The 57,671-nt window shown below is 27.7% G+C and carries 52 protein-coding genes and 1 tRNA gene; 7 read left to right on the forward strand and 46 right to left on the reverse strand.

The genetic code is table 11. The features are described 5' to 3' along the window. Positions 1 to 77 precede the first annotated feature (77 nt). Entirely contained in the window at positions 78 to 2,534 is a 2,457-nt protein-coding gene (locus tag Q0F58_RS02375; protein WP_294372066.1) for a toprim domain-containing protein, read from the reverse strand. 4 nt (positions 2,535 to 2,538) lie between these two features. Beyond that, positions 2,539 to 2,736, reverse strand: coding sequence for a helix-turn-helix domain-containing protein (locus Q0F58_RS02380; RefSeq protein ID WP_294372069.1), 198 nt, complete (start codon positions 2,734 to 2,736; stop codon positions 2,539 to 2,541). A gap of 151 nt (positions 2,737 to 2,887) precedes the next feature. Here Q0F58_RS02380 and Q0F58_RS02385 point away from each other — a divergent pair, with 151 nt between their 5' ends. Together Q0F58_RS02385 and Q0F58_RS02390 are read left to right on the forward strand one after the other, a co-directional pair. Next, positions 2,888 to 3,433 (forward strand): helix-turn-helix domain-containing protein, encoded by a 546-nt coding sequence (locus tag Q0F58_RS02385; RefSeq protein WP_294372072.1) that lies wholly within the window; start codon positions 2,888 to 2,890, stop codon positions 3,431 to 3,433. A gap of 140 nt (positions 3,434 to 3,573) precedes the next feature. Further along, positions 3,574 to 4,731 (forward strand): site-specific integrase, encoded by a 1,158-nt coding sequence (locus tag Q0F58_RS02390; RefSeq protein ID WP_294372075.1) that lies wholly within the window; start codon positions 3,574 to 3,576, stop codon positions 4,729 to 4,731. Positions 4,732 to 4,799: 68 nt separating this feature from the next. On the opposite strand, the gene rlmD is transcribed toward Q0F58_RS02390, so the two are convergent. The 4 genes from rlmD to Q0F58_RS02410 form a co-directional block, all read right to left on the reverse strand. Further along, positions 4,800 to 6,152, reverse strand: coding sequence for a 23S rRNA (uracil(1939)-C(5))-methyltransferase RlmD (rlmD, locus tag Q0F58_RS02395; protein WP_294372078.1), 1,353 nt, complete (start codon positions 6,150 to 6,152; stop codon positions 4,800 to 4,802). Positions 6,153 to 6,400: 248 nt separating this feature from the next. Further along, positions 6,401 to 6,751: an RDD family protein gene (locus Q0F58_RS02400; RefSeq protein WP_294372080.1), complete on the reverse strand. Its 351-nt coding sequence runs from the start codon at positions 6,749 to 6,751 to the stop codon at positions 6,401 to 6,403. Positions 6,752 to 6,771: 20 nt separating this feature from the next. Then, positions 6,772 to 7,482, reverse strand: coding sequence for a hypothetical protein (locus tag Q0F58_RS02405; RefSeq protein WP_294372083.1), 711 nt, complete (start codon positions 7,480 to 7,482; stop codon positions 6,772 to 6,774). 327 nt (positions 7,483 to 7,809) lie between these two features. After that, on the reverse strand, positions 7,810 to 8,496 hold the full coding sequence (locus tag Q0F58_RS02410) for a helix-hairpin-helix domain-containing protein (protein WP_294372085.1): 687 nt from the start codon (positions 8,494 to 8,496) through the stop codon (positions 7,810 to 7,812). A 231-nt stretch (positions 8,497 to 8,727) separates the two neighbouring features. Between Q0F58_RS02410 and Q0F58_RS02415 the strand changes: the two genes are divergently transcribed. Beyond that, the gene (locus Q0F58_RS02415) at positions 8,728 to 9,969 is read left to right on the forward strand and encodes a D-alanyl-D-alanine carboxypeptidase family protein (RefSeq protein ID WP_294372088.1); all 1,242 of its coding nucleotides are present in this window, start codon (positions 8,728 to 8,730) and stop codon (positions 9,967 to 9,969) included. Positions 9,970 to 10,041: 72 nt separating this feature from the next. On the opposite strand, the gene Q0F58_RS02420 is transcribed toward Q0F58_RS02415, so the two are convergent. The 28 genes from Q0F58_RS02420 to Q0F58_RS02555 all read right to left on the reverse strand — a co-directional run bounded on the left by Q0F58_RS02420 (position 10,042) and on the right by Q0F58_RS02555 (position 39,178). Beyond that, a complete protein-coding gene (locus Q0F58_RS02420) occupies positions 10,042 to 10,947 on the reverse strand; it encodes an RluA family pseudouridine synthase (RefSeq protein ID WP_294372092.1) in 906 nt (301 codons plus the stop codon). Between the two features lie 25 nt (positions 10,948 to 10,972). Continuing rightward, positions 10,973 to 12,241 (reverse strand): LCP family protein, encoded by a 1,269-nt coding sequence (locus Q0F58_RS02425; protein WP_294372095.1) that lies wholly within the window; start codon positions 12,239 to 12,241, stop codon positions 10,973 to 10,975. Between the two features lie 358 nt (positions 12,242 to 12,599). Continuing rightward, positions 12,600 to 13,163, reverse strand: coding sequence for a bis(5'-nucleosyl)-tetraphosphatase (symmetrical) YqeK (gene yqeK / locus Q0F58_RS02430; protein WP_294372098.1), 564 nt, complete (start codon positions 13,161 to 13,163; stop codon positions 12,600 to 12,602). 60 nt (positions 13,164 to 13,223) lie between these two features. Beyond that, a complete protein-coding gene (gene nadD / locus Q0F58_RS02435) occupies positions 13,224 to 13,832 on the reverse strand; it encodes a nicotinate-nucleotide adenylyltransferase (protein WP_294372100.1) in 609 nt (202 codons plus the stop codon). Between the two features lie 222 nt (positions 13,833 to 14,054). Next, positions 14,055 to 14,357, reverse strand: coding sequence for a YhbY family RNA-binding protein (locus Q0F58_RS02440; RefSeq protein WP_294372102.1), 303 nt, complete (start codon positions 14,355 to 14,357; stop codon positions 14,055 to 14,057). Positions 14,358 to 14,429: 72 nt separating this feature from the next. Next, positions 14,430 to 15,719: a GTPase ObgE gene (gene obgE / locus Q0F58_RS02445; protein WP_294372105.1), complete on the reverse strand. Its 1,290-nt coding sequence runs from the start codon at positions 15,717 to 15,719 to the stop codon at positions 14,430 to 14,432. A 469-nt stretch (positions 15,720 to 16,188) separates the two neighbouring features. Then, positions 16,189 to 16,488: a 50S ribosomal protein L27 gene (gene rpmA / locus Q0F58_RS02450; RefSeq protein ID WP_294372111.1), complete on the reverse strand. Its 300-nt coding sequence runs from the start codon at positions 16,486 to 16,488 to the stop codon at positions 16,189 to 16,191. 4 nt (positions 16,489 to 16,492) lie between these two features. After that, a complete protein-coding gene (locus Q0F58_RS02455) occupies positions 16,493 to 16,882 on the reverse strand; it encodes a ribosomal-processing cysteine protease Prp (protein WP_294372117.1) in 390 nt (129 codons plus the stop codon). A 4-nt stretch (positions 16,883 to 16,886) separates the two neighbouring features. Then, entirely contained in the window at positions 16,887 to 17,198 is a 312-nt protein-coding gene (gene rplU, locus Q0F58_RS02460) for a 50S ribosomal protein L21 (protein ID WP_293976947.1), read from the reverse strand. Positions 17,199 to 17,349: 151 nt separating this feature from the next. Further along, a complete protein-coding gene (locus tag Q0F58_RS02465; RefSeq protein ID WP_294372121.1) occupies positions 17,350 to 18,798 on the reverse strand; it encodes an Rne/Rng family ribonuclease in 1,449 nt (482 codons plus the stop codon). A 22-nt stretch (positions 18,799 to 18,820) separates the two neighbouring features. Continuing rightward, positions 18,821 to 19,522, reverse strand: a complete 702-nt coding sequence (locus Q0F58_RS02470) for a TIGR03936 family radical SAM-associated protein (RefSeq protein WP_294372245.1) — start codon at positions 19,520 to 19,522, stop codon at positions 18,821 to 18,823. After that, positions 19,506 to 21,362, reverse strand: a complete 1,857-nt coding sequence (locus Q0F58_RS02475; protein ID WP_294372126.1) for a TIGR03960 family B12-binding radical SAM protein — start codon at positions 21,360 to 21,362, stop codon at positions 19,506 to 19,508. The genes Q0F58_RS02470 and Q0F58_RS02475 overlap by 17 nt, the downstream gene beginning before the upstream one ends. 380 nt (positions 21,363 to 21,742) lie before the next feature. Further along, positions 21,743 to 23,785, reverse strand: a complete 2,043-nt coding sequence (locus Q0F58_RS02480) for a YcdB/YcdC domain-containing protein (RefSeq protein WP_294372129.1) — start codon at positions 23,783 to 23,785, stop codon at positions 21,743 to 21,745. A gap of 140 nt (positions 23,786 to 23,925) precedes the next feature. After that, entirely contained in the window at positions 23,926 to 24,780 is an 855-nt protein-coding gene (locus tag Q0F58_RS02485) for a M50 family metallopeptidase (RefSeq protein ID WP_294372131.1), read from the reverse strand. 70 nt (positions 24,781 to 24,850) lie between these two features. Then, entirely contained in the window at positions 24,851 to 25,300 is a 450-nt protein-coding gene (locus tag Q0F58_RS02490; RefSeq protein WP_294372136.1) for a hypothetical protein, read from the reverse strand. A gap of 260 nt (positions 25,301 to 25,560) precedes the next feature. Beyond that, a complete protein-coding gene (gene rodA, locus Q0F58_RS02495) occupies positions 25,561 to 26,688 on the reverse strand; it encodes a rod shape-determining protein RodA (protein ID WP_294372248.1) in 1,128 nt (375 codons plus the stop codon). Between the two features lie 280 nt (positions 26,689 to 26,968). Continuing rightward, positions 26,969 to 27,235: a cell division topological specificity factor MinE gene (gene minE / locus Q0F58_RS02500; RefSeq protein ID WP_294372139.1), complete on the reverse strand. Its 267-nt coding sequence runs from the start codon at positions 27,233 to 27,235 to the stop codon at positions 26,969 to 26,971. Positions 27,236 to 27,249: 14 nt separating this feature from the next. Beyond that, a complete protein-coding gene (gene minD, locus Q0F58_RS02505) occupies positions 27,250 to 28,050 on the reverse strand; it encodes a septum site-determining protein MinD (RefSeq protein WP_294372141.1) in 801 nt (266 codons plus the stop codon). Between the two features lie 27 nt (positions 28,051 to 28,077). Beyond that, on the reverse strand, positions 28,078 to 28,740 hold the full coding sequence (minC, locus tag Q0F58_RS02510; RefSeq protein ID WP_294372143.1) for a septum site-determining protein MinC: 663 nt from the start codon (positions 28,738 to 28,740) through the stop codon (positions 28,078 to 28,080). 386 nt (positions 28,741 to 29,126) lie between these two features. Beyond that, positions 29,127 to 29,810, reverse strand: a complete 684-nt coding sequence (sfsA, locus tag Q0F58_RS02515; RefSeq protein WP_294372145.1) for a DNA/RNA nuclease SfsA — start codon at positions 29,808 to 29,810, stop codon at positions 29,127 to 29,129. A gap of 102 nt (positions 29,811 to 29,912) precedes the next feature. Next, the gene (locus Q0F58_RS02520) at positions 29,913 to 32,936 is read right to left on the reverse strand and encodes a penicillin-binding transpeptidase domain-containing protein (protein ID WP_294372148.1); all 3,024 of its coding nucleotides are present in this window, start codon (positions 32,934 to 32,936) and stop codon (positions 29,913 to 29,915) included. Continuing rightward, positions 32,933 to 33,424, reverse strand: coding sequence for a rod shape-determining protein MreD (mreD, locus tag Q0F58_RS02525; protein WP_294372152.1), 492 nt, complete (start codon positions 33,422 to 33,424; stop codon positions 32,933 to 32,935). The genes Q0F58_RS02520 and mreD overlap by 4 nt, the downstream gene beginning before the upstream one ends. A gap of 11 nt (positions 33,425 to 33,435) precedes the next feature. Beyond that, positions 33,436 to 34,287 (reverse strand): rod shape-determining protein MreC, encoded by an 852-nt coding sequence (gene mreC / locus Q0F58_RS02530; RefSeq protein ID WP_294372156.1) that lies wholly within the window; start codon positions 34,285 to 34,287, stop codon positions 33,436 to 33,438. Positions 34,288 to 34,290: 3 nt separating this feature from the next. Next, positions 34,291 to 35,310 (reverse strand): rod shape-determining protein, encoded by a 1,020-nt coding sequence (locus Q0F58_RS02535; protein WP_294372159.1) that lies wholly within the window; start codon positions 35,308 to 35,310, stop codon positions 34,291 to 34,293. A 23-nt stretch (positions 35,311 to 35,333) separates the two neighbouring features. After that, positions 35,334 to 36,023, reverse strand: a complete 690-nt coding sequence (gene radC, locus Q0F58_RS02540; RefSeq protein WP_294372162.1) for a DNA repair protein RadC — start codon at positions 36,021 to 36,023, stop codon at positions 35,334 to 35,336. Positions 36,024 to 36,070: 47 nt separating this feature from the next. Beyond that, positions 36,071 to 36,637 (reverse strand): Maf-like protein, encoded by a 567-nt coding sequence (locus Q0F58_RS02545; protein ID WP_294372164.1) that lies wholly within the window; start codon positions 36,635 to 36,637, stop codon positions 36,071 to 36,073. Positions 36,638 to 36,885: 248 nt separating this feature from the next. Then, positions 36,886 to 37,557, reverse strand: coding sequence for an SPOR domain-containing protein (locus Q0F58_RS02550; RefSeq protein WP_294372168.1), 672 nt, complete (start codon positions 37,555 to 37,557; stop codon positions 36,886 to 36,888). A 163-nt stretch (positions 37,558 to 37,720) separates the two neighbouring features. Then, a complete protein-coding gene (locus tag Q0F58_RS02555; protein WP_294372171.1) occupies positions 37,721 to 39,178 on the reverse strand; it encodes an aminoacyl-histidine dipeptidase in 1,458 nt (485 codons plus the stop codon). A 204-nt stretch (positions 39,179 to 39,382) separates the two neighbouring features. Between Q0F58_RS02555 and pyk the strand changes: the two genes are divergently transcribed. After that, the gene (pyk, locus tag Q0F58_RS02560) at positions 39,383 to 40,801 is read left to right on the forward strand and encodes a pyruvate kinase (RefSeq protein ID WP_294372174.1); all 1,419 of its coding nucleotides are present in this window, start codon (positions 39,383 to 39,385) and stop codon (positions 40,799 to 40,801) included. A 78-nt stretch (positions 40,802 to 40,879) separates the two neighbouring features. Here the strand turns inward: pyk and rpsA are convergent, their stop codons facing one another. From rpsA to Q0F58_RS02585, 5 genes are all read right to left on the reverse strand, one after another. After that, entirely contained in the window at positions 40,880 to 42,031 is a 1,152-nt protein-coding gene (gene rpsA, locus Q0F58_RS02565; protein WP_294372178.1) for a 30S ribosomal protein S1, read from the reverse strand. A gap of 190 nt (positions 42,032 to 42,221) precedes the next feature. Then, a complete protein-coding gene (locus Q0F58_RS02570; RefSeq protein WP_294372180.1) occupies positions 42,222 to 42,671 on the reverse strand; it encodes a CBS domain-containing protein in 450 nt (149 codons plus the stop codon). 266 nt (positions 42,672 to 42,937) lie between these two features. Beyond that, positions 42,938 to 43,852: a 3'-5' exonuclease gene (locus Q0F58_RS02575; RefSeq protein WP_294372182.1), complete on the reverse strand. Its 915-nt coding sequence runs from the start codon at positions 43,850 to 43,852 to the stop codon at positions 42,938 to 42,940. A 24-nt stretch (positions 43,853 to 43,876) separates the two neighbouring features. Continuing rightward, on the reverse strand, positions 43,877 to 45,682 hold the full coding sequence (locus Q0F58_RS02580) for a MutS family DNA mismatch repair protein (protein WP_294372184.1): 1,806 nt from the start codon (positions 45,680 to 45,682) through the stop codon (positions 43,877 to 43,879). 216 nt (positions 45,683 to 45,898) lie between these two features. After that, positions 45,899 to 46,555 carry a Bax inhibitor-1 family protein gene (locus Q0F58_RS02585; RefSeq protein WP_294372186.1) on the reverse strand — a complete coding sequence of 219 codons (657 nt, stop codon included), beginning with the start codon at positions 46,553 to 46,555 and terminating at the stop codon, positions 45,899 to 45,901. Between the two features lie 369 nt (positions 46,556 to 46,924). Between Q0F58_RS02585 and Q0F58_RS02590 the strand changes: the two genes are divergently transcribed. Further along, positions 46,925 to 47,764, forward strand: a complete 840-nt coding sequence (locus Q0F58_RS02590) for a PAS domain-containing protein (protein WP_294372188.1) — start codon at positions 46,925 to 46,927, stop codon at positions 47,762 to 47,764. A 51-nt stretch (positions 47,765 to 47,815) separates the two neighbouring features. Here the strand turns inward: Q0F58_RS02590 and Q0F58_RS02595 are convergent, their stop codons facing one another. After that, entirely contained in the window at positions 47,816 to 48,715 is a 900-nt protein-coding gene (locus Q0F58_RS02595; RefSeq protein WP_294372192.1) for a metal ABC transporter solute-binding protein, Zn/Mn family, read from the reverse strand. Positions 48,716 to 48,806: 91 nt separating this feature from the next. Beyond that, complete coding sequence (locus Q0F58_RS02600; RefSeq protein WP_294372195.1) at positions 48,807 to 50,813, reverse strand: ATP-binding protein; 2,007 nt, start codon at positions 50,811 to 50,813, stop codon at positions 48,807 to 48,809. A gap of 282 nt (positions 50,814 to 51,095) precedes the next feature. Here Q0F58_RS02600 and Q0F58_RS02605 point away from each other — a divergent pair, with 282 nt between their 5' ends. Beyond that, positions 51,096 to 51,599 (forward strand): phosphatase PAP2 family protein, encoded by a 504-nt coding sequence (locus Q0F58_RS02605; protein ID WP_294372198.1) that lies wholly within the window; start codon positions 51,096 to 51,098, stop codon positions 51,597 to 51,599. 247 nt (positions 51,600 to 51,846) lie between these two features. Here Q0F58_RS02605 and Q0F58_RS02610 read toward each other — a convergent pair whose 3' ends face one another. From Q0F58_RS02610 to Q0F58_RS02625, 4 genes are all read right to left on the reverse strand, one after another. Further along, entirely contained in the window at positions 51,847 to 52,029 is a 183-nt protein-coding gene (locus Q0F58_RS02610; protein WP_002582251.1) for an alpha/beta-type small acid-soluble spore protein, read from the reverse strand. A 132-nt stretch (positions 52,030 to 52,161) separates the two neighbouring features. Continuing rightward, the gene (locus tag Q0F58_RS02615) at positions 52,162 to 53,094 is read right to left on the reverse strand and encodes a hypothetical protein (protein WP_294372201.1); all 933 of its coding nucleotides are present in this window, start codon (positions 53,092 to 53,094) and stop codon (positions 52,162 to 52,164) included. Positions 53,095 to 53,317: 223 nt separating this feature from the next. Continuing rightward, positions 53,318 to 53,392, reverse strand: a tRNA-Trp gene (locus tag Q0F58_RS02620). A gap of 206 nt (positions 53,393 to 53,598) precedes the next feature. After that, positions 53,599 to 53,832, reverse strand: coding sequence for a hypothetical protein (locus Q0F58_RS02625; protein ID WP_294372203.1), 234 nt, complete (start codon positions 53,830 to 53,832; stop codon positions 53,599 to 53,601). A gap of 195 nt (positions 53,833 to 54,027) precedes the next feature. On the opposite strand from Q0F58_RS02625, the gene Q0F58_RS02630 reads away from it, so the two are divergent. Then, a complete protein-coding gene (locus tag Q0F58_RS02630; protein ID WP_294372205.1) occupies positions 54,028 to 55,095 on the forward strand; it encodes a nitronate monooxygenase family protein in 1,068 nt (355 codons plus the stop codon). 82 nt (positions 55,096 to 55,177) lie between these two features. On the opposite strand, the gene Q0F58_RS02635 is transcribed toward Q0F58_RS02630, so the two are convergent. Continuing rightward, positions 55,178 to 57,571, reverse strand: a complete 2,394-nt coding sequence (locus tag Q0F58_RS02635; protein ID WP_294372207.1) for a glycoside hydrolase family 31 protein — start codon at positions 57,569 to 57,571, stop codon at positions 55,178 to 55,180. Positions 57,572 to 57,671: the final 100 nt, after the last annotated feature.

Raw genomic sequence — 57,671 nt, forward strand, 5'->3', positions numbered from 1 at the left:
TTAGTCTAGAGTCTACTATTTCCAAATTAGGACTAGTAGCTTAAATTTTTCCTATTTACTGCACAAGTCTAGTTATTTTATTTAAAACTTACCCCCTTAATTCCTGGAATTTTCATTCTTCCCTTTCTCTTCTGAATAACCTCTTCAAACCCTGGTATAGCTTTTATCCTATCAGTTATATCTTTATGCAATGAATCTGTATTTTTAAGCTCTGGACATAGTTTAAACATTTCTAATTCTTCTATTAATGTATCTAACGCTATAAATTCACCTTCTTTATATTCTAATCTACTAACTACGTTAAATGTAAACTTATCTAATTCCCCTTTACGGTTAGCACTATCTTTCTTTATTACTTCTGGTGTTACTAATTCTTTATCCTTCAAATCAATAGCTCTATAAATAAAATATGACCATATCTTATCAATATTAGGTATAAGCACATCCCTATTAAAATTATCTACTCTGTATTCTACAGGTATAGAGTTTTTCCAGTTAATAAATAATAATCTATTTTCAATGGCATCATCATACCCACTAACTGATGGCATTTCATTACTATCAAGAAATAAATCTAATAGAGTTAGATTAACCTCTTTCTGCATCTTTCCACCAGTAGCTCTAGCATCCGTAGTCGAATTAGATAAAATGTTTTTAAATCTTCCGGCTGCTATCGGTGCATTATCTCTGTCTGCTTCTGATGCCAAACCAAACTTTTTGTTATGTAAGTTAACTAAAACATCATCTCTTTCTGCTCCCATATTTCCTTTGTGAGCTGTTGTTAAATATGCATACGGTATATGTGCTACTTCTCCTTCAAATATATTGGCTATAATATTTTTCATCATGGATTTACCACATTTACTTGGTCCAATATTAATTAATGCTAATTGATAGTTCTTTCCGCTCATTTTCTTAGCTATAAAATCAAGTAAAAATTCAAGTCTTTCTTCTCCTAATACATGCTCTCTATAAGGCTTTAATACCTTACTTTCCATAAACTCTCTTGCCTCTTCCTTATCAACTAGGTTATATTTACTTACATGTAGAATTATATTTTGTTTTTCAGCCTCACATATAGTCCCATCTTTTAAATCTATTATAATTCCATTAGCAGATACATATACATGATGTTTCTTAATATGCTTCTTGGTATCTATAATTAAATTTTCTTCATAGCTTATTAGACTCAAACATTCCTTCGCCCTTGATGTATTTCTCCACTTCTTAATATTCCTAAGTATTTTATAATACTCTTCTGTTGAATATCTTCCTTTCGTCCTATTATCCTCAACTTGTAATTCACATGCTTTAATAAAGTTTCCATATAATGAACGTAATTCTTCCTCAGTCTTCCTTATCCATGATTTTTCATTCCAGTATAAGAATCTGCTTTCATCATCGCAATTAACTATATATCTTAAATTATCTTTTATCCAACTAAAAAATGCATCAATTCCATTCCCAGATAAATTTATTTCTTCAACACAATTTAATCTTTGAGTAACTAATTTAAATTCTTTTTCAAATTCTGCTTTATCAGACAATAGCCATTCATTTAAATCATTATACTTTTTAGGCATAAATACTTTATATTCAAGATTTAATTGTTTCATTATTTTAACTACTCTATTAGTTGCAATTTTCCCTGGTGCTTTTCCATCATCTCCTGGCTTGTCATTATTAAAAGCTATTATAAATTTAACCTCATCCAATCTGCCTCTATTAATAGTTAATAGCTCTCCAAGCCTCTTTACATTAGCTGTAGAGTGCAATGCCACAACTTTTACATTACTATCAATACTTTCTACTGACAATGCATCTCCCCAACTTTCAGTAATCACAACTATATCTCCTTTGCTAACATCTATCCCCTCAATATAAAACTGATTTAAAAAGTAATTTGGTATCCCTTTTATATTCCAAGTCTTCTTACTTCCCTCTTGAAGAGGTTCTTGAATATTTCTTGCTACTATAAATCTCAAATTATTATTTTCATCATAACAAGGTATCATATATTTATGATTTCTCATATTCGGATGCGATTTCATTCCTAGCTTTGAATAAATACCTACTATTCCACTATCACATGTACCTAGTTTATATTTATCAATTACATCTTTAGATAATCCTCTTCTTTCAAAATAATCTACTTCGCTAGTATCAATAAAACTAGCTAAATTATTTATATCTTCTTGTTTATGTCCTTGCTCTTTATCTAATACTGGCATTCCTAATAACTTATCATCCTGTAGTAATTCATTTAATCTATCCATCAATTCTTCTCCATGTAACCCCTCTTTATTTTGTATGAAATCTATTATAGTTCCTCCTTCTTCACTGTTAAATGAATTATATAGCCATATTCCTTTCTTATAAGATACTTTAAAATTATCATTGCTTTGCATATCAAATGGATTAGGATCTATATTCCACGCTCCATTACCTCCAGTTACTTTAACTGCACAAGTTGAACTTATGTATTCTACTAAATTAATATCTGCTTTTGCTTTATCATATGTTTTATTATTCATAATTTTATATCACTTCCTTACCTAAGTTATCTCTTAAAAATCTTTCTACTTCAAAATAGGGTACTTTAATTCTTCCAAGTTTCAATCCTTTCAAATCTCCCCTATTGATTAACTCATATACTGTATTTGAGTTTGTCTTTAATGTTTTTGCTACTTCATTTACTGTTAATAACACAGTTTCAAGATTTAAATAATTCATCATTAATTTTCTCCTTTGTATATTAAAATTTCACTTTGTTGACTTTTTCAACAATAAGTACCACATAATATTATAATTATTTTTATTGCCTGTCAACAACTTTTTGTACCACTTTGTATGTTTTTATGTTATAATTTATTACGGAGGTGTTACAATGAGTGACAGTTTATCAAATACTAATAAAGAAAACATTAAAGAACTAGGTATGAGAATCAGACGAATAAGACGTGAAAAAAACCTTACTCAAAAAGCCCTAGGGCAAATGATAAATAAATCTTATGAAGCAATTAGAAAATATGAAAATGGTGATAGACAACCGCCTTTAGATGTATTAAAAGAACTAAGCAGAGTTTTAGAAGTTCCTATTAATACTTTTATAGATGATAATTCTTCAAAACCAGCATGGAATCTATCTGAATCTGAAAAATTATCAACTAAGAGAAATATAATGATGACTAATGCAATTGAATCATTATTTAAAGTTTATGGTTATGAAATAGAAAATAAAATTCCATCTTTTAGTTCTGAAGAACAGGCTGAGGATTTCAATAATGATAAATCTAATATAATATTAAATGCTATTACTCCAAATAATAAAACAATTGAACTATCTATTGAAGATTGGGAAAAGATTTATTCTAGCTTTGATAATTATCTTAAATTTGAATTATTTAAATTAGAAAACATGAGTGACAAGTAGAGTGACAGTATAGAATGTCACCATCAATCCTTTATACAATGGGGCTTTAGGATTAAGTGACAAGGTGACAACTACCTTTATATAGTTTTTATAAAAAATTTAATTTTTCTGACCAATTAGCAACAAAAGGGGGACATAACATGAAAGGTTCAGTTAGAAAACGAGGTAGCTTTTGGAGCTACTATTTCAATATAGGAAAAGTAGATGGTAAATATAAAAAGAAAGAAAAAGGTGGATTTAAAACTAAGAAAGAAGCAGAAAATGCTCTTAGAGATGCAATTAAAGAATATGAATTATGTGGTGAAGTATTTGAGCCAAGTGATATAAGTATTGAAGATTATCTTAATTACTGGTTTGATAATTATGTATTAGTTAATTGTAAACTTAATACTCAAACATACTATAGAAGAATATTAGATAATCATATAATTCCTTACTTTAAAGATTACAAGTTAAAGCACTTAAAGGCTGATGTTTTGCAGAAATTCTTAAACTATAAGAAACGTAATGGATTATCTAAGAACTCAATTACAAACTATTACGGAGTATTAAGCGGAGCCTTAAAATATGCCGTATATCCTTGTAACTATATAAAAGAAAACCCTATGTATTATGTAACAATACCTAAATATGATGAAGCTCAAAAAGAAGCTAAGGATTTAAAGATAATAACCACTCAAGAATTTTCAAAAATCATAGAACGCTTTCCTATTGGTTCAAGCTTCTACATTCCTCTTCAGATTGGATTTAATACTGGTATGAGAGGTGGAGAAATAGTTGCTCTAACATGGGATAATGTAGATTTAGATAATGGTATTATTCATGTTAAACATACTTTAATTGAAACTGGTACTAAAGGTATGAAAGAATTTAAACTTGGTACTCCTAAAACTAAATCATCATATAGAAGTATACATATTGGAAGTGCTTTAATAGATATATTAAGAGAACATAAAGAATGGCAATTGAAGAACAAAGAAAAATATGGTCAATGGTACCATAATTCTAATTTTGTCTGCACTAAAGAGAATGGTGAGCCTATAACTACAAATACATACAAGTATTTAAGCAGAGTTGTAAATAATGAACTTAGAATTAATTTTTCAATGCATAGCTTAAGACATACCCATGCTACTTTATTATTAGAGAATGGAGCTAATATTAAAGAGATACAGAAGAGGTTAGGACATAGTAAGCTTGCCACTACAATGGATACATACTCACATGTAACTGATAAAATGAAAAACAATACTGTTTTTATTTTTGATAATATAGCAAAAAATTTGCCACCAATCTAAATCTTATGGTGGCAAATTAGTGGCAAAAGCCTATATTTTATATTTTCAAATCCTTATAAATAGCTCTATTACTTAACTAGCTTCACTACAGTTTCAGCGTGAGGCGTGTTAGGGAACATATCCTTAACCTTTGTTTGAACCACCTTATATCCTTTTTTAGTCAATACCTGTAAATCAGCAACTAAAGTCTTAGGATTACATGAAACATAAATTATTTCAGGTGCATTAAATTTAATAACATAATCAAGTGCTTTTGGATGCACTCCTGTTCTTGGTGGATCTAATATTATTATATCTGGCTTATCTTTTACTGTTTTTATTATTTCTGCAACGTCTCCAGCAAGGAATTCGCAATTATCAAGACCATTTAATTTAGCATTCTCTTTTGCTGCTTCAACAGCTTCTTCTATAAGTTCAATTCCAATTACCTTTTTAGCTTTTGGAGCTACAATCTGTCCTATTGTACCTGTTCCACAGTAAAGATCAAACACTACCTTATTTTCACTGTCTCCCATAAAATCTCTTACCATTGAATAAAGCTGTTCTGCTCCCTTGGTATTAGTTTGAAAGAATGAAAATGGTGATATATTGAATTCTAATCCTAAAAGTTCTTCCCTTATATAATCCTTGCCATAAAGCACATTAACCTTTTCTGGTATTACTGCATCAGATTTTGAATCATTTTCTGTATGTATTATTGAAACAATTCTTCCTTCATAGCTCTGATTTCTTAATAATTTCACATAATCACTTAAATCAAAATCTATTTGTGTTGTTGTAACAAGATTGACAAGCAGCTCTCCTGTATTCTTTGCCTTTCTTATTACAAGATGTCTTAAGTATCCTTCTGCTTTCATTATTCTATAATAAGGCAGATTCTGTTCCCTGAAATATTCTACAGTAAGCTTTATTATTTTTCTATAATCTTCATCTACAAGCTTGCAGTTATCAACTGTAACTATTCCAAAAGATTTTCCTCTCATATGCATTCCAACGCCAAGAGGTGCACCTTTTTCTTCATCTCCAAAAGTAAATTCCATCTTATTTCTATATTCAAATTGAGTAGGACTTCCTTGAATTCCTAAGAATTCTCCTGTTGAAACTCCTGCTTCAGCAAACAATTCCTTGACTTCTTCACTTAAAAATTCAAGCTGTTTTTCATATGGAATACTTTGAGATGAACAACCTCCACACACACCAAAATGAGGACATATTGCATCAATCTCATATGGTGCCTTTTCATCTACTGATATAAGTTTAAGCTCAGCATACTCTTCTCTTTTCTTTTTAACTCTTCCTGTAATAGTTTGACCTGGAAATGCATTTTTTACATATATTACTTTGTCTTCTGCACTCCCTATTCCTGTTGACGGAAATTTAAGTCTTTCTATTTTAACTTGTACATCGCTTCCTCTTTTCATTATTTACTCCTACACTCACTTTTCTTCTATATTAATATTCTTAATGTTTAAATTATCTATACTCAGAACAACAGATTGGTATTTACATAAAATCAAACTTATGTAAAACCAATCTGTTATGCTGTCATCAATATCACTATATATAAGTTCTAATAATAAAACTATATAATAATCAAATAAATCTTGCAAAGATTTCATCATTTATTATAAATTTTCAATTGTACATTATTAGTTCGAATATACATATTTTATACATTTAATAGTTTCTTTGCAATAGTATTCTTTAATTTAGTCTTTTCAAAAAGTTGTGTATAAAAACAATTTATTACAAAATATACACACATTATTACACTAATCAATACTCCATTTTCTCTTACAAACTGATAACCAAACACTTTCATAACTAAATCTACTATTAATAATATAATTGATGAAGCTGAAAGAATTATAAGCTGATCTAAAAGATTCGCAAATATTTCTTTTCCGAAAGATGCTTTTTTTTCTTTTAGCTCATCATTTTTTTCAGTTAAATGTTGAATTTCATTTGTCTTATCATTATATTCTTCTGTTTCATTTTCCTTAATACTGTCTTTTTCCAAGAAAATTTCCCCCTTATGGTCTATTCCATACTCATTTCTGCATCTGAAAATTTATATTTCTTTGTAGATAATTTATAAAAAATACAATCATTAGAAGCTAGAATTTCTTCATTGAGTCCATCAATTGTATTATTTATTCTTATTTCAGTCTCACCATTACTTAATCTATCCACTATTTCCTTATTTATAGATGAATAATCTCTGTTAGATTCTCCTGTAAATGCTTCTATATATTTATTAAACGAAGTTTTTCCTAAATCAAAATCTTTATTTTTTACTGCATTTTCACCATCAAAATTTAATGTGAGTTTTAAACTGATTACGCCTTCTTCAAGATTCTCACCATATATTTTTAATCCATAATACATACTTTCAATCTTATTTTTTTCTGGATTTTCATTATCAAAATATATTGATTTATCAGTTATTGTTGTATCATCTTCTTTTTTTATAACTTCATCATCACTATATTTTACACCTAATCCATCAGTTATTTCTTTCATTTTTGTTAACTTTTCTTCATACATTTTTTTTACTTCATCTAAAGTATAATTTTTTGCCCAAGTTCCTTCAGTTACTCCATCTGATGAAGCAGTTTCAGTATCATTTTCTGAATTTTCTGTAGAACTTACTGATTTGGCACTATTGTTTTCATTATTGCTACTTCCACATCCAACAAATGATGCTGCTACAAATATGCTCATAAATATACTTATTATCTTTTTAGACATTAACTTTCCCTCCCAGTTATAGGCTATATATCATCTATTTCAAATCAAATATCATTTATATAAAACACTACCTATAAATACTCATAAACAGCTTATATATAATTAATCTATAAATACAGCTTATAACAATATTATAATATCAAATTAATATTACAGATATGTGTCAGAAAAAATCATATATAAACTATCCATTTTTTAATAAAAACATTAATATTATATATTTTTTTATTTAACCTTGCAATTACTACATTTTTTATAAAAAAATATATTCCATACTTATTATATCATTAACATCATCTATGTTCACATTAAATAAAATTTTTAAAGTTATATTGTTATACTTTCCTTTATTTTTTCAAACATTTTTTCTCCAATTCCTGTAACATTTTTTATTTCATCAATGCTTTTAAAACCACCATTCTTTTCTCTATATTCAATTATATTTTGTGCTTTCGACTCTCCAATTCCATTCAATGTTTTTAATTGTTCCAAAGTTGCACTGTTAATATTCACAGTAGACTTAGAAGCATCTTCTGAAATACATTCTACTGAATTATTGTTCAAGTTTAGCAAATCTTCTTCATTTTTATCTGCAATATATATCATTTCATGATCTTGAAGTTTTTGGGCCCTATTTATATTATCTAAATATGCATTTTCTGTAATCCCACCAGCTAATATTATCAAATCATTTATTATAGAATCTTCATCAAGAATATATACATCTGGATTTTTTACCTGTCCTTTTATCTCTACTGTTATTTTCTTATTTTTTAAACTGATATTGTTACTATTTTGAGTCTCATTTTCTTTTAAAGAATCATCTGTAAAAGTATCCTTATCAGATATTGGTATATTTTTATCATTATCTTCATCTATAAAAATACTTTCTGTATCATTTTTATTTAATTCCTTAAATCCTGAAACATTATATAGAGCAACTGCTGAAATAACTATAATAACTAAAAAACTTATCAAGCCTATTTTTTTATACTTAAGGAAATTATCCTTCATAACTTTACCCTTTCTATTTTGTATATAATATTTTAATTGTTGACACTCTCTTAAATAAATACACATATTAAAAAATAATTTTTTATAAACTTTCGAAAAATATTATTGTATTTATTCCCATAAAATCCATAATTATTCTTGCATAAAATTATCTTTATGTGGAATAATATTTATTTTTTTGGTAAAATATACTTTATAATGATAATAAATAGTAATAACATGGAGATATATATGAAAAGATTTTTAAAAATTTTAAGTTTATTGCTGTTCTCTTTATGTATTCCTTTAACAGCATTTGCAGATACAACTGAACCAAATATTAACGCTCAGGGATGTGCATTAATTGATGCATCAAGTGGGAAAGTTCTCTATGGCAAAAATGAGAATTGTACATTTGAGCCAGCCTCAACAACAAAAGTTATGACTGCACTTGTAGTTCTTGAAAATTGCAAATTAACTGATGAGGTTACTGTACATGAAGATTTTACAGCAATTGATGGTACTGCTATTGGATTATTAAATGGTGATGTTTTAACTGTTCACGATTTGCTTCTAGGCCTTCTTCTTGAATCAGGAAATGACTGTGCTAATGCATTAGCAAATCATGTATCAGGAAATATTGATAGTTTTGCACAGCTTATGAATAAAAAAGCTTCTGAACTTGGTGCAACAGCTACAAGTTTTAGAAATCCAAGTGGACTTCCTGATCCTGAACATCTTACAACACCTCATGATTTAGCTTTATTTTTAAAAGAAGCTATCAATAATCCTGACTTTATTGATATCGCAACTACTCCATTTGCAACAATAACAATGATTAATAATCCTGAAAGAACTATAATTGTCAATAATAAAAATTATATGATAAATAAGAATTCTAAATATTATTACAAATATGCTCTTTGCGGAAAAAACGGCTATACAACAAAAGCTAACCACACATATGTATGTTCTGCACAAAAAGATGAACATGTCCTCGTTGCATCATTTTTAAATGCTATGGATAAGAATCAAAACTTCTTTGATATGCAGTCAGTGTTTGATTATGGTTTCAATAATTTCTCTTTTGTAAAACTTTATGATGAAGGACAGGAAGTTGCACAATATGATGTTACTAAAAACCTCACAATTCCTTTAATAGTTAATAAAGCCTTAGAGTATCCTGTAAAAAAAGGTGAAGAATCCTCAGTATCATGTGATTTAAAAGTACAAGATGAAGATTTAAGCAAGAAATCATTTGATAAAGGAGAAAATATATTAAAAGGAACAATTTATGTAAACAATGAAGAATTAGAAACTATAGATTTAGCATCTGGCATTTCTAGAACATATGAACCAGCTATTGTTTCAAATGTTCTTTCAAATAGCAATAATCTTCCAGTTTATATTGCAGGAATTATAGGAAGTGCAGCTGCTTTATTAGGATTAGGAATAGTTATAAAAAAGAAGTTAACAATAAACGGAAAACATTAGTAGTATATTAAATTATAAAAATAAATAAAAAGATGACCAAATTCTCAATATGAATTTCAGCCATCTTTTTATTTATTTTTTTATTTTTTCTATTAGATTTTTTATATCCTGTGGAAGTTCAGACTTCAGTGAAAGAATATCTCCTGTTCTTGGTGATTTAAAATCTAATGAATAAGCATGAAGTGCCTGCCTGTTTATCAAATCAGTTTCTTCATCACCATTTCCATATAATGAATCACCATATATAGGGTGACCTATACTACTCAAATGAACTCTTATCTGATGTGTTCTGCCAGTTTCAAGTGTACATTCAACAAGACTTGAATCTTCATATTTTTCAACAACTTTATAGTGAGTTATGCTTCTCTGACCTCTTTCATCAACAACTCTCATTATTCCAAAATCAGTTCCTTCTGGTCTGTAAATTGGTAAATCTATAGTCCCTTGTTCCTCTTCAAAAATTCCATGAACTACTGCAAGATATTTTTTTGTAACCTTATTTTCACTCATTTCCTTAGAAATCATTCCATGAGAAAATTGATTTTTTGCTATTATAATAAGTCCAGATGTATTCATATCCAGTCTAGAAACAAGTCTTACTATACAATTCTGACCAGTTTCCATAAAATAATTTATAACACCATTAGCAAGAGTGCCACTTTGATAACTTTTTGTAGGATGAACAACCATAAAAGGTTTTTTATTTACTACAAGAATATCTTCATCTTCATATATTATTTCAATATCCATTTTTTCAGGTGTAATATCCTGACTTTCATCCTTTGCAAGATCTATTTTTATGATTTCCCCTTCATTTAAAACTCGATTCATTTTTACTACAACATCATTTACAAATATTCTTTTTCCAATTGATGCACTTCTTATAAGTCTTGTAGACAAACCTAATTCTCTCTTAAGATATTCCCTTATTTTTGTTCCTTCTTGTATTCCTGTTACCTTTTTTTCTAAGATGCTCATCCGTTTATCTCCTTATTAAATAATGTTATTCTCCAAACCTTTTGAAATCTTTGCCAAGGATTATAATAACATCATAATCCTTATATTCTTCTTTATTTCCTTTTTTACTGCTATTTTTTATATCTAAATCACTCTGTATTGTTTTAAGCATTTTTTGGTTATCTGTTATTATTACTGTTTTATCAGAAATCTCTGTATTTCCTGTATCAACTTTTGAATATCCAAGATTATTCATAGTATTTTTCAGTTCTCCTGCCAAACCATTAATCTTAGTTGCATTTAATATTTTTATCTTTATATCACTTTTTGATATATTGCTTTCTGAATTTGATGAACCTGAAGAACTAAGTTGTGATAGTATATCCTTATTTGAATTTTTATCAAATATCAAAAATGACTGTCCATTTATAGTTTTAGGGGTTCCAGCTGCTGTAACCATGGATATATTATCTTTGCTTACAGTCATAAATTTAACACCATACTTCATTATGGCAAATGGAGACATATTTGTCTCAACATTATCCCCTATTGCTGACATTATCTTAGGAATTCTAAAAATAATTAGTGGACTTTTACATTTATCTATTACCTTGGAAATAAATTTATGCTGATTCTGAATCCTATCTAAATCTCCATTTGCAAATCCAGTTCCATCATTATTCTTTCTCCATCTGAAAAATTCCTGTGCCTTTTGTCCATCAAGCTTTACAGTTTCTCCAGCTTTAAAATTTATATGAAGATTCTGGCCTTCATCATCATAAATCATATCTCTGTCAATTTCCATTTTAACTCCGCCTATAGCATCCACTACGTCAATAAATGCATTGTAATCTACCTTAACCATATAATTTATATTTATTCCCAGCAGTTCTTCAACTTCACTTTTAATCCTTGAATACCCTCCAACTGCAAATGCAGCATTAATTTTTATACTGTTTCCTTTGTTGTTTATAAGAGTATCTCTTGGTACTGATACAGTAACTATCTTATCTGTATTTGGATTATAATTAATCAGCATTATAGTATCTGTACGCTTTATATCTTTATTATCAACTTGATTTGGATCTCCAATATCCATTCCTAAAAGTAATATATTTACAGGTTTATTGTATGCTGGAGTTGAAGCTTTAGGCATAGACTGACTTCCTACTTCCATTAATGCAATAAATCCTGATATTATTGAAAATATCACAAATGCAAGAAAAAGCGATACTGCTCCAAGTGCAATATGTTCAATTTTATTTATATCTTTATCAAACTTAATTTTCCTATTCTTTTTATTTATTCTCCCCATTTTTTCACCCCTTAACGGAAAATATGTTCAATAAATATATTCTATCACAAATATATTCTTGTTATTATTTTCTTAGGGATTCTTTAATATATATTTAAACATTTTTCATTTTTATTTAAGAATTTATCTATAGCTTTTTACTATTCTTGATTTTTCACTAAAACTATATTAATTTACCATTTATTATACTGTGCATTTTCACAAAACATAAATTATATATGCTCCAATTAACAATGTATAATAAACAATTGACAATAAATGGTGAAATCTCTTTAAGATTTCTTTTATTATTATGTAGTATAATTATTGGAACATATATAGTTCTAAATTGTTATAGCGTATTAATCTAATTTTAAAATTACTTGAACAATAGATAATTTCTAGCTTTTATAGTATTCTCATCAATCAATAAGTCCTTGCTCAATAAAAATTGAATACTGTGTGTAAGCCCACAATAAACGCCTTTATCAAGATTTTCAAAAGTTTCATTTCTTATTTCTTCAAGACCAGGAAAACTTCTTCCTGGTTCAATCATATCTGCAATATAGATTATCTTAGCAAGCATAGACATATTTTCTTTACCTGTTGTATGCCATCTTATAGCATCAAGTATTTCTTCATCAGTTATTCCAAGTTTTTCTTCTGCAATTACTGGAGCTATTATACTATGCCATAAATTCATATTCTCTCTTTCAACTTGTGATAAAGCAATATTGTTCTCTTCTATTACCTTTAACATATCTTCACTACTCATATTTTTAGCAACATCATGAGACAAAGCTGCAATTTCTGCTTTTTCTTTTGATACTCCATTTAATTCTGCAAGTTTAACTGCTGTTTCACATACACCTAATGTATGGTTATATCTGCTCTCTTTCAAGTTAGTTTTTAAATATTCCTTTATTTCTTCAACTGATAACATTAAACTCCTCCTCTACTTTCCAATTGACAATGTACAATGAACAATTGTTATGAACCATTTTTATTCTAAATATAAATTATGTTCTTTTATAAATTTATCAATTTTTTCTGGAACAAAAAAATCAATCCTTTTTCCATTTTTTATCCGCTCTCTTATATCTGTTGATGATATCTCAAGCTGCTTTAATTCTAGGACAATGATTCTGCAGTTAAATTTATCTTCAACTTGCTTTTTCTTATTTCTTATTTCTTCTGATTGAAAACCGCCTCTAGAAAATACAACAAAAGTACACAAAGAAAATATCCTTTCAGCTTCTTTCCACCTATCAATACTCATAAGACAATCTGCCCCAGTAATAAAGAAAATTTCACAATCCTTATCTAATATATTTTTTAAATGTTCCAACGTTTCATAAGTAAAACTTATACCTTTTTTTTCAATTTCATATGCAGAAACTGAAAATTTTTCATATGATTCTATTGCAATTTCAACCATATTATACCTAAGATGCGAATCAGTAACCTTATTTCCTATTTTAAATGGCTGCATTCCTGCTGGCATAAATATTATCTTATCCAATCCAAGCTGCTTCTGAGCTTCATAAGCTATATATAAATGTGCATTATGAATAGGATCAAACGTTCCTCCTATTACACCATATCGCTTCATATATTTTCCTCCCATGTTCTGCTATTTACAGATACATTTTGTATTTTAAAACATATATATTATATCATTACTTAACACAATATATATATATATATGTGTTCCAATAATAAAACTACAATTGTACATTGTTAATTAGAATATTTATATTAAAACTAAAAAGAACCTGATTTTAAAATTTTTTAATCCTAAAATCAGGTTGCTTAGTTATATTTTAATTAAATCTTATTTTACTGGCAATTCAATTTTTCTCTTTTTAATATTACTTGATTGCTTATATAAAACTATCTTATTTCCAATTGCCTGAACACCTTCGCATTTAATAGCTTTACATATCATATCTGAAGCTTCTCTTGCTCCTAATCCACTGTTTTCCAAAACCTTTATCTTTATTATTTCTCTTGCTTCTAATGCTTGAGAAACCTGAATTAGAAAGTTTTCTTCAATTCCAGCCTTACCAATCTGGAATATTGGAGTAAGTGTTGCTCCTAAATTTCTTAAATACGCTCTTTGTTTTGTTGTTATCATTTTTAATTCCTCCTAAAACTGCTTTAATATCATGCATTATTTATCCCTGGGGGATTTTCATTTATAATTTTATTAAAGTATATATTCAAATTCAAAATCATTTAATCTCATGAAGTCACCATCTTTGATTCCCATTTCTCTGACTTCATCAAAAATTCCTTTATTTCTAAGAACCTTATGGAAATATCTTAATGAATCTGCATCATTTACATTTACAGCATGTAATATTCTATCAACAAATGATCCTTCAAGAACATATGTCTTTGTTCCTTCTTCATTATCTTCAACAGTGATCTTATAAGTAAATCTTTTTTCTTCTGGTATATATCTTTCATCTTCAGCTATTTCAAGTTCAGTTACTGGAATTTCTTTAAGCATTCTTGCTGCTTCCTTCATTACAGCATCTACACCTTCATTTGTAGCAGCTGACATTTTAAATACTTTAGTATATCCTAATTCTTCAACCTTTTTCTTGAAATCTTCATATACACTTTCATCATAAAGCATATCAGTTTTATTAGCCACAACTATTTGAGGTCTATCCCATAACTTAACTGAATATTTCTTTAATTCTTCATTTATCTTCAAGAAATCATCAAATGGATCTCTTCCTTCAACACCTGAAATATCAACGATATGTATTAATAATCTTGTTCTTTCAATATGTCTTAAAAATTGAATTCCAAGACCTACACCTTCAGCTGCTCCTTCAATTATTCCAGGAATATCTGCCATTACAAACGGTTCTATTCCTTCAACAGCAACAACACCTAAGTTTGGTTTTAAAGTTGTGAAATGATAATTTGCTATCTTTGGCTTTGCCTTTGTAGTCATAGAAAGAAGTGTTGATTTACCTACATTAGGAAAACCTAATAATCCTACATCTGCAAGTAATTTAAGTTCAAGTGTTACAGTAAGTTCAGCACCTGGCATACCTGGCTCTGCATAATGAGGAGCCTGCTTTGTTGCTGTAGCAAATTTAGTATTACCTTTACCACCTTTACCGCCTTTTAATAAAACAAGTTCTTCATCTTTATGAGACATATCAGCAATTATTTTATTACTTTCAGCTTCTCTTATAATTGTTCCCATAGGAACCTTTATTATAAGGTCTTCTCCATCCTTACCATAGCATTTTGATCCGCTTCCATTTCCACCACATTCAGCTACAAATTTCTTTTTATATTTAAAATCTAATAATGTAGTTATATTTGTATCGACTTTGAAGATAATGCTTCCGCCTCTTCCACCGTCTCCACCATCTGGTCCACCTAATGGTACATATTTTTCTCTTCTGAAAGTAATTGCACCATCTCCACCGTTTCCAGATTTAATAAAAATCTTGGCTTTATCTATAAACATACCTACTCATCTCCTAACTAATACTCTAAAATTTTAATCTTAATGTTTAATAAAAATCCTTCTAATATTCTTATACTTAACATATTACAAATTTGTATTCACATTATACCACATTAATTTTAATGCTTTATTGTCAATCTTAAACTATATTTTTTTCTTAGTAAATATAATATATTTATCAATAGCTTAAACTCAATAGTTTATTTCAATCAAGAATTTAAGTTCCAATAATATATTACAATATAAAAATTACATCTAAAATTTATCTAACATATATTTGTTCCAATAATAAGATTTCATCCTTAATTGTCAATCGACCATTTTACATTATCAATTGCAATATATAAAGCACAATGCACAACTCACAACAAACGCAAAACTATAAATCAAATTCGACTTATGAACTGTGCATTGTGCATTACAACATTTAAAAAAGCACTCTTAGTTAAGAGTGCTTTATTTTTAATAATTATTCAGCTATTGCTTCAACGTCTACTGGGTAAACACTTGCTTTTTTCTTATCTTTACCTAATCTTTCGAATCTTACAACTCCATCGATTTTAGCAAATAAAGTATCGTCTTTACCTTTTCCAACATTTTCGCCTGGATGAATCTTAGTACCTCTTTGTCTTACAAGGATGTTTCCAGCAAGAACAAATTGTCCGTCAGCAGATTTAACTCCTAATCTCTTTGATTCAGAATCTCTACCATTTTTAGTACTACCAGCTCCCTTTTTGTGAGCGAATAATTGAAGGTTCATAATTAGCATGTGACTACACCTCCTCTTTTATTAAAGTTATATATTCCATACATTTACTTTTTCCAACTAATGTTTCAAAGCCTAAAATGACACTTTTCAGACTCTTCTCAAAAGTTTGTAATAAAACCTGAGTTTTTTCTAGTTCTTCATCATTAAAATCCTGAAGATCTAACTTTAAATACCCATCGTTTTTTATTTCGTATGTACAATTAAGCTTTAAAACTTCATCAATACCAATGATTACACTTTGAGATAATACTGCAACACTGTTACATATTAAATCAAATGCTTCCCCTACTAATGCAGAATTTGTTGAAAAATCTCTGCCATCAGGTAATGCGTGACCATTTATTACGAAACCAACTATTTTATTACCTTTTTCTTTAATTCTTACATTAACCATAATATTAAGCTTCTATCTTTTCGATAACTAACTTAGTGTAAGGTTGTCTGTGTCCATTCTTTCTTCTATAGTCTTTCTTAGCTTTATACTTGAAAACTATAACCTTCTTAGCCTTACCTTGAGCTGCAACCTTAGCTACAACTTTAGCACCTTCAACAACTGGAGCACCAACTTTGATGCCTGCATCAGTTCCTACTGCTAATACTTCATTTAATTCAACTGTAGAATCAACTTCAGCGTTTAATTTTTCAACGAATATTACGTCTCCTTCTTGAACTCTGTATTGTTTTCCACCTGTTTTTAATACTGCGTACATTAAAAAACACCTCCTCATAACGGTCTCGCCACTTTTGGTACAAAGATTTGACTTTGTTTTACTAAAAACCTTACGTGTGCGGTTTACAAAATTCAGAATAACACATTTATCAACTTTTGTAAAGATATTTTTTAATACCTCTTACTAAATACTAAGCTTTTTCTATCTGTGTTATTTTTAATTCCTTCAAATTATCTTTCTGCGCCTGAAATAATAATGGTTCTATCTTATATCCTTCAATTCCATCAATATAATCTATATATATTTCTTTATCAAGTCCATCAATTTCCTTCAGAAAATCAAATATATCTTCCTTGATTCTTTCTTTATATACAGTATCAATTTCAATTTTAAATGATTCAATAGAATTTTCTTCTTTCATTCTTATTATTTCATTTTTTATAAGACCTTCAATATAAGATAATTTAAGTATTATTCCTCTTCCCTTACATCTAACACAGTCTTCTTCCATATATTCATATATACTCTTTCCTTGTCTGCGTCTTGCAATCTGAACAAGGTCAAGTTCTGTAAATGGAAAAATCTTAATGTTTCCCTTATCTTCTTTTAAACTTTCATGAAGTTCATTCATTATAGTTTCTGTCTGACTTCTATCTCTCATGTCTATGAAATCAATAACTATAATTCCACTTAAATTCCTAAGTCTTATCTGTTTCCCTATTTCTTTTGCTGCTTCAAGATTAGTTTCTAAAATTGTTTTATTAAAGTTTCTTTCTTTTATGTTCTTTCCAGTATTCACATCAATTACATACATAGCTTCTGTTTTATCTATAACAATATATCCACCACATTGAAGATTAACCTTATTATGTCTCAATTTTATTAATTTTTTTTCTATGCCATAGCAGTCAAAAAGATTTCTAGTACCATTATATTTTTCAATAATGATGCTGCTATCACTTCCAACAATTTTTGAAACTTCATTAAAATCTTTCTCATTATCAACATATATTTTAGTATTCTGAACATTATGAGAATTTCTCAGAATTCTACTTAAAGTAGGATTATCTCCATAAAGTTTCTTAAGTTCAGTTGAATGTTTCATCTGTCTTTTCATTTGTTCAAACTCAGCGTATAGAGAATCTATTTCCTTTTGAAGTACATCAATACCAGCATTAATTCCTTCAGTTCTGATAGTTATACCTGCATCATCTAAAGGTTTTATATTATCTAAGATTTCCTTTTTAGCCTTATCATCAGTTATTCTCTTAGAAAAATTAATTCCTTCTTTATAGCAGTTTAAGACAACATATCTTCCTGGAACAGAAACTTTGTGACTTACTTTAGCACCTTTATCATTTATAGGCTCTTTCACAACTTCAACTAAAATATCATCACCTTTTTTAATCTTCATAGACTTAAGATCATCACTATAGTACATATATCCTTCTTTAGATAATCCCATATCTACAAATATAGAATTAATTGCAGGTATTATATTTTTTATTTTTGCTTTGTAAATTTCTCCTATTACAGGCTGATCATTTTGTTCTTCAACTATACTTTCAATAAGTTCATTATTTACTTTTACAGCAATTCTTAAGATTTTTTCTCTTCTCTCTATAAAAATTTCTTTCACAATACACACATCCTGTCAATTGCTAAATACACTTATATAATGGCACTAATTTATCATTCTTATAAAAATACATTTCTTCTCTTTTTATATCAACAAATGAATCTACAAGTGCATTACTTGTATTTTCCTGTATATATTTAACCAACAAATCTGCACTTAAATGTTCTCTGCTTCCTGTACTTATCAATGCATTTATAACAAGAACATTATCCTTTATCCAGAATTTAAATTCTTTTACCATAGTCTTTATATTAGTTTCTCTTTCACCTTTTTTAGTTCTTTTCACAATATTCCATTCTTCTCTTTCAAGAAGTTCATTTACTTCTTTTTCAAGGTTTGAAACGTCAGAATATTTAATTTTTATGGTATATCTTGCTCCATCTATCATTGCCATTGCCTGAGGAACTTTTTTTTCTCCTTCTTTATATGGTATAGCAAGGGCGCTTAAATATTTTATTCCCCCTGGAGCAGTAGAATTTAATCTTGAAATTATTTCATCTTCATTCATCTCTTCTGTTAAAACCATATCCATATATTCTCCACTTGAATATACTCCAACTGATAATGGTTGAGCAATAGATGTTGTCATATGAGGATTAAATCCTTGTGAATATTCTATTGGAAGCTCTGCTCTCCTTATATTTTTTTGAATTGTCTTAAGTACATCCAAATGGGATATAAATTTAATATTTTCTTCTTTTGTAAATTTAACTAAGTATCGCACCTTCAAAGCACTCTCCTTCCTTAAAGTTCACATTAACTCCACATCCTGTGCATCCTTTTCTACAGTTTTGAGTTAATTCTGCTTTTTTGGCTTTTTCATTTTCTCTCTCAAGATATTTTCTATTAACACCAATATCAATGAAATCCCAAGGAAGTATTTCATCATAAGTTCTTTCTCTATATGCATAAAAATCTTCATCTAATCCACATTCTTTTAATGCTTCCTGCCATATATTATATTTAAAATATTGATTCCATCCATCAAATTTAGCACCTTTTTCAAATGCTTTTATAAGGACTTCACACAACCTTCTATCTCCTCTTGCAAACACTGATTCCATAACTGATGTTTTCTGCTCATGATAATTATATGTTATACATCTGCTCTTAATTGAATCCTTAACAGCATCGATTTTCTTATTAACTTCATCTATTCTTGCCATAGGTGCCCATTGAAAAGGCGTAAATGGCTTTGGAACTAATATTGAAGTACTTACTGTAAGTTTTAATCCTCTATTATTTCCCTTTCCTTTAGGAACACTCTTATATCTTTCAACTATCTTTTCTGCTAGTTCTCCAATTCCTCTACAATCTTCTAATTCTTCGTAAGGAAGACCTACCATAAAATAAAGTTTAAGTGTATTCCATCCTGACCCAAAAGCACTTTCAGCTGCTTCTAATATTCTTTCTTCTGTAAGTCCTTTGTTTATTATGTCTCTCATTCTTTGAGAACCTGCTTCAGGTGCAAAAGTCAATCCGGTTTTTCTTACTTCCTGAATGCTCTTAAGAAGGTCTACTGAAAATGCATCTACTCTTATTGAAGGAAGTGCAACTCCAACCTTTTTGTCTTTATGTTCAGCCATAAGATCTTCAACTAATCCCTTTATATCTGAATAATCACATGTACTTAAAGATGAAAGTGATACTTCTTCATATCCAGTATTCTTAATAAGTTTCCTTGTTAACTCTAACAGATCTTCTCTTGTTTTTTCCCTTACTGGTCTATAAATCATACCAGCCTGACAGAATCTGCATCCATTTGTACATCCTCTAAAAAGTTCCAGAACAACTCTATCATGAACTATTTCTGTATATGGAACTATTATATCTGTTGGGAATTCTACCTTTGTGTAATTAGTTATTATTCTTTTCTTTACCCTTTTAGGAACATCATCATATTTAGGTTCAAAACTCTTTATTGTTCCATCTTCATTATAAACAACATCATATAATGAAGGAACATAAATACCTTCTATCTTTGAAATTTCTCTTAAAAATTCTGACTTTTTACCCTTGCCTTTGTATTTTTTATAAATATCAAGAACATCATTCATCATTTCTTCGCCTTCACCAATTTCAAAGAAATCAATAATGTCACATAAAGGCTCTGGATTATATGCACAAGGACCTCCAGCCATAACTATTGGATCATCTTCGCTTCTTTCTGATGCTCTTATTGGTATATTACACATATCAAGCATATTTAGTACATTTGTATAACTCATTTCATATTGAAGAGTAAATCCTAATATATCAAAATCATTTAAAGAATCTTTAGTTTCAAGTGTAAACAAAGGAATATTATTTTCTCTCATAAGCTCTTCCATATCAGGCCATGGTGTAAATGCTCTCTCACAGTATGTATCTTCTCTTAAATTTATTGTATGATATAAAATTCTGCTTCCTAAATGAGACATACCTACTTCATAAACATCTGGGAAACAAAAAGCGAATCTTATATCAACTTCTTTGGGATCCTTAATAATCTCATTTAATTCTCCACCTATATATCTCGCTGGTTTTTCAACTTTAAATAAAATATCATCTGAAACTCTGTTCACTAATACATTTCCTCCTTAAAACACGATTGTGTCTTTGTAACTAATAAGTTAAAATAGACATTTTATGCTTATTAACTTTAAATAATGTCTAACAAAAATAAATATATATTTTATTGATTATCTGCCAATTCTTAATTGAATATGTTTAAGCAAAATAAGAAGAAGTATAATTTTATACTTCTTCCATTTTTGCTATACCTATTCTAACACAATTAATCTTTATTGGGAATATTCTTATTGCTGCCATATTATTCAGTTAAATACTAATAAAATCTGTTTTTATCATATTTCAATATATGTTCTAAATATAAATAATCAAACAAATATTACAAAGATTTCTTAATTGATTGTATATTATTAATCAAAATTATTTATTAATTTTATCTTATATACCCCTGAGAAACAATATTGTAAATATACACCGCTGCTGTTGCATTGCTTATATTATAATTCTGATTAAAGTTTCCTTCTGAATCACCTTTAATTATATTTAATCCATAACATATACTTGCATATCCAAGATTCTCCTCATCAATGGAATCATTAAATGTATTTTTAAATATACTAGACTTTTCGGCTAATTTTCCATATCCAAGATATCTTACAATAAATTTTGCTGCATCTTTATTAGTAACAGCTCCTTTAGGATTTTTTTCTTCATCCTTTACTATTTCTCTCTCTTTCAAAATATCATATAACTCATCATCAGTACAATTTCCTATTTCTTTTGATAACATATATCTGAAAAAGTTAACCTGACTTATATTATAGTTTGGATTGAATTTATCACCTTTAATGTAATATCCACTATTTAAAAGTTCTTTTACAATTTTCTCACACCAATGTCCAGTGATATCAGTATATTCAGGGATATCTTCCTCATCATACTTTTTGCCCCATCTGTCAATTTTATTTCCTGTAACAGCATCAACGTAATATGATATATCTCCCTCCAAAAAATCATATACTAATCTTATATTGTTCTTTTTATCTAATGTATAATGTAATCCAAAACTATTTTTTTCATTAAATATATTGAACGCATCTTTTTTAGAAATTACATTGTTTACATCAGGAAAATCCATCTGCTTGTACCAAACATTATCATATGATACTATCTTCCCTGTATTCTTATTTATAAAAACACTTAACATATTATTCATATAATTTTTTCCATTAATCTGTCTTATGTAATTAAATCCATATGTTAAACTATTATCTTCTTCATAGCTTCTTTCAAGAAGTTTTGTTTGACCAAATTTATCCGAAACAATTTTCTTCAAAAAATATTCAGCTTTATCCTTAGCCTGTGCATAAGTCATATTACTATTTGAATCTGATTCATCATTATAATATATATTAAAAGAAAGTATTTCTCCTGTTTCTGCATCTACCTGTCCACTTCCATTATCAAAATATAACTGCCATATATATTCTTCATCATTAGAATCCTTGCTCAAAGATATATCCTGAATTTTCATTCCTTCAAATTCATCATTTTTTTCCTTAAGTATTTCTTGAGCTTTATCACTGGAAATTAAGCCTTGAATAGTATTTATCTCTGCCTTTTCAACATCACTAAGAATTGGTCCTATTGAATCATTTTCTAATTCACTTTTTGCAATACCATAATAATCTTTATAAGAGTTATCATAGTTTGAATGTATATTCAAAATTTCACCAGTTACAGCATCAACACCTTTCCCTCCATTTATTGTATACCACGCAAAATTATTTCGTTTTTTTGCTTTATAATCATATGTTGTGTAATAAGAAAAATCTTCTTGTATATTTTCCAAATATATATCTTTTGCTCTTTCAGTATCTATTACCTGACTAGAATCCGGAAATTTATCAGCTTTATATCCAATATCTAATCCATTATAATAACTTACCTCTCCAGTGTATTTGTTTACACCAACATTTACTGTGACAAATTCAACTGGAATATCATTTACATATTGTCTGCATATAAAATCATATTCATTACTATAAACATTATTATTACATTTTACTACTCTTACATCTTCACAATTAGGAATGACTTTTTTAACAAAGTCCTTTGCTGTAACTTCAGCATCTTCCTTCTTTACTTTAGCAAGACCAGATTCATTATCATTTTTATAACTGCTATAATCACATATGTTCCCATAAGAATCTACTTCAATAGATATACTTTCTCCACTATTCTCATTTTCCCAATAAAGATCCCATACAGTTATTGTATTATCACCATCGTTTACTTTTCTTGATGTATGAGAAAAATTCTTATAATCATCTGAAACAGTAATTACTGATTTTGCATTTAATATTGCCTGTTCAAATTCTTTACTATCACTTTCAGCAGCAAATACAGTATTTCCAGATAAAGTTAATATTATACACATACTTAAAAGTATTGATATTATCCTTTTTCTATTCATAAAATCCCATCCCTTGCTATAAATTTAAAGTTTTATTTTTATAAATATTACCATAATATTCATAATAATACTACAACAAAATATGTACTTTACCTTCTATAATAATAACCATTGATTTTATTTTTTATAGTCTTATAAAATCAATGGCCATTTCTTATTTTTATATACTCTTCAAGAGTTATATTACCATGTTCTTTCAAAGCTATAATAAGTTCATCTTCATGTATTACAGAAATAAGGCACATATTATCATCAAGAATATAAAAGCTATTAAATTTATTTTTGTCTACAAGAGTTAAGACCTTTACTAATTCCTTTTTATAATATACTGATATAGATTTATTCTCCATGTAATTATATTTTTTCAGCCTCCTGACCTTTTTGATCATATCATCCATTATTATATACATAGTCTTTTCTTTTTCTATAAATGTTGTGTATGCCATTAATATGGATGTTAAAAATAGGCTTATATTCACCTTATGTAAAAAAATCATTATATTAAACAAAACAAATAATGCACCTGCAATAATAAAACTTATGCTTTCTGTTATTTTTTTTGCTCTTCTAAATAAATATTTTTTAGATAATATTATCTCTAAAATTCTGGAACCATCTAAAGGATAGGCTGGCAGTAAATTAAATGTACCAAGACATATATTAACAGTTATACTGCTTTTTAAATATTCTAATTTAAAAATACTATATATCCCAAACAAAATCACACTCATAAAAATATTAAAAAGAGGACCTGCTAAATATACTGCCATTTTTCTGTTCTCCATTAACTCATCAAAATCTATTAAATCAGCTTTTACTCCCCATATACTGATATCTATTTTATTAAATGAACATCCAAATTTTTTAGCCATTAGAATATGTGAAAATTCATGTAATATTATCCACAGGAAACTTATTATAACTGTTGCCTTAAAGCCTGCAATCCACATAAGTGCTAGGAATTCAACTAATAGAATTATAATAAACTTTTTCATTTCTAACCCCTATAATATTGCTCAGTAAATCTGGATAAGTTATTTTTATATGGTTTAGTTATAATTAATTCTAAATCTCCTGACCTTCTGATTGTCTTATAGAATTTATAAAATTATTCCATCCGACTTTCAAATTTTGAGATTTTAAATCTTCAATTTTAAATGGACCTATTCTAAAATCTTTAGCTTTATAACCATATATATCCATAGAATTAAAAGCTTCAATAGATTCATCATAGTCAAATTGACTTATTAATGAATTCTTACACGCAGAATATATCCCTTTAATATTAGGGATATTACCATATTTCAATACCATAAAAAAAGATAATAGTAATATTGAACCTAAAAGTTGATGTTCAATCTTCACAATCCAATATTCTTTTGAAAAATAATTCTTATTATCAGAATGAAGTTTATATTTTTCATATTTGTTGTTTTTATAATCTCTGCTTTTTTCTTTAAATCTGCTATTTATATTTTTATAGTATTCTTCATATGCTGATGCATAATTCCCCATCAATATCCTCCTTAAAATTTCTATTACTAAATATATATTTAGAAATATTATTTTTATGAAAAGAAGTTGGCTATATAATCGTGGATATTTCATAATTATAATTTTATATGATTTAGTTCAAGATATAGTATCTACAGTTATTTAAGATATACTATATGTTGAGTTGAGTTTTGTATTTACGCTAATATGAAAAATCCTCAATCAAATAAAAAAACCGACTTAATATTATCAAGCCAGTTTTTGAATATAAATCTTTAATTTTAAAAATGTATTTTCTTTCTTCTCATTCCTATATTGATAACAAGGCCAACAGAAAGTATTGTTGTAAGAAGTGAGCTTCCTCCATAACTTACCAGTGGAAGAGTTATACCTGTAATAGGAAGAAGTCCTATTGTCATACCAATATTTTGACATATTGCAAATAGAAAATAAGATATTATACCTACACATATTACAGATCCACAAATATCCTTTGATGTCCGTGCAATTGAAATCATCTCATAAATCATAAATCCATAAAGCATAAGAAGTATTAAAGCTCCAACGAACCCAAGCTGTTCTGCAATAGCGCAAAATATAAAATCTGTATGAACCTCTGGAACATTCTGTGCAGCATATCCTGTACTTCCATCTGCTTTTAAGGATGGTCTGCTTCCTAATATTCCACCAGAACCAATTCCTATTAATGACTGTGTAAGGTGATATCCATTTCCAGCATAATCTGCTTCTGGATTTAAAAATCCTGTAAATCTGCTTTTTTGATATGCAGGCATAAGACTTGAATTTAATATTATTATCACTCCAAGAACAAGGGTTGCAAGTCCTCCCCCTATTATCTTCATATCCAGACCAGATATAAAAAATATTCCAAGCACTATAAAGAAACATACCATTCCCATTCCCATATCTGGTTGTATAAGAATAAATAAAACAGGTACAGCTGCATAAAAAACTAATATGAAAAAGTTTTTTACATCATTTATTTTTCCTTCCATCTCTTCAAGCTTCTTTGCAAGCATTAAAATTATTCCTATCTTGGCAAATTCCGATGCCTGCAATGATACTGGTCCAAGCTTTATCCAACCTTTGGCTCCATTAATTTCTACTCCTATAAACATGGTTACTATAAGCAGAAGTACTGACCCCCAATAAAATATAGGTACATAATTCATCAGTATAGTATAATCTACTGATAAAAACGCATATAATATTACTAATGATATTACAAGCCACATAAATTGTTTCAATGCAAATCCATCATATTTGCCACCCTTAGTACATAAATATATATTTAATATTCCATATAAAACTAATAAAATCATTGAAAACAAAAGTGTCTTATCAATTTCTTTTATAAGTCTCATTTCCAATCTAAAACGCTTAAACAACATTTCACCTCCATGAAATACATCTTGAAATATTGATGATTTAGCATATTTCCTATTAATTATACACTATTATTACTCTATTCTCCATAATATTAACCCTATGTAATCAAATAATAATATTTTTGTAACAATTAGAAATATTATATTGACAATATTTTTAATTATTTCTTCAAAAATTATTCATATATTTATAAGTTTACTCGTATATTTTTATAGAAAAAGAAACTGATAAACAGAAATCCCCTTTCCATTTAAATCAGTTTCTTTTTCTTTTAAAAATCTATCTTCCTCTTATATTTTTTATTGGAATATTTGCAACTAAAGCTGAAGAATTTTCTCCTTCTTCTTCACTTTTGTTCACTGATATCTCAACATCATCCATCTGTATATCAATATATTTTGATATAACTTCTAATATTTCTGCTCTAATCTTATCTATTATTTCAGGTGCTATTTCACCTCTATCGTGTATTAAAATCAATTTTAATCTATCCTTAGCAACTTCTTTAGGTGTTGGTTTATTATTTAAACTTTTAAAAAAACCCATCTCAACATCCTCCTTTAATTACGTTTAAACATTTTTAATAAAGATTTAAAAAATCCTTCATCTCCTGTTGTATGTAATTCAAGGAATGGAACCTTTTCTCCAGTTATTCTTCTAGCTATATTTTTGAATGCCTTTCCTGAAACAGCATTTTCATCAAGTACTATAGGTTCTCCCTTGTTAGTTGAAACTGTTATGTTCTTATCATCAGGGACTACTCCTAATAATTCAATTGAAAGTGTTTCTATAATATCTGATACATCAAGCATATCACCATTTTTAGTCATCTCATAATTTAATCTGTTAATTATTACTGCATGGTCTTCTAATCCTTTTGCATCAAGTTTTCCAATTACCCTATCTGCATCTCTTACAGATGTTATTTCAGGATTTACAACTACGATTGCTTTATCTGCTCCTATAACTGCATTTTCAAATCCCTGTTCGATTCCAGCTGGTGAATCTATCAACACATAGTCAAATTCTTCTTTCAATTCATTCACAATCTTAAGCATTTCTTGTGGACTTATATCATCTTTATCTTTTGTCTGAGCTGTAGGCAAAAGGCATAAATTCTGAAATCTTTTATCTTTTATCAACCCTTGCTTTAATCTGCATCTTCCTTCTATAACATCTATAATTGTATATACTATTCTGTTTTCTAATCCTAATAAAACATCTAAATTTCTTAATCCAGTATCACCATCTATAACAACTACTTTTTTGCCTAATGATGCTAAAGCAGTTCCTATATTTGCTGTTGTTGTTGTTTTACCAACCCCACCTTTACCTGAAGTAATTACAATAGATACTCCCATGTTTTTAATACCTCCAACCTATAACTTCTAATATATATATTTATTTGGCAAATACGGCTCAACTATTATTATACCATCTTTAATCTTTGCAAGTTCTGGATAACTTGGTTTTTCTGATTCATCAGGTGACATTGCTATAACATTGGCTATTTTTAAAAGTTCAGGCTGTAATAAAAATGCAGCTATAAATGCTTTAGAATTACCATTAGTCCCAGCACTTACTTTTCCCTTGATTCGTCCAAGAACAACCACATTTCCAGCAGCATAAACTTCAGCTCCACTGTTAATATCTCCAATTATTACTATGTTACCTTTATAATTTATTGACTGACCACTTCTGACAGTTCTTCTTATAAATTTAGTTCTTCCTTCATAAACTCCATTAAAAACCTTATTTTCCTTTTGACTTGTACCACTTTGACTATCTGCTTCCAAATCTTCAAACACAATATCTTTCAGAGCAATTTCTGTTAGCAGGGCTTCTTTTAATTGTTTGGCATTTTTCTCATTAAGGAGCTTTAAATCTATTCTTAAAATTAGTGTTGTTCCTTTATAAAAATGTTTGCCTTTTGAAAGTTTCTTTATTAATAATGAAATCATATCTTCAAATGAAGAAAACTTACTCATATCAATTGTTGTATTTATACCATCTCTATTTCCTTTAATTAAAATACCATCATTATTGTACATTTGTTACCCCCTAGCATATCTGCAGGTCTAAAAAATACTTAAATTTTAATTTCTTTGAAAACATTAACCTTTTTAAATTATATCATTTTCTAAAGTATTTTTGTATATATGTTTAAACTATTTTATAGTATTTTTAAAAATAATAAGATAATCCTTGGAATTTGTACATAAGTATTTATCACCAAATAGTACATGTAGTCCAAAGATATAACTATTGATTTCAGAAGACAATATATTAAAATTAGCGATTTATAATAAACAATTGAATCTTTTTAAGATTTCTTTGATATTTTTATACATATAAGATAAATTTAAATGTAATTTTAATATTGCAACAAATATTTATGATTAACTTTCAAGAATTCCATGTAAAAATACCCAATATTCTATAAACGTACTTCAACATAATCAGATATGCTAATACTATCTTCTGTAACATTACAATCCACAGCAACAATTTTTACACCTTTTCTTTTTGCTTTACGAAGTGCATCTCCAAAAGCCTTATGAGTGTCATCATTAGGAGTAAAATATTTTACTCCTTTCATTTGAATCACAAACACTATATATGCCTTATAATCATCTTCAATGCATTCACATAATTCATGAATGTGTTTTACTCCTCTTTCAGTTGGTGCATCAGGAAATCTAACTACACCATCTTCTTCCAATGTCACCCCTTTTACTTCAACAAAGGCTTTTTCTGTTTTAGTTTCAATATAAAAATCAAATCTCGAATTTTTATATGTCTTTTCTGGTTTTACCAATACTACATCTTTAAATAAATTTCCATTATTAATCCACTCATGGACCACCTTATTAGGCACCTGTGAATCCATGTTTATCTTTCTATCACCTTTTATTACCCCAATGACTGAATATTTAGTTTTTCTATTTGGATTATCACTTTTCTGTACAAAAACCGTAGTCATTTCTGGTATCAATAACTCTTTGCATCTTCCTGTGTTCTTTACATGACACACTTCATTTATACCATCTATCTCAACATTTGCAATAAATCTGTTAGGTCTTGATAAAAATATTCCACTTGTCATTCTGTCATATTTCATAATTCTTCCTCATTTCTTTTTAAAAAAGGACTGTGCATAAAGAATAACACTAAATATTTTAGTTGCAATCTTTAATGCAGCAGTCCTTTTTATAAATTAACTTTAAGTATTTCCATTATTGTTTATCAAATTTTCATCTAAAGCTGCAGAATCATCATTCGTTGAATTCTGTTCTGTTTCATCTTGTGAAGTTCCATTTGAATTTTGTTCAGTCTTCTCATTTACAGCTTCATCAGCTTCTTCTTTCTGTACTTCTGAATTGAAAGGATTAGCTGATACATATTTTCTAAATGTTTCTGATTTAGCTGCATAATTTGGATCCATTTCCAATATTCTATCTTTAAAATATTGTTCAAAAACAGCTCTAACAGCACCTGCAATAGAACCACCATGTCCTCCATCAAATACAACTGCAACAACTGCTATCTCTGGATCATCAAGTGGCGCAAAACTTATATATGTTGCATATGGTGCTCTTCCTCTTTCTTCTTGAGTATCTGAGAAATCAGCTGTACCAGTCTTACCACCAGTTTGTATTGGGAATCCTTGCCATCTAGCAGCAGCTGTACCACTATCATCACTATTAACCTTAGACATTCCTAACTTTACAGCATCTACTGTTGATTTACTCATATTTAATTGATTCAATACTTCAGGTTTGTAGTCTTGAATAACATTTCCATCATTATCTGTCACTTTATCAACTAAATGAAGCTTATATCTTGTTCCTCCATTTACAAGAGTTGATACATATGAAGCTAATTGAAGAGGAGTATAGTTGTTCATACCCTGACCAATAGACGCATATATCAATTGTGCTGGAGATGTTATTTCTGATGATTTATCATTAATTGTAAATCGTGTTATAACATCTGCTATTATATTTGCCTGTGATTCTAAATTTACTGTTTTATTTGTATCGGCTTCATATTTTGCTACATTTTCTTTATATCTATCAGAATTATCCATTATAGTCTGAACATCTTTTTTTACTTCTTTTGCAAACTGATCATAATTTATACTCTTAAATTCATCTGTTCCGACTTTATTAAGTGTATCTGCAATTTTATCTTTTATGTTCTGTTTAGCTTTTCTAACTTGATCATTATCATCTTCGATATACTTTATATCAAAACTTATAAAAGTGGTTCCATTAGCACTATATTTTCCATTTTCTAAATCATCAACAATAGAATATTTAGCATAGTTAACCATCTGCTTTCTCCATGATGTAAAATTATATGTCTGACCAAAATTTTCTTGTATTTCTATTCCTGTAGCTGGTTTTTCGTTACTATTAGGATTAACGCCTAATCCAAATTCCCATGCATATTTAGCTATAGAATCTAATGCACCTATATTTCCTCCATTAAGCATATACAATCTATAAGCTGTTTCATAGAAGAAAAAGTTACATGAAACTTCAAGTGCTCCAGCTACATCAAGAGGTCCATGACCATAATGATTGTTTGTATAAAGTAAACATTGTGGTGCAAAACTTTTACCAAATACATCTGGATGAATGTTAAATACTCCAGAATCATTTATTGTCTCTGATGGACTGATAACCCCAGATTCCAATCCTGCAACTGATGTAAGAGGCTTAAATGTTGATCCTGGTGGTATCAATGACATTGTTGCATAATTATAGAATGGCCTTGGATATAAATCATTATTATCTTGTCTGTTTCCTTTACTATCCTTTGGAAATAATTCATCAACGGTCTTATTTAAATTTAATCTTTTTATCAATTCTTGCCCGAAGGCTTCTAAATCTGGAGTAAAGTATTGTTTGCTTTCTTCTGAAGTCAGAGTTCCTGGTATAGTGAACTGATTTGGATTATAGTCAGGATAACTAACAAGTGATAATATCCTTCCAGTTTTAACATCAACTGCAACTAATGCTCCTCTTGTGGCATTTCTGTACTTAGGATCTTGTTGTATTTCAAGGATTCCATCTTTAAGGGCCTGTTCTGCTACATATTGAAGTTTTCCATCAATTGTAAGATGAACGTTATTTCCTGGATAAGATTCCAGTTCAAATAATTTTTCTGTAACTCTTCCTGATGAATTAACTTTTACTGTTGTTCCACCTTTTACTCCTTTAAGCTGTTCTTCAAATGCAGATTCAATTCCCGATTTACCAATTAAATCTGTAGATACATCATAACCTCTAAGACTGTATTTATCTTCTTCTGCACTAGTTATTGTAGACACATATCCTAGTACTGATGATGCAAGATTATTATATGGATATTTTCTTATAGGTACTGAACTGACATCAATACCAGGCATATCATTAAGCTTCTGTTTTATTATAAGTACAGTATCCTTTTTAATATTGTTTGCTATTGTTACTGATTTATACCCTTGAAGACTTTGTATTTTTATTGTATCTTTTACAACCATATACTGTCTTATATCATCAAGCGAATACCCCTGTGCAAGTATTTTATTTGTTATCTCCTCACCAGTCATAGACTTATATAATTCTTTCTTTTCTTTTGTAGAATTATATTCAGGATCTATAAGTTCTATAAGATCATAATTCTTAACTAATGTATAAAATGATTCTTCTGGTGTAATCTTTAACAATTCTTCATCAATTACATCACTCTGCTCATCTGATAACTGACTTACATCTGGATACAATTTATTTTTTAATGTTTCTTCAAACCCTCTATCTTTTTTAAATCTTAATTCTGAATAATTTTGTGATTCTTTATCACTGCTTGAATAATCAAAATATGGATTGCCTTCATTATCAATCTTTAAAAGCATTGTATCTTGTATACTTTCTCCACTTTCATTCAGAATTTCAAATAATTCAGCCATAGTAGAGTAAAACATCTTCTTAGTCACATCAGTTTCCGTATATGTTAATGAATATGTTCTTTCACTTGTAGCTAAAACAATTCCGTTTGAGTCATATATTTCTCCCCTTGGAGCACTTTCTGAAACAAATCTAGTTGATGTTGTATTAGCTTTTTCTTTATACTCTTCATAACTAAAAATCTGAAGATATATCAAGCGCAGACTAATTGATCCAAAAATGATGCCCATAATAATGCACAAAACAGTATATCGTGAGATTTTCTTTTTTTTCACTGGTTTATTAACTATCATTTAAACCTCCATCTTTGTTTTGTATATTCATCATCATAAATTTTTATAACATACTTGTATACAAAAAACATAATTATGGAATTATATAATGCCATATATACGCTTCTTGTCAAATGTATTTCTATACCAACAATATAGAAAATTATAAACATTCCTATATATTTTAGTATTGTGATAATAAACATAGAAACAACAGGAACCATCCTTTTATTCTTTATCATTCCTTCACCTATTAATGATGCAAGAAAACACAGCAGTAAATTAAAAAAACAATTTACACCAAACCCATTAAACAAATATATATCCTGAAGTATTCCGCTGACTAATCCCATAAATACAGATTTTTCTCTCTTATTAACTAATGAGTATGCAATTGCAAATGTAAATAGAAGACTAGGATAACCGCCACGTATTGAAAAGAATGGAATTATTGAATTATCTAACAGAGATAATCCAATCGAAACTAAAATAAGAATTAATTTTTCCATTATTCATACTCCTAATCATATTTAACTTCTCTTGTATCTTTTGGTGATACAATAAATAAATCTTCCAATTTATTAAAATCAACATAAGGTTTAACAATAGCGCTTTTCATTACTTTCACCTTATCTTCTTCAACTTTTATGACTTCTCCTATTCTTATTTCCTTTGGATACACCATTCCAACACCAGAAGTCAATATAACATCGCCTTCTTTAACTTCAGAATCCATAGGAAGATCATATACCTTTGCAAGGTTTCTGTTTTGATTATCTTCTGTATAACCTGTAATATAACCTGTTGCATCTCTTGTACTTTCAACCATAACACTTACAGCTATATTTTCATTTGTAAGTGTCTGAACTATACTCCAATTAGTTCCAACGCTTGTAACCTGACCAACAAGTCCCTTATTAGTTATTACAGCCATTCCTTTTTGAATGTTGTCATTTGTACCCTTATTTACTACATACCCATCATTAAATCCGCCACCACTATAGCTTATGATGTCACATCCTATGTAATTATAGTTATCTCTTTCTTCTGTAAAACTTAATAATTCCCTGAATCGCTCATTTTCTTCTTTTAAATCTGAATATTCAGCCAGCTTATTTTTTAATTCTTCATTTTCATTAGTAAGTTCTTTATTTTGAGCCTTTACTTCAGAAAAATTCAAAAAAAAGTCTAAAGTCTCTTTTACCTCATTAGTTGCACTGTACAATAATCTCTGCACAGGATTAAGAGCAGTTCCGGCACCACTTTCAATAATGCTCCTATTTTCCTTTTTTACTGTATATGCAATTAATCCTAAAAATGTAACTGACAGCACCATTATAGTTACTGCCAGTTTATTTTTGAAGAGTTTCATTAATTAGCCTCTTTGATCTCTGCTTATTTTATCAAAATCTTCTAGTGCCTTTCCTGCTCCAAGAACTACACAGTCAAGAGGTGCTTCTGCAATATGAACAGGCATGTTTGTTTCCTTATTTATTAATACATCTAATCCTCTTAAATAAGCTCCTCCACCAGCAAGCATAATACCTTTTTCCATAATATCAGCTGCTAATTCTGGTGGTGTTTTTTCTAATGTAGTCTTAATTGATTCAATTATTTGATATACAGGCTCTTTTAAAGCTTCTCTAACTTGAGCTTCTGAAATTTCAACGATTTTAGGAAGTCCTGAAATCATATCTCTTCCTTTAATCTCCATTATCATTTCTTCTTCACCATCAAGTTTATATGCTGATCCAATTTCCATCTTAACTTGTTCTGCAGTTCTTTCTCCAACCATTAAGTTAAATTCTTTCTTTATGTAAGAAATTATTGCCTGATCAAGTTCATCTCCAGCAACCCTTAATGACTTGCTTGTTACAATACCTCCTAAAGATATTATTGCAACTTCAGTAGTACCTCCACCAATATCAACAATCATGCTTCCTGTTGGTTCACTTACTGGAAGTCCTGCACCTATAGCTGCTGCCATTGGCTCTTCCATTAATATAACATCTCTTGCACCTGAAAGTTTAGTTGCTTCTTCTATAGCTCTCTTTTCAACTTCAGTTACTCCTGATGGATAACATACTATTATTCTTGGACTCTTAAATGCATTTTTTGTTGAAACTTTTTCTATTAAATTCTTCATCATTGTCTGAGCAGTATCAAAGTCTGCTATTACCCCATCTTTTAGAGGTCTTATTGCAACAATGTTTCCTGGTGTTCTACCAATCATAAGTTTAGCTTCTGATCCTACAGCAAGTGTTTTCTTTGTCATATTATTCATTGCAACAACTGAAGGCTCTCTTAAAACAATTCCCTTTCCCTTAACAAATACAAGTGTATTTGCTGTTCCTAAATCTATTCCCATGTCTTTTCCTGATCCAAAAAATCCCATTTTAATTTTTCCCCTTCCGATTCTTATATCAGTCCCTTTTCTTTCAGACTGACAAATTTATTATTTCCTATTATAATGTGATCAATAAGTGGAATTCCTATAATTGTTCCACATTCTTTAATTCTTATTGTTATATTTATATCTTCCCTGCTTGGCGTTGGATCGCCAGATGGATGATTATGGCATATAATAAACGATGCACTATGATTTGTTATTGCTAGTTTAAATATTTCTCTTGGATGAATTATGGAATTATTTAAGCTTCCTTTAAAAATATCCTTTGCACCAATAATTGTATTTTTTGTGCTTAATGTAATTACCTTAAGCACTTCCTGTTTTAAACAGCTCATTTCTCCCATAAGAAGATCTGCTAAATCTTTTGGAGATGTTATTTTGATATTTTTCTTTCCTGCTTTCAGAGTTCTAAATCTTTTAAATAATTCACTTAATGCCATAATTTGTGATGCTTTTCCAGATTTAATTCCATTTATGGATATTATATCATCATATTCAGCTGAAAGAATTCCATCTAAATCATTAAATTCATTTAGAATTCTTCTACTAAGCTCTACAGCATTTTCATACCTGCCTCCTGCTCCAATTATTATTGCTAATAATTCTGAATTACTCAATGATTGTGCACCATATTCTAATAGTTTTTCTTTGGGTTTTTCGTATTCCGGTATATTTTTAATATTCAGACTGTTATTCATAGAATATCATTCCTTCCAAAATTAATACCCCATCCGTCTTCCCCATATTACATTATTTGATCTAGCATTGACTTCAATTTGTTAAGAGAAAGTCCTACCACATTATAAAAGCATCCTTCAATTTTCTCAACAAATATTCCGCCTTTTCCTTGAATTCCATAAGAGCCTGCTTTATCTAAAGGCTCTCCAGTTTCTATGTACTCTAGTATTTCTTTATCACTTATTTTAGAAAAAGTAACTTTTGTTCTCAAACTTTCTACTTTGGTTACATCGGTCTTAGTATTTATAACAACTAACCCAGAATAGACAAAATGGCTTCTTCCTTGAAGATCTTTTAACATATTAAATGCATCTTCTTTATCTTTAGGCTTTCCAAGAATCTTATTATTATAAGTAACAATTGTATCTGCTGATATTATTATTGCATCCTCATTAATATGCTTTCTAACATCAAGAGCCTTTCCTAAAGAAACATCTTTAACATATTTATCTATATCACCTTCAAAATCCACTGTACTTTCATCAAAACTACTTGCCATTATTTCAAAGTTATCAATTAATCTTGATAACAATTCCTGTCTTCGTTCTGAAGCTGACGCTAAAATTATTTTCATATGTTCACATCCTAGAATAAAAACTTCAATATATTATGATTATAGACATCAAATATATATTATACACATGTTAATATTTTAACTAATCGTCTCTAATTTTTAAGGTGTGAAAATGAAAAATTCAGAAATCAACCATTTCCACACCCTATAGTTTATCATTTAAGAAGTTCTTAAACAAGTCTGTTACATTAAGTTATAGTTTTTTTTATATAAATGTAATTTTGTTGTAATAATTTTAATAATTTTACCTAATTTTTTATTAACATATATAAATTCTGAACACTTTCTGTGCTATTAGATTTTGTCACTTCATCTGGTAAATCATTTATAATTTTTTCGATCTGATTCAATTTTGCTGTTTTAGAATCTTGTCCACTACCTATTATGTTTCCTGCCCACTCTTTGAATTCCAATGTCTTAATACTTTTCACATCACTTTCTGCTAATTTTTTTGTGATTTGAAGAAATCCTTCTGTTATCTGTATAATTTTCTTATCTTCATCAGTATCTACTGGCACTTTAATAGTTACCTTTGCAACATCTATTCCTATTCTCTTAAGCTCTTCTATTTTTTCTGTCCCAGACTCATCATCATACAATCCTGCAATAACTCTATAATTTCCATCTTCCTCTACAATAAATGGCTGACAATATGATGATATCGCTGAAATAGACATATCTGCATTTTCCTTTTTTGAATAATATCCACATTGAAGTGCTACTATCTCTTTAAACTGTGCTACTCCATTTTCTTCACCTGTTTTTATTGAATAATTATTATTTGATATTGTTTCTTCATTTTTGAAAACAAGACTGCTTATATACAAACCACTTCCAATAGAAACTGTTACAACCATAACTACGCTTATAATAAACTTCATTTTCCCATGTTTTCTATATTCATATCTTGTGTATCTCACAATACCACCTCACTTCTAATAGAAATTTTCCATTAGATATTTATTTTTATATAACATAATATTCTCAAATTTTAAAATATATTCATTATGTTAATAGAAATATATAAAAGGCTGATATTTTAAAGTTTCCATACTATAAAATATCAGCCTAATACAATTTTTTCTATTTTATTTCTTTAAGAACTTGAATTAAATATTCATAACATCTATCTGCTGATGGGATACTCATATGTTCATTAGGTGTATGTATATCTTTAATATCAGGTCCAAAGCTTATCATATCAATATCATTTCCAAGTATCTGCTGTAATAGTCCACATTCTATTCCTGAATGTATTGATATTATTTCCGGCATCTTTCCATACATCTTATGATATACATCTCTACATATGTTCTTTATCTTAGAATCAGTTTTATGACACCACTCAGGATATGCCGCTTCTGTTAAAAATTCTCCTCCAACCAATTCTGTCAAGCACTTATTTTTAGATACAATTTCATCTTTTAAAGAGGAAATCGAACTTCTTACAGAACTGTTATATTGAATACAATCTTCAAAAGTTTTCACAATTCCTAAATTAGTTGAACTTTCAATTCCCCCTTCTGCATCATAATTCGATGTATTCATTCCATCTGGATACATATACAATAAATTTACTGCTTTCTCTGTTGAACTATCAGATATAATATAATCAACATTATCTTCTGATTCCAAAATGTAAATTCTCAAATCTGGATCCTTTTTCCCAAATTCTTTTTTAAACATTTCACATACTCTATTTTTTATATTTAAAAGTTTTCTTTCATCTTCTTTATTAATTCTAATAATTGCTGAACATTCTCTTGGAATTGCTGTTTCCTTTGCTCCACCATTTATTGATACCAGATTATATTTTAAATTCTTTTCAACTTCTTTTAAAAATCTTCCCATTAATTTATTGGAATTTCCTCTTTCCAAATGAATTTCCGAACCAGAGTGACCTCCCTTTAATCCCCTTATAACAATATTATAAGCTTGAGTGTTTTCTTTCTTATTTATTTTTTCTATATGAAGAATTGACTTAGTATTTATTCCTCCTGAGCAACTTACAATAAGTTTTCCTTCTTCTCTTGAATCAATATTTAAAATAGTCTTCCCATTTATATATTGTGGCTGAATTGACATAGCACCTTTCATCCCGCCTTCCTCATCTGTTGTTAATAATACTTCTATTGCAGGATGTTGTAAATTTCTATCTTCAAGTATAGCCATTGAATATGCTATCGCAATTCCATCATCAGCTCCAAGGGTTGTCTTATCTGCATATATGTAATCTCCTTTAACAACAAGATCAATAGGATCCCTTTTAAAATCATGTTCTTTATCACTATTTTTTTCACATACCATGTCCATATGGCCTTGAATTATAACACCCGGAACATTTTCATACCCTTTACTTGCAGGCTTTTTTATTATTATGTTCAATGCTCCATCCTGAATACATTCTAATCCTAAGTCCTTTCCAAAATTAAGGAGATAATCGCTTATAGCTTTTTCATTCCCTGATCCTCTAGGAATTTTGCTTATTTGCTCAAAATGATAAAAAACTCTGTCAAATTTAACATTCTCAATTTTTTTCATATTTTTACTCCCTTTCCTTAAATATGTGTTAAAATAATTTTATGTATATCTTTCTATTAGTTTATCATAAAAAAATCGAGAATAATTACAATTTGTCAATTTTTCAAGCTATTTTATGTTATTTTTCAATCGATATACAACAATTGATACACAATAAATATACAATATAAGTATACTATAAAAAATTTTATGTGAGGTGTTTTTATGCAAAAAACAAAAATGATTTTTACAATTGGACCTGCTAGTGATAATGAAGAAACTTTAAGAAAATTTATTGAGATTGGCATGAGTGCAGCAAGATTAAATTTTTCTCATGGAACACACGAATCTCATAAAGAAAAAATAGATTTGATAAAAAGATTAAGAACTGAAATGAATTCAGCTACTGCAATTGTTCTTGATATTAAGGGACCTAAAATCAGAACTCATAATTTTATAAATGATGGTGTTGAACTTAAAGAAGGAAATGATTTCACTTTTGTATGTGGTGAAGAAATACTTGGAGATGAAACTAAATGTTCTATTTCATATAAAGAACTTTATGAAGATATTAAAGTAGGAGGAACAATTTTAGTTGACGATGGATTATTAAAATTCAAAGTTACTGGTGTAGAAGGAAATAAAATTCATACCAAAGTAACTGTTGGAGGTATGATAAAAAATCATAAAGGCGTTAATGTTCCAAATGTAGTAATAAAATTACCATCAATAACAGAAAAAGATATAGAAGATATTAAATTTGGATGTAAAATGGAAGTTGATTTTATTGCAGCTTCATTTATAAGAAAAGCTAGCGATGTTCTTGATGTAAAAAAAGTTCTTGAAGAAAACAATGGCAAACACATAAAAGTTATTGCAAAAATTGAAAATCAAGAAGGTGTTGACAACATAGATTCTATCATTAAAGTAGCTGACGGAATAATGGTTGCCAGAGGTGATATGGGTGTTGAAATACCTATAGAAAGAGTTCCTATAAATCAAAAAATAATAATAAGAAAATGTAATGAAGCAGGAAAAATAGTTATAACAGCCACTCAAATGCTTGATTCCATGATTAGAAATTCACTTCCAACAAGAGCAGAAGCAAGTGATATCTGTAATGCAATCTTTGATGGTACTGATGCTATAATGTTAAGTGGTGAAAGTGCTTCTGGATTATTCCCTGTTGAAGCTGCTAAAACTATGGCTAGAATCGCACAAGAAGCTGAGCAATATCTAGATTATAATCACTTAACTTCTAGATTGAGAGAACCATCATTAAATGATTATGCTGCTGCTATAAGCTACTCTGCATGTAGAACTGCCAACTTATTAAATGCTAAAGCTATTGTTGCTGCTACAAAAAGTGGAGCTACTGCAAAACTTCTTTCAAGATATAAATCCAAAGCTCCTGTTATAGCAATAACACCTTATGACTATGTAAGAAGAGGATTAAATCTTAATTTTGGATTAATTCCTATGCAGTGTGATATGTTTAATACTACTGATGAAATAATAAATGAAGCAAAAAGTATAGTATTTAAACTTGGAATCACAGAACCAGGTGATGATATAATTGTTGCTGCTGGAATGCCAACAACTCAAACTGGTGGAACTAATATGTTAAAGATTGAAAAACTTTAATTTAAGATAGTTATAAAAATGGAGCTATTACATATACATAATAGCTCCATTAAATTTATCTACATATATTCAAATTTTTTATTCGAACTTAAATCCTTTAAGTAAATCTGCTAAAGAAGTTCCTTCTTCTTGATTGTCTACATAATTAAGATAATCTTTATTACTTTCAACTGCATCTTTTATGCTCAAAGCCATCTTTTTATTTTCTTTGTCTATATTTAAAACCTTAACTTTAACCTTTTGATTAATTTCTAGTACATCTCCAGGTTTTGTTATATTTTCATCAGTTATTTCAGTAATATGAACAAGTCCATCAACCCCATCAAATAATTCCACAAATGCACCAAATGAAGTCAATCTTACTACTTTTCCTTCAAGCACATCTCCTTCTTTTATATCTGAACTATGAAGAGTCCATGGTTCCTTTGCCACATCTTTTAATATTAATGAAAGTCTTTCCTTTTCTCTATCAACACTTCCTATAAATACTTCTACTTTGTCGCCTTCTTTAACTACATCTTCTGGCTTATTCACTCTTTCCCATGATAAATCTGAAAGATGTATTAAACCTTCTACTCCTCCAATATCTACAAAAGCTCCAAATTTAACAAGTTTTTTTACAACACCTGTTCTCTTTTCACCTTCCTGAAGACTATTCCATATTGCCTTTTTGTTTTTATTATATTCTTCTTCTTCAATTGCTCTTCTTGACGCAATAATCTTATTACTGCTTAAATCTAATTCAGTAATTTTAACCTGAATTTCCTTTCCTATTAAAGTACTCAATTCTATTCTCTCTCTGCTTGCAAGTGATCTTGGAATAAATACTCTCAGATTGCCATAATAAGCAACCAATCCACCTTTTACTTCTTCCTTAACAATTACATTTATAGTCTTTTCTGATTTGAAAGCTTCTTCTATAAATTCTTTTTCTTTTATTTGTTTTGCTCTCTTCAATGACAATTCAACATATCCTTCTCCATCATTAGGTGACATTACATATACTTCAATTTCATCCCCAGCAGAAACAACATCTCTTGGATCTTTTTCATCATTTGATACTTCTTCTTTTTTTATAAGACCATCAAATGCATAATTTATATTAACAGAAATTTCTTTATCATTTACTTCTATAACAGTTCCTTTTAATATGTCTCCATTATTTAACTTTTTAACATCATAATCCTTTAATAATTCATCCATACTACTTAACATTTCTTCATTTGACATATATATACCTCCTAAATACAATAAACTCAACTTAATCACTATACTTACAATATTAATCTACAAAAGTAATTTATACAAGTAAACTTCTAATCAATCAGTTTACATAGCTTAAATAATAAAACTCTATCTTAAAAACTAAATTTTAAGAAGGAGTTTTATTGTTCTAATGTTAAAACAGCCTGTTCATATTCTATCCTTCATCATACAATACAAACTGCTGTCTTTCATATTCTCTTCTTTTTTCCATTTCATTATAGCAATAATTAATTATATCACTTCTTTTTATTATTCCTATAAAAATCCCATTATCATCTGTAACAGGAACAAAATTTTGATTTATAGCTAATGAAATAAGACTTTCTATATTTGATGTTATTGATACAGATTTATGCTTAATTCTTCTATTGATATCCTTAACCTTTACACTTTCAGTATTTTTAAAGTTCAAATCAGGAGTATTTTTAAGTTTCCAAAGAAGGTCTCCCTCAGTAAGAGTTCCAACATATTTTCCTTCTTTATTTATTAAAGGAATGGCCGTATAACCATGATGCTCCATTTTTTCCATAACTTGTCTCATTGTTGATTCTTCATTTTCACACACTACTTCATTTTTAGGAGTGAGAAAAAAGGCTATATTCATATAATAAAATCCTTTCATTAAATGTATTCGTTTTATAAATGCTTATACACTCATTTTACCATATTTTTAGTAAAAGTTCCTTATAGAATTTTTTACTTATTCGTAATTTTTTCTTAATTCTACATTAATTTCATTATAAGTAGTATCAATTAAAACAAAAACAACTATAAAAAATCTCTGAAATAACTATTTTTACTAGTATAGCGTGTTAAATTTACTATTTATAATATTCTATTAAACTATTTTTTATTCATTAATTAATGATCTCAGATTTCTTTATGCTTTAAATTATCAAATTTATATATATAATCTAAATATACATCTTCCTTTAAAACAGAACTTATTTCTTTATATCCAATACTCCCTTGAAGAGTTTTTTTAGCTATTATTTCAAATAAAATTTTATTTTTACATTTTGAACATTCCCCTATAACTGCAAATCTCCATTTTAAAAGTTCTATTGAAGTTTCAAGATTTACACTTTTTCTACATTTAGGGCATTTTAATTCTAATTTGTCTGTATCAATTTCTATATCTTCAAGATTAGATATGTTTATTGCAGGCATATTATATATATCTCTTACAATATGATTCTTTATTATTCTAGAATTATATATTCTTTTAAATACTTCAACAGTATAAAACGAATCAATTAATGCATCATGAAGTTTTGTATCATCTACTTTAATTTTTAATTCATCAAGTGCACATTTAAGACCTAGCGCTTTTTTATGTGCCAATATTTTACTTGCATATTCTTGTATATCTAAATATGAGTCAAGCCATTTCAAATCTTTATACTCATGATAATTTGCATTTATTATTATTTCAGCAATATCATCTTTTGCCCACGAACATAAAACATCTCCTTTTTCAAACATACCTTTTAATTTATTTAAAGCTTCCTCGAACCCGATTCCCTTTTCATTGAGTATACTATTATCTATTCTCGTTATTTCAGTTACTTTTGGATTTATTACAGGAAATATTGTAGGCTTAATATATTCCCTCATTTCACAAACCTGCTTCATATACTGATCAACTTTTATGGCACCTATTTCTATAATCTCATTTTCAAAATCTATATCTTTTAGATTACTATTTTCTTCAAAAAATTTTTCATAATATTTTGTTATATTTTTTAGATTGTTAAATTCTAAATCAACTATAATATATCCCATTAATATTCCCCTTTTTATATTGATTTACAAATCACTAGATATATCTATCCCTGCAAGTTTCATAAGATGAACAGCATTTCTAGTTTCACTTTTTCCCTTTCTTAATTTATAATCAAATTTTATTTTATCATTTTCATAAAATTCTCTGAAATTATAATTTACAATACTAGGATCTTCCTTTTCTAAATCACATAATTCTAAATCATGGGTAGATACCAATCCAATTCCTCCATAACCGATAAGCTGTTTAATTAATACAGAAGCTCCAATATGCCTATCTTGTGAATTTGTACCTTTAAATATCTCATCCAATAAAAAAAATACTTGTTCTCCTTTTTTTGCTGCTTCAATAAGAAGTTTTATCCTTAATATCTCTGCATAAAAAGAAGATATACTTTCTTCAAGATTATCTTTTGTCCTCATACAAGTATATACATTCATTATACTGCATGAAAATTTCTCAGCACATACTGGTGCACCTGTATAACTCAGTATCATATTTACTCCTACTGTTCTTAAAAAAGTACTTTTTCCAGACATATTTGATCCTGTAATAAGTGCAACCTTTCTTTCATCCTTAATAGAAAAATTATTTTTAACACATTCTCTATCTAATAGTGGATGACCTATATTAATTCCTTCAATAAACGAATTTTCTTTTATACTAGGATAACACCAGCCTTTATGTTCAAAATCAAGATTTGATAAACTACACATCTCGTCTATTTTATATATTGTATTAACCCATTGTCTTAAATATTTCCCATTATTTTTTCGCCACTTCTTTATACTTAATTCCAAAAAAACATCTGAAAACAATAGTATGTTTATTATAAAGTAATATGCATTATATTTATTATCACTAATCCAGCTAAATATACCAGAAAGCTTTTTCATTGACGACTTGCAATCCACTCCATTTAAAGTCATGTTTTTTTGCAATTCCTTTAAATAACTGCATTCAAATTTTTCTTCCTGAATAAGTGCTAATATATTACTATATGCTGTTATATCTCCTTTAGCTGATTCAAATATGTCCATATTGTTTTTTAAATTTTTAGATATAATTTTCACTACCACATAGTTTACTATTAAATCCAACATTATAAATGATTGTGAAAGAATATTATTTACTACAGCATATATAGAAAATATAGTTACAAACATAAAAACTAATGCAACTACAACACTGAAATAATTTATTTTATCTGATGTTTTTTCATTCCACTCAATAAACTTATTAATATCGCCTTTTTTACTTTCTTCAATCTTTCCTTCAACTATGATTTTCTGCCTCCAATCAATTTTGGAAGAAAGTTCTCTTATAGCTTCTTGTCTTTCATATATTTCTTCCTTATTTAATATAATAGATTTCTTTAATATATCTACCAGTTCTTTTCTTCCACCTTGTGTAGCACATGTATTAATAATTTTAAACAATGAAGATTCTCCAAACACATCAAGATCATTAATAAATGGATGATTATTATCTAAATATTCACTTCCCCCATCATCAATATCATTTAATTTATTATTAATTCTATTTAATCCATCCTCATTTACTTTTATAAAAAGTTCAGCTCTTTTCTTCTTATTAAATAATATATCATGATAATATACCAGAAATGCAAAAGCACATATTAATATAATAGTAATAACAGCTGCTATATTTACCTTATTATTTATATATAATATATAATCAACTATTATTATTCCAATTATCATCAATAATCGTACTGAACTAATTATATTTATTTTTGCTTTCAATAAATCTCTTTTTTTCTTATTTGTTTCTATATTGCAATTATATACTTTTTCTGCTTTTCTCATATAATCTCCTTACAGCTCTATAATTTTCTTATATTTTTATTTTATGTTAATAATTTTCAGTGTCAATAAACAACTTAAATTTATTGAAATAACTTCAAAATGTAAAAAAGGAACTATTCCATTAAAGATTACATCTACAATATCTAATATTATTTCTTGAAATTAAATATTAAATATTGTTCAATTTAATCTTTAATCAATAGTTCCTTAAATGTTCTATCTATCATCACTTTGAATTATAGAAATAAATCGTAACAAATCAAGAAGTAAATTTAAAAAGCTTATAAATATTGAATATGCAAGAGATGCAACCTGTTCTTCATTTAATACTCCATATTCACAATTTCTTTGAACTGATTTCATTATAATAATGGCATATACACTGTATACTAATATTCCAATAGCAGAAATTATTAAAGTATATGTTGAAAATCTAAATAAAAATATATTTAAAATTTCCAAAATGAACAAAGCCCATACTCCACCCCATATAAATGGAGATAGCTTAAATATATCTTCATCCTTTGATCTTAAAGCTATTATATATGCTATACCAAAAATCATTACTACACCTAATACAGTAGTTATAAACAATCCACTTCCAAGTCTATAAAAATAATATATATAAGCAGATCCTGATAAAACACCAAGTATTAATGCATATATATAAAGGCTTTTTTTACTTCTTATAAATCCACCTCTTTTAGAAAATATAGAAAATAGTATTAATATTATAAAAGCTACATTTAATATCATTTTTACAGAGTATGGTATAAAAAATACTCCTAAAAATGATCCAACAGCAAGAAATACTAATGCTAAAAAAAATGCTTTTAATATTTGAAGATAATTTTGTTTTATAATGCTGTTCAAATCCAACACCTCCTAGTTTTAATAATTAACTAAAATAAAAAATATATACATATATTTTCTATTTTAAATATAATTATAATGCTAATTGTATAACATATATATTGAATAAACAATCAGTAAAATAATTTTTAAGCTTAATTTATTTTTTTCAATATAATAACATCATATCTTACATATATATTTCAATACGATAGAAAAAATGGTATAATTTAGTCATAATTTTTTACCATCAAGGAGATGATTATTATTAAGAAAAATTCTTTGAAAATATATAAGTATATTTATATCTTTACATTTATTTTTATTATTATAGCAAGTTTTTTTGACTTAAAACATTTGGAAGCACCTTATAGGCATAATTTTAAAGTCATGATATTAGTTTTTCAATTTTTTCTATTTATCATATTTATTCTCTTATTACATGAAAGCAATAAATTATTTAATCGTAAAGCTCGGGAATTTGATTCTTTAACTCAAATAATACCCGGAGGAATTGCAAAAGTTTACGGAAATGATAAATTTACAATTCACTATGCTGATGATACCTTTTATAAGATCATTGGATATACCAAAGAAGATTTTTTTAACTATCATCACAATAATTCAAAATTTCTTATTCATCCTGATGATTTAAATTCAGTTATAAGAACATTTAAATTTCAAATGGATAATGGACAGCCATTCAAAGCAATATTCCGAGTAATTAGAAAAGATAGTCAAATAATCTGGATTCAAGCTAAGGGTAATACTTTATTAATAAATAAAGACTTAACACTATATAATTTTATTTTCACTGATATTACATCTTCTAAAAATGCTTTATCTCAACTTGATCTTGAAAATAAGCGTTATGAAATAATATGCAGGCTTTCTGATAAAGTATATTTTGAATATGATATTTTAAATGATACTCTTATAAATAATACAGTATGTCAAAAACTTTTTGGAAATGATAATGTAATAACAAATTTTAAAGAAAATCCTATAACCAATGATGTAATTCATAAAGATGATATTCCTGTTTTTATGAATTTATATAAAGATTTCAATAATGGAATTAAAAACATTTCATACAACATACGAATCAAAAATTCCAATAATACTTACAATGTATGGCATATCAAAGCCGAACCAATATTTGACAATAACAACGTTCCAATAAAAATAATAGGTACAGCTACTGATATCTCTCAAAAACAGCCCAACTAAAAAATGCCCTTAAGATTTTTCTTAAGGGCATTTTTTACACTTCATTAAATTTTATTCTTCAGATAAACATTTATATATTTCTTCCAAGTCGTATCTCATAGCCTCAATGTAGCTCTTATTGTCTTCATTTGATTCTAATGTTAAAATTGGTACAACTTCTGCTCCTACTTCATTAGCTAAAGTTTCTGAAACTTTTGGACTTGCTAGCGATTCAGAAAATATAGTTTTTATATCATTTTCTTTACAGAACTTAACTAACTCTTCAAGTTGTTTAGGTGTTGGTTCTCCCTCTGAAAGCAAATTGCTTACTGATTTCTGCTGTAATCCAAAATCTCTACATAAGTATCCAAAAGCTGCATGCCCTGTTATAAAGTCCTTATTTTCTATTCCATCAAATTTTTCTTTATATTCATTATATAGCTTTTGCAGTTCACCAGAAAATTCATTATAATTTGATTCATAATAATCTTTATTTTGCTCATCAATTTTTATAAGTGTATCTTTAATATTTTCTGCCTGTTTCTGTGCTTCTATTAAACTAAGCCAACTGTGAGGATCTATTACTTCCCCCTCTTTTCGCACATCTATTCCATCACTTGAATCAACAATAAGAATATCCTTATCTTCAATTACTGTATTCACTTGTTCTACCCAAGTTTCAAGACCTAGACCATTATATATAAAAGCATCACTTTTAGTTAAAGCTTCAAAATCTTTTGTTTTTGGTTCATAATCATGTGGTTCCATATTATCAGGTACCATACATGAAATCTCCGCTTTATCTCCTGCAATTTTGTCTGCAAATTCTTTTAATGGATATATAGATACCATTACTTTAACTTTTTCGTTATTATTTTCATTTGTATTCTCAGAACTTGAATTTGTTCCACATCCAATAAGTGTTATGCTTGTAAGTACAGCCAAAATGCCTGCAATAATCTTTTTTTTCATTTTTACCTCCCACTTGCAAATACTTTGCATTTGCATCATGGTTAATATATTACACTGGAAAAAATAGAATGTCAACAATATTATTTTTAACTTATAGTCTTATATAGTTATATTTTTTATCCATAAAATCTAAAATACTCTTTTCGATATTTTGACATGTAAATAATAATACTTGATTAAATCCAGAATCTATTAAAATTTTTAATGCCCTTTTTCTTCTGTCATCGTCATATTCAATAAATGGACAATTTAACAAAATAGGTACTTTTTTATCTTTAAAGATTACCTCTGCTAAAGATATTGACGCTGAAAAAATCAATTGTTCTTTACCAGCATTGCTGAGATTTTCAACGTTATACAATATTTTATTTTTTGATAATTTTATATAATAATTTTGCTCAATAACTAATTCAGTGAAATTTCCTGATGTAATTTTATTATATTTATCTAAAGTTTTACTATTGAGGTCTTCTCCTAATAATTCATTGATCTGACTAAATGATTCACTCATAATCAAATCATTTTTTGCTTCTTTTATACGGGAGAGAAATTCTTCTCCAATAATATTTTTATGTATATGTAAAATATTTTTATATTTTTCTATTTCTATATTTAATCTATTAATTTTTTCTTCAAGTTCCTTATTTTTAAGTTTTAGTATTTTAATATTTTTATTATTTAATTCAAGTTCTCTTTTTACATCTTCATATTTCTTTATTTCTTTTAATCCATCTTCAAGATTGTCACTATATATTATTTTTAACACATTATCTATAAAACTACTGTTTTCATCAAAAATATTTTTTAATGAATTAATTTTTTCTACATTAAATTCTTTTTCTTTCTTTTTTAAAATTTTTTCACTATTTTCTTTATAACTTATGTATTTATCATACTCTGTAATCTTCTCTACAAATTCTTCATAATTACAACTATCAGTTTCTTTCATATAGATATTTATTTCTTCCTCATTTTCATCAACTTTATTTTTAGCATCTTGAATAAGTTCCCTATCTCTTTGAGCTATTTTATTATTTCTGATGATAATTGAATATTTTAATGATTTCTTTATAAGAATTAAAATTACTGGTATACACGTAATAGATATAACTAAATATTTCTTCATAATGCAGTACATAAATAAAAACATTACAATCGTTATTTTAATATTTGTAAATATTAACTTTTTCTTCGCATCTTTTTTATTTCTGTCTAGTTTATGTTTACTCTGATTTTCTATTCTATATTTTAATTCTTTAAGAGAATATTTATATGAGTGAAGAAGCTTTTCTATATCTTGTCTATATTTTCCTATAAATTCAATAGAATTAACATTTGCAGCTTTCCTTACTAATTCTTTTTTAGTTTCATAAATAAAATTTTGATTATTTTCGTATTCTTTAAGCAATTTTTCAATATTTCTTTGTTCATCTTTTAACGAAAAAAGTTTTTCATATAACCCATTTCCCATAGAATCTAAATCTCTATATAAATTAAATATTTTAATTAGTTCTTTGTTCTTATTTTCTAAATAATTAATTCTTTCTAAATTTATATTTTTTTGTTCTAAGTCTTTCATATATTTTTTATAATTATTTTCAATATTTTTCAATACTTCAATAGATATGTCACCAGTATTTTTAGTAAAATCTGATTTTTTTTGATTCTTAAAAAATCCTTCTCGCCTTTCTATAAACAAAGACCTTACAAAACATGAATAATTTATATTTAAAATGCTCTTTCCAGGTTCATTATTATATTTTAATTTTATTTCTTGCCCTGTATCTTCATCAATAATGTTACACGTATCTTTTTCTTTAGTTACACCAAATACTCTCTTTATAATAAAATTTCTTCCTTTATGATAAAAAGTTAATTCTCCCGAAATATCTTTTCCATTTAATGGCATATAATCATTTCGATTATATTTGTTCTCTTCATTTTGCTCAATACCATATAACCATATCTTTATAAAATTTTCTATTGAACTCTTTCCTGATTCATTTTCTCCATATATTAAATTAAATCCTTCTTCAAAATCAATAGTTTTATTATTGATTCCTGCGAAATTAATTATATGTATCTTTTTGATTCTCATTAATTCCTACCTCTTTATCTGCTGTTTTATTTTAATGTATTTAATTTAACAACAATGTATAATTGATAATTTACAATAAATGAAGAAATCTTTGAAGATTTGTTCATTTATTATGTAATCTAATTATCAAAAAATATATAATTCTATTTTGAATTCAAGCACATTCGAACTTATGTTCTAATTTTAGCATGTAATTCCATTTCAATGCAATTTATTCACTATATATGATATAATTTAAATTATATAAAATTTAATATTAAGAATATATTTAAGGAGAAGTTAATGACAGAAGAACAATATATAAAAGTTACATCCTATTTCAGAAAAAATAAATTTAGAGAAAATATTTTAAAATTCTTATCAAAATTCACACCACTGCTTATTGTTCTTATTTATTCCACTACACTACTATTGCTATTTATAAGCAATAATTATAATTTTAGACCTTTTTTGTTAGTTCCCGCTTCTAATTTTATATTTGTATCACTGCTTCGTAAAATCTTAAATAAACCCAGACCTTATGATTTATACAATTATACTCCTATTGTTAAATATACAAAAGGAAAAGGAATGTCATTTCCAAGCAGACATACTTCCAGTGCCTTTGTTATAACCATTTCCTATTTTTATATAAATCATTTGTATTTAGGTATATTTATGTTATTTATTTCTTTAATTATAGCTTTATCACGAATTCTTTCTGGAGTCCATTTTCCAAAAGATGTTTTATGTGCATCTGTAATAAGTATTCTATGGGCAATTGTTGGATTTCATATATGTATATAAAAAAACTTGTCCACAATAGTATTAAGCACTGAATTTTTATCTTGCAACAAATATATTAATCATAATTATCAAAAATAAATTTAAATCATATAAGGCTATAATCATGAAGAAATATTTATATTTAAAAAGAGATTGCTGCACTAAATACACTAAATGCATTTACAGCAATCTCTTTCCAGTCTTAGAATAGATATATTAAATTTGCATAAATATCAATATATCCAAATTTAAATATAAATTAATACATTTAAATTCTATGTTCATATTCCTCGACCATTCTTTTTACCATTTCTCCGCCTACTGAACCACATTGTCTAGAACTAAGATCTCCATTGTATTCTTTAAATGGTACTCCTAACTCTTGAGCAACTTCGTTTTTAAACCTTGCTAAACCTTGTTTTGCTTCTGGAACTAATGCACTCTTTGACATAAGGATCCCCTCCTCGGTTAATTTGGTATAGTAATCAGTAGAAAAATTTATTTAAATCTTCCTGCCGACAATAGTATTTTACCCACTCTATTTTTTATTATTCTACCTTTAGCAAATATTTAAATGGAAATATTAACATATATTAGGCAATTCAAATAATTCAAAATCCTTTTCTTTAACAAAGCAATTATATAGTTTTATAGCAATTATATTTAATTCCATTATATCTTCATCTTCTATTCTTCCCTTATCTTTTATCCTATATAATGATGCATTTATTTCCTTAAAGAATCTTGTAATTTCATCTGCTATAAATTCTTTTGAATATCCATCTCTTTTTAATACAGCAAGTCTCTTTTTAAAATCAAAAATTTTTAAGGGTGCCAATAAATATATATTATCTTCAACTAATTTTCTAAAATTATATTTCCAACTTTTAAGAATATCAACAGAAATATTCTTGCCCTCATTAGATGAAAATTTAAACTTATCTGGTACTTCTACATTAGAATCTAAAACAATGATTTTCAAATTATTTTCCTCTTTTGATATTGATAGATTCTCTTCATTATAACAAACTTTTTTATATAAACTTTTTTTAACTTGAAAATTAACTACATTTTTAAAATTTTCGTTTTCATACTTCTTTTTCATATAAATTGCTATATTATTAGAATCATATATCTGTAACCCTATCTTGTACTGAAATTTTCTATAATCATCTACTGCTTCTATTACAAATGAATTTTTTGTATTTATACATTCTCTATCAAAATTTATAACAGTGTCTATACTAAGACAATCATCATATAAAAAATTAATAAAATCTATAATAGGTTGTTTGTTGTTAAGCAAAAACAATTGTTTAATCGTTTCTGCTGCTTCATTCATATTACTGCTATAATCTTTAACCTCTTCATCAATACAACTGCAAAATTTATTTTCAAAATCGTTATAACACTTTTCTTCTGTTTTTTCATTTATTTTATATCTGATTTTTTCTCTCGTTATAGAATCTATTTTTTTCTCTTTTTTTGTATCATTCAATAATATTAATTTATTCATATCATATTCCACCTCATAATGGATTATTACCATAATATGCTTTTTATATTCCAATATTATACTCTTCTTTAACAAACATAAAAATATTCTTTAACAATATATTACACCAATATTTTTCGAAATTAAATTATAAGATATTACATATTTTAGTATTTAAATTTACACTTTAAAGTAAATTTTAAAAAAATAAAATCGTAGTACAATACCATACTACGATTAGCTTTGGCAGGGGCACTAGGATTTGAACCCAGAACCAATGGTTTTGGAGACCACTACTCTACCGTTGAGCCATACCCCTAAGACATTTGTTATTCTACCATAATCTTTTTATTTTTGTCAATATTTTTTTAATTAAGATTATATTTTTTATTCAATCTGATAGTATCTCAGAAATTTTACTAATAATTATACACAAAAACACATATTTTAAATCTTATTTTCTGATTAAATTTCTATATTTTCAAAATACTTATTATTAATTAAAATTCATATACAATATCCACATCATATATAGTATAATTTTTCGTTATCTACATATTCACATTTAATAATTCCTTTTTCAAGCATTTCATTTAAGGAAAGTACAATATCCTGTGCTATAATTTCTTCTTCATTTAAATCCTCATAATACTTTCCTTTATTCATCATATGAAACCGTATATACAATTCACTTACAGAAACCTTTCCATTGACTTTTAAATAATCCATAATTTTCGAAGTTATTATTTCTTTATTCATGTTTTGTTCCTCCACAAAATAATAATTTTATTTATAATAATTTCTTATGTTAATTATTAATAACTTATTATTCTATTAGTATTATATTATTTTTCTTGTTTAAATTACCATATTATTTTATAATATAATTACAATTAGTTTGATAATCAAAATATTTAATAATCAAAATTATTTAATCGAAAGGATCTATGTACAATGAAATTTAATTCTCTTAAAATCGGAAATTTGACTGCTGAAATTCCAATAATACAAGGTGGTATGGGAATTGGTGTATCTTCTTCAAAATTAGCTTCCGCTGTAGCAAATGAAGGCGGAATCGGAATAATTTCTTCTGCTCAATTGGGTTATAATGAACCAGATTTTGAAAAAAATCCTCTTGAAGCAAACTTAAGAGCTTTAAAAAAGCATATACGTCTTGCTAAATCAAAAGCACCAAATGGCATTATAGGAATTAATGCTATGGCTGCAACAAATCACTATACAGAACATATTCAAGCTGCTATTGAAGCTGGTGTAGATTTGATAATTTCAGGTGCAGGCCTTCCTACAGCTCTTCCTAAAGCAGTGCAAGGACATGATGTAAAAATTGCTCCTATAGTATCTTCTTTAAAAGCTGCAAAAGTAATTCTTAAACTTTGGGATAAACATGATAATATTGCTCCTGATCTTATCGTAATAGAAGGACCTAAAGCTGGAGGACATTTAGGTTTTAAGTTAAATGAATTAAATGATGAACACTTAGATTTTGATAAAACTGTTACTGATATAATAACAGAAACAAAAAAATATGAAGAAAAATATAATAAAAAAATTCCTATCGTTGTGGGCGGAGGTGTCTTTGATGGAAATGACATAGCTCATTATTTAAAACTTGGTGCGGCTGGAGTTCAAATGGCTACAAGATTTGTTGTAACTGAAGAATGTGATGCTTCTCAGGAATTTAAAGATGCATATATCAATTGCACAAAGGACAGAATCCAAATTGTAAAAAGTCCAGTTGGAATGCCAGGAAGAGCTATCAGAAACAAATTTGTAGAAAATTCATCATCAGAGCCTCAAAAAATTACACATTGTTATAACTGCCTTACTCCTTGCAATCCAGCAAATACACCTTACTGTATAAGTAAAGCTCTTATAAATGCTGTTAATGGAAATGTAGATGAAGGACTTATATTCTGTGGTGAAAATGCATATAGGCTTACAAAAATGACAACGGTTAAAGATTTAATGAATGAACTTGTTACAGAATTGAAAAATGCTTAATATTATGAATAAAAGTACTGGACTTTTAATATTAATCCAGTACTTTTTGATTTTATCCACAGAATTGTACTATTTTTTAATTTTAATCACAATTTAATTCACCTATGTTAAATATTGCTTTCCCATTTTCAATATTAATTTTTTTATTATTTACAACAATTTCTTCATATTCTGAATTAAAAATAGTAAATTCCACATATTTATATCCATCATTAAAATTACTATGTTCTTTTATTATATTTATATTTAAACCATCTGCATTCTCTGTTTCAATCCTATAAAGATTATACTCTCCATTTTCATATTTAAAACTTTCACCATCATCTATATAATGAGTATAAACATCCTTAGTTTTCTCTTTGCCTAAATATATTTCAAGCTTTAATTTATTCATTTCTTTTTCACCAATATAGTTCTGTTCTTCATAAACTGGAATTACCGCACCTTCTTTAATAAATATAGGACATATATCTAAAGGAGTATGTTTAATTAAATATTGCCCTCCTTCAAATTCCTCTTTTGTCCAATAGTCAATCCACCTATTTCCCTTTGGAAGATATACAATTCTACATTTAACTCCTTGTTCTAAAACAGGTGCAACTAAAACATTTTCTCCACAAAGAAACTCATCACTTATAGTATACGTATTTTCATCATTTTGATAATTAAATAATAAAGGTCTTATAAATGGCGCTCCTGTTTTGCTTGATTTCCACATCATATCATACATATAAGGTATCAATTTATAACGAAGTTTAATATATTTTCTATTAATTTCTTCTGTTTTTTTATCAAATGCCCATGGTTCTTGATCTCTTGTACCCATAACTGAATGATTTCTAAACAAAGGTGTAAATGCTCCGACTTGAACCCATCTACTTAACAATTCAGACGTACAATCATGTCCAAATCCACCTACATCAGTACCACAAAAAGTCATTCCACTAAGTCCCATATTCATGAGCATTGGTATAGACATTCTCAAGTGTTCCCATGTACTCTGATTGTCTCCAGTCCATGCTGTTGAATATTTCTGTGTACCAGAATATGCTGCTCTTGTAACAACAAATGGTCTCTTTCCAGTTGCAGCTTTTATTCCTTCATAAGTTGCTTTTGCCATAAAATGTCCATATACATTATGAATTTCTTTGTGTTGCACTAATGTTCCATCATTATTGAACATTACATCATCTGGAAGTGGTCCTCTAAAACTTGCAGGTTCATTCATATCATTCCATATGCCACTTACTCCTGTATCTACCATTATTTTTTGATTAGATGCCCACCATTTTCTCACATCGGAATTTAAAAAATCTGGATATGCTGCATCACCAGGCCATACCTCATTTACATAAACAATTCCATTCTTATCTGTTGCAAAGTAATTATTTTCAAGTCCTTCTTTAAAAATGTTATACTTTTTATCTACTTTAACTCCAGGATCAATTATTGTAACAACTTTAAATCCCATTTCATTAAGTTTTTTAATCATTGCTTCTGGATTACTAAATCTTTCATTATTCCACGTAAAAACTCTATATCCATCCATATAGTCAATATCCAGATAAATTGTATCACATGGAATATCCCTGTTTCTGAAATTTTCTGCAATTTCCATAACTCTTTTTTCTGTATCATATGACCATCGACACTGTTGATATCCAAGTGTCCATTTTTGTGGAAGAGGCATAGTTCCAGTCAAATAAGTATATCCCTTTACAACATTTTTTATAGATGGACCATACAAAAAATAATAATCCAAATTTCCATCCACTGCTGAAAAATAGTAATACTCTGAATTATCTCTTCCCATATCAAAATGAGTTTCAAAATGATTATCAAAGAATATTCCAAATGCTTCTTCTTTATTCAATCCTATAAAAAATGGAGTTGATTGATAAAGCCTGTCAAAAGTCTCTCCATGAGGATTAGGATTATCTGTATTCCAATTAACATAGTGATAACCTTTTTTATCTAAATGTCCTGTTTTTTCACCAAAACCATAAAAATGCATATCATCTTCCATTTTTTTAGCTACATATACATTATGTTCTGAATCCTTGTTAGTTGAATGGCCTTCTGCTTCAGCAAGAAGATAATCACCATATCTCCTCTTAAAAGGATTCTGCTCTCCTCTATAATCTTGACATAATACTTTATTATTACTGTCATATATATCAACAATAAAATTATTGTATATATTTATCTTAAGTTTATCTGTTATGATTTTTATTCCTTCTTCTATTTCTTCTACTTTAAACTCACACTTATTGCATGATATTAACTCATCTATATTTTCAACAGCTTTTGAATTCCTTTCCTTCCTAAATAAAGGTACAAAAAAGTTTACAATTTCATCTGATATAATTGAAACATATGCTTCAACATTCTCATATTTTATTATTATCTTATTTCCATCGATATTATATCCAGTCATATTACCATAATTTTTTTTACCCTCTCTGAATAAATTCATAATTCTCCTCCTAACAATCACATAATAAGTTTCTTTATTTTTACTTTTAATATAATTCTATATTTATATATTATAAGTTTATTTGAAAATTTTCTTATGA

The organism is uncultured Clostridium sp. (assembly GCF_934754915.1).
In the GTDB taxonomy this organism is placed as follows: Bacteria; Bacillota; Clostridia; order Clostridiales; family Clostridiaceae; genus Clostridium.

What these genes read in the sequence shown, in the direction of transcription:
- Q0F58_RS02615 (WP_294372201.1), bottom strand. Translation starts at nt 53,094, where the DNA reads ATGAATAAATTAATATTATTGAATGATACAAAAAAAGAGAAAAAAATA.
- Q0F58_RS02480 (WP_294372129.1), bottom strand. Translation starts at nt 23,785, where the DNA reads ATGAATAGAAAAAGGATAATATCAATACTTTTAAGTATGTGTATAATA.
- Q0F58_RS02375 (WP_294372066.1), bottom strand. Translation starts at nt 2,534, where the DNA reads ATGAATAATAAAACATATGATAAAGCAAAAGCAGATATTAATTTAGTA.
- Q0F58_RS02635 (WP_294372207.1), bottom strand. Translation starts at nt 57,571, where the DNA reads ATGAATTTATTCAGAGAGGGTAAAAAAAATTATGGTAATATGACTGGA.
- Q0F58_RS02380 (WP_294372069.1), bottom strand. Translation starts at nt 2,736, where the DNA reads ATGATGAATTATTTAAATCTTGAAACTGTGTTATTAACAGTAAATGAA.
- nadD (WP_294372100.1), bottom strand. Translation starts at nt 13,832, where the DNA reads ATGAAGCGATATGGTGTAATAGGAGGAACGTTTGATCCTATTCATAAT.
- obgE (WP_294372105.1), bottom strand. Translation starts at nt 15,719, where the DNA reads ATGTTTATAGATAAAGCCAAGATTTTTATTAAATCTGGAAACGGTGGA.
- rlmD (WP_294372078.1), bottom strand. Translation starts at nt 6,152, where the DNA reads ATGAAAAGAGGAAGCGATGTACAAGTTAAAATAGAAAGACTTAAATTT.
- rplU (WP_293976947.1), bottom strand. Translation starts at nt 17,198, where the DNA reads ATGTACGCAGTATTAAAAACAGGTGGAAAACAATACAGAGTTCAAGAA.
- sfsA (WP_294372145.1), bottom strand. Translation starts at nt 29,810, where the DNA reads ATGAAATATGACAGAATGACAAGTGGAATATTTTTATCAAGACCTAAC.
- Q0F58_RS02630 (WP_294372205.1), top strand. Translation starts at nt 54,028, where the DNA reads ATGAAATTTAATTCTCTTAAAATCGGAAATTTGACTGCTGAAATTCCA.
- mreD (WP_294372152.1), bottom strand. Translation starts at nt 33,424, where the DNA reads ATGGAAAAATTAATTCTTATTTTAGTTTCGATTGGATTATCTCTGTTA.
- Q0F58_RS02580 (WP_294372184.1), bottom strand. Translation starts at nt 45,682, where the DNA reads ATGAGAAAAGCAGAAAAAGTATATAATTGCAATATAGAAACAAATAAG.
- rpmA (WP_294372111.1), bottom strand. Translation starts at nt 16,488, where the DNA reads ATGCTAATTATGAACCTTCAATTATTCGCTCACAAAAAGGGAGCTGGT.
- Q0F58_RS02535 (WP_294372159.1), bottom strand. Translation starts at nt 35,310, where the DNA reads ATGGGATTTTTTGGATCAGGAAAAGACATGGGAATAGATTTAGGAACA.
- minC (WP_294372143.1), bottom strand. Translation starts at nt 28,740, where the DNA reads ATGTACAATAATGATGGTATTTTAATTAAAGGAAATAGAGATGGTATA.
- minE (WP_294372139.1), bottom strand. Translation starts at nt 27,235, where the DNA reads ATGGGTTTTTTTAAAAGTTTAAATAATAAACCAACACCTAAAGAAGTT.
- minD (WP_294372141.1), bottom strand. Translation starts at nt 28,050, where the DNA reads ATGGGAGTATCTATTGTAATTACTTCAGGTAAAGGTGGGGTTGGTAAA.
- Q0F58_RS02545 (WP_294372164.1), bottom strand. Translation starts at nt 36,637, where the DNA reads ATGAAAATAATTTTAGCGTCAGCTTCAGAACGAAGACAGGAATTGTTA.
- Q0F58_RS02610 (WP_002582251.1), bottom strand. Translation starts at nt 52,029, where the DNA reads ATGTCAAAGAGTGCATTAGTTCCAGAAGCAAAACAAGGTTTAGCAAGG.
- Q0F58_RS02600 (WP_294372195.1), bottom strand. Translation starts at nt 50,813, where the DNA reads ATGAGAATCAAAAAGATACATATAATTAATTTCGCAGGAATCAATAAT.
- Q0F58_RS02485 (WP_294372131.1), bottom strand. Translation starts at nt 24,780, where the DNA reads ATGAAAAAGTTTATTATAATTCTATTAGTTGAATTCCTAGCACTTATG.
- Q0F58_RS02575 (WP_294372182.1), bottom strand. Translation starts at nt 43,852, where the DNA reads ATGGGATATATTATAGTTGATTTAGAATTTAACAATCTAAAAAATATA.
- Q0F58_RS02440 (WP_294372102.1), bottom strand. Translation starts at nt 14,357, where the DNA reads ATGATAACAACAAAACAAAGAGCGTATTTAAGAAATTTAGGAGCAACA.
- pyk (WP_294372174.1), top strand. Translation starts at nt 39,383, where the DNA reads ATGCAAAAAACAAAAATGATTTTTACAATTGGACCTGCTAGTGATAAT.
- Q0F58_RS02425 (WP_294372095.1), bottom strand. Translation starts at nt 12,241, where the DNA reads ATGGGGAGAATAAATAAAAAGAATAGGAAAATTAAGTTTGATAAAGAT.
- Q0F58_RS02455 (WP_294372117.1), bottom strand. Translation starts at nt 16,882, where the DNA reads ATGGTTAATGTAAGAATTAAAGAAAAAGGTAATAAAATAGTTGGTTTC.
- mreC (WP_294372156.1), bottom strand. Translation starts at nt 34,287, where the DNA reads ATGAAACTCTTCAAAAATAAACTGGCAGTAACTATAATGGTGCTGTCA.
- Q0F58_RS02415 (WP_294372088.1), top strand. Translation starts at nt 8,728, where the DNA reads ATGAAAAGATTTTTAAAAATTTTAAGTTTATTGCTGTTCTCTTTATGT.
- radC (WP_294372162.1), bottom strand. Translation starts at nt 36,023, where the DNA reads ATGAATAACAGTCTGAATATTAAAAATATACCGGAATACGAAAAACCC.
- yqeK (WP_294372098.1), bottom strand. Translation starts at nt 13,163, where the DNA reads ATGTTATCAGTTGAAGAAATAAAGGAATATTTAAAAACTAACTTGAAA.
- Q0F58_RS02405 (WP_294372083.1), bottom strand. Translation starts at nt 7,482, where the DNA reads ATGTCTAAAAAGATAATAAGTATATTTATGAGCATATTTGTAGCAGCA.
- rpsA (WP_294372178.1), bottom strand. Translation starts at nt 42,031, where the DNA reads ATGTCAAATGAAGAAATGTTAAGTAGTATGGATGAATTATTAAAGGAT.
- Q0F58_RS02390 (WP_294372075.1), top strand. Translation starts at nt 3,574, where the DNA reads ATGAAAGGTTCAGTTAGAAAACGAGGTAGCTTTTGGAGCTACTATTTC.
- Q0F58_RS02410 (WP_294372085.1), bottom strand. Translation starts at nt 8,496, where the DNA reads ATGAAGGATAATTTCCTTAAGTATAAAAAAATAGGCTTGATAAGTTTT.
- Q0F58_RS02590 (WP_294372188.1), top strand. Translation starts at nt 46,925, where the DNA reads ATGATATTAGTTTTTCAATTTTTTCTATTTATCATATTTATTCTCTTA.
- Q0F58_RS02420 (WP_294372092.1), bottom strand. Translation starts at nt 10,947, where the DNA reads ATGAGCATCTTAGAAAAAAAGGTAACAGGAATACAAGAAGGAACAAAA.
- Q0F58_RS02555 (WP_294372171.1), bottom strand. Translation starts at nt 39,178, where the DNA reads ATGAAAAAAATTGAGAATGTTAAATTTGACAGAGTTTTTTATCATTTT.
- Q0F58_RS02490 (WP_294372136.1), bottom strand. Translation starts at nt 25,300, where the DNA reads ATGGGGAATTATGCATCAGCATATGAAGAATACTATAAAAATATAAAT.
- Q0F58_RS02385 (WP_294372072.1), top strand. Translation starts at nt 2,888, where the DNA reads ATGAGTGACAGTTTATCAAATACTAATAAAGAAAACATTAAAGAACTA.
- Q0F58_RS02625 (WP_294372203.1), bottom strand. Translation starts at nt 53,832, where the DNA reads ATGAATAAAGAAATAATAACTTCGAAAATTATGGATTATTTAAAAGTC.
- Q0F58_RS02595 (WP_294372192.1), bottom strand. Translation starts at nt 48,715, where the DNA reads ATGAAAAAAAAGATTATTGCAGGCATTTTGGCTGTACTTACAAGCATA.
- Q0F58_RS02605 (WP_294372198.1), top strand. Translation starts at nt 51,096, where the DNA reads ATGACAGAAGAACAATATATAAAAGTTACATCCTATTTCAGAAAAAAT.
- Q0F58_RS02570 (WP_294372180.1), bottom strand. Translation starts at nt 42,671, where the DNA reads ATGAATATAGCCTTTTTTCTCACTCCTAAAAATGAAGTAGTGTGTGAA.
- Q0F58_RS02520 (WP_294372148.1), bottom strand. Translation starts at nt 32,936, where the DNA reads ATGATAGTTAATAAACCAGTGAAAAAAAAGAAAATCTCACGATATACT.